Genomic DNA, 56319 nt, shown 5'->3' with positions numbered 1-56319 from the left:
GGCCTGCCCGGGATTGGCCTTGGCCCACTTCAGGTAGTCGTCCACCGTCTTCATCTCGGCGGGCAGGCCCGGGCCGGCGGTGAGAACGAAGGCGTAGTTGACCGTGGTGGTCACCGGCGCGAAATCGGCGATCGGGTCGTAGTTGAGCTTTCGGTAGGTGTTCGGGTAGAGCGTCATCGGCGAGCTCGGGATCTGCAGGATGGTCAACCCGTCCGGCGCCGCGCGCTTGACGTATTCGACCGCGATGCGGCCGCCGGCGCCGGTCTTCGCATCCACCAGCATGTTGGTGGCGTAGCGCCCGCGCAGCTTCTCGGCGAGCGGGCGCGCCACGTTGTCGCCCATGCCGCCCGCGGGAAAGCCCGAGATGATCGATGCATTGCCGTTCAGTTGCGCGAAGGCCCGGCTCATCGGCGCGAGCGCGGCCAGTGCGCCGCTGGCCTTCAGAAGATGAAGAAAGTGTCTGCGGTCCATGGTTTGTCTCCTGGGCGTGCGTGCCCTTGTTGTCTTTGCCTGCATGGTCGGGCCACTGCGCGTTGCTGCGAATGGACAAATCGCGCCACGGCAGGTAGTTTTCCGGCCTCGATTGCATTCGCCCTGCCGTGAAGCCTGCCGCTGCCCCCCTGCTCCTCGTTCCCTTCCGGGAAGTTCGACATGAACAGCCCGATGACTGCCTGCATTACGAGCCCGTCGCCGTGCGCGGCAAGGAGATGGACTGGACGATTCCGGCGCATCGCCATGAGGGCCTGCACCAGATCCAGTTTCTCGAACGAGGCCACATCAGCGGCACCGTGGACGGACGCGCGGTCGATGCGAAGGCGCCGGCGATTTTGCTGATCGCACCGGGATCGGTGCACGGCTTCAGGCACACGCGCGACACCATGGGGCACCAGGTGACCATCCCCAGCGCGACCTTGCAGCAGTTGCTTGCCGGCACGCGCCTCGCGGACACGGGCCTGGCGGGCTCCTTCGTGCTGGCCGGGCTCACCGACGAGGCGCGCGACGATTGCGCATCGCTCTTCGAAAAGCTTGCCCGCGAGTTCCGCGGCCATGGCACGGGCCGCGTGCCGGCGCTGCTGGCAATCGCGACGCTCCTTGCGGTGCTCCTGCTGCGCCTGCACGGCGAGCACGTCCAGAAGACCCAGCTGCCGGGCGCGCGCGACGCGCTCGTGCAACGCTATCTCGCCCTCGCGGAGAAGCACTTCCGTGAGCACCGCGGCCTGCCGTTCTACGCCGATGCGCTGGGCGTGACGCCCGACCACCTGAGCCGCACCTGCCGCAACGTGACCCGGCAGTCCGCCCTTCAATTGCTGCACGAGCGCCTGATGCTGGAGGCGCGAAGGCTGCTGGCCTACACGCCGATGTCGGTGCTCGAAGTCGCCGCGGCGATCGGCTATCAGGACCCGGCCTACTTCAGCAAGTTCTTCACGCGGGCGATGGGCTGTTCACCTTCGCAGTACCGCGCGCAAGCGGTACAGGGCGTCAAGGTACCCCGATAGGCGGCCCATCGCGCGGCTGCCTACCATCGCCGTCAGCGGCTTCCTACGGTGCGCACCGCTCGCAGGCCTTAGCCTGCTGGTGGAGCTCGCGACGATGAAAAACGGAATCTACGAATCCACCTTCACCACGAATGTCGGCAACCTCGGGAAGGGGACCATCCTGATCAACAGGAACCTCTTCGTGGGTGCAGATGCCCTGCACTTCTACCGGGGCGAGATCGATCGCAGCGACGGCGAATTGAATGTGCTCATGGAAGTCACGCGGCACAACTTCGCCGCCGATTCACCGCTGGGGCGCGATCCGATCTTCACCCTCAACTGGTCGGGCACGTCGCTGGGCAACGAGACCTTCAAGCTCAGTTGCGAGCCCGCCGGGTCGGGCGTGAGGATCTACGCATCCGGGACGCTCCTGAAGGCGTTCGAGTAGCCGGCGTCCTTCGTGTAGGCCGGATGCTTCAAGAAGAAGCGGCGGCGACTGGCAAGGCTGCGGTGCGCGCGGCCAGCACCCTCGCGGGGTATTCGATTCCCATGCAGGAGATGCCCATGACCCGATTGGCCAGCCGCTTGATCGCGCCCACCCTTGCCACATCGTGCCTGTTGCTCCTTTCAGCGTGCGGCGGCGGCGGAAGCGGCAGCAATGGCGCGCTGGTGACGGCCATCAACGGCGCCAATGCGGCACCGGCGCGCGGCACTGCGCTCACGCCCGTGCCGGATCGCGTCGTTCGCCTGTCCGTCGATCAGTTCAAGACGTTGCTCGAAGCCGACTCCACCGGCAAGCGCGTCGAACAGGCCGCGGGCGTGCCCAAGTGCGGCATCGATGTGCGCTACCTGCAATACCAAACCGTGGGGGCGCAAGGCGAATCGGTGCCGGCCAGCGGCGCGATCATGCTGCCCGCCGGCACGGACCCCGCCTGCAACGGGCCGCGCCCCATCGTGCTGTACGGACACGGCACCGCGACCGAGCGCAACTACGACATCTCCAACATCACCAACACCAACCAGCCGGCTGCTGCGGAAGGCGTGATCGTGGCGGCCATGTTCGCGGCGCAGGGCTACATCGTGGTCGCGCCCAACTATGCGGGCTACGACAAGTCGTCGCTGCCCTATCACCCCTTCCTGAATGCCGACCAGCAGGGCAAGGAGATGATCGATGCGCTCACGGCGGCTCGCTCGACGCTGACTTCGCTTTCAGCGCTGGACGCAGGCACGCTGCTGGTCACGGGCTATTCCGAAGGCGGCTATGCGGCGCTCGCAGCGCATCGCGCAATGCAGGCGGCGAACATGACGGTGACCGCATCGGCCCCGATGTCCGCACCGACGGCGATCAGCCTGTTGATCGACTACACCGCGAGCGGGCTGCCGGAATTCGGCAGCACCGTATTCTTCCCGCTGATCACGACCAGCTGGCAGAAGCAGTTCGGCAACATCTACGCGAACACGCGTGATATCTACGAAGACGCGTACGCCACCGGCATCGACACGCTGCTACCGAACTATCTGTCGCGGAGTGACCTGTTCGCGACGGGCAAACTGCCGCAGTACGCGTTCTTCCCGGCCAATGCCACGCCCGGGCCGTTGAACGCCAACGTGGCGATCGAGTACGGCGCGGGCAACCTGGTGCGGCAGAGCTACCTGACGACATGGTTCGGCGATGTGCAGGCCAGCCCTTGCCCCGGCAACGCGCTGCCGGCGACAGCGGCCTCGCTCTCCACGACGTCGCCGCTGGACTGCTCCCCGTTGACGGGCCTGCGCAGTGCCGCCGTGGCCAATGACCTGCGCAACTGGCTGCCGAGAAGGCCCGTGATGATGTGCGGCGGCTCCAACGATCCGACCGTCAACTTCACCAGCAGCCTCGCGACCGCCGGGTACTTCCGCGCGCGTGGGATGACCCCGACCTCGCTCTCCGTCGTCGATCTGGAAGCATCAGGCACCAGCGACGCGTATTCGGCGGCGCGCGCAGGCTTCGCGCAGGCCAAGGCGCAGAAGCGGGCGCAATCGACGGGAACCGATGCGCAGCTCGACCAGTCGGTGGCCTTCGCCTATCACGGCGAACTGGTGCCGGCGTATTGCATGCAGTCGGTGCGGGTGTTCTTCGAGGGCGTGCTCAACGCCGGCGGCTGAAGCTCAGAGCGGCATCTCCGCGCCCGCATCGCGGCGGTTGACCGCATGGAACACATCCCGCAGCCAGCGGTTCGCCGGGTCGTTCTGCATCCGGCGATGCCAGAACTGCCGCACCTGCAGTTGAGGCGGCTTGAACGGCAGCGCGATCTCGCGCAACTTGACGAGCCGGCCGACGGCTGTCGCGATGTCCTGAGGCACGGTGGCGATGAGGTCGCTGCCCGGCAGGATCGACACCAAACTCATGAAGTGCGACAGCTCCAGGCTCACCGGCCGGTGCCAGCCCTTGTCATCGAGGTAGCGGTCCAGCAGATGCTCCCGCCCATCGGGTCTCACCACGACGTGCCTTGCCGCGAGGTACTGCTTGAGTGTCATGCGATGGCCCGCCGCATCGTTGCGCGCGCACGCGACGCACGCATAGGAACTCATGAACAGCGACTGCTGGAAATAGCCCGCGCGCTGCAGGTCGGGAAAGAAGCCCACCGCGAGGTCCGCCTCTCCCTTTTCCAGTGATTCCGCAGCCGCAGTTCTCGGTCGGGAGACCGCCTGCAGCCGCACATGCGGCGCCTCCACCCGCATGCGGCGCAGCACGCCGGGCAGGAACGCCACCTCGCCGATGTCGGGCGTGAGGATCGTGAAGGTCCGATCGGAGCGAAGCGGATCGAAGCTCGGCTGCTGAAGGATCTCCGACTGGATGGCCTGAACCACCCTGTGCACGGCCGGGGCGAGTTCGAGCGCACGCGGCGTGGGCTCCATCCGCGATGCGGTTCGCACGAACAGCGCGTCGTCGAACACTTCGCGCAATCGCGACAGCGCGCCACTGGTGGCCGATTGACTCAGGCCGATCTCCTCGGCTGTCTTGTTCACGCTGCGCAGCCGGGCCATCGCATCGAACAGCACCAGGAGATTGAGGTCGACGGAACGAATATCCATGAAACCGATTTTATGTATCGGCAAAAACGTCTGTACAGGATTGGCACCCGTTCCTAGGATGGCGCCCCGGAGACAGATAGAACTCGATGAAACACACGACCGCCTGCAACTGCGGCATCGACGTGCATGCGCATGTCGTGCCCGAGCACTTCCCGCGCTACATCGGCGCCAAGGTGCCTGCCGACTGGCCGTCGATGGCCCCCGCGCACGCGTGCCACCGGCACGTGATGATTGCGGACAAGGTCTACCGCACGGTGTCCGACGCGTGCTGGAGCACCACCCGCCGCCTGGAGGATCTCCCCGGGATGGGCCTGGCGCTGCAGGTGGTTTCGCCGATGCCGGAGCTGCTGTCTTACTGGATGGCGGCCGGCGACGCGCAGCAGTTGCTTCGCTATACGAACGACTGCATTGCGGAGATGGTCCGGCAAAGCGACGGACGCATCGCCGGACTCGGAGCGGTGCCTCTTCAGGACATCGACCTCGCGATCTCCGAACTCGAATACGTCGTGAAGACGCTCGGCTTTGCCGGCGTGGAGATCGGCAGCAACATCAATGGCGTGCCGGTCGGCGCGCCGCAACTCGATCCGTTCTTCGAAGCCTGCGAAGACATGGGCGCTGCGGTGTTCGTGCATGCGTTGCGGCCCGCCGGCATGGATCGCCTCGTCGGGCCCGCGCCCTTGCAGCAGGTGCTGGCCTATCCGGGTGACGTGGGGCTGGCAGCGGCGTCCGTCATCACGAGCAACCTGCTGCTGCGACGCCCGGGATTGCGCATCGCCTTCAGTCACGGCGGCGGGACGCTCGCCTCGCTGCTGGCACGTCTGCAGCAAGGCTGGAGTGTCTTTCCAGCACTCAAGGAAAGCATCGGCGCCGCGCCTGCCGAGCAGGCCCGCCGGCTCTTCTACGACACCCTCGTCTTCGACACGCCGATGCTTCGCCATCTGGTCGATCAGTTCGGTCCGAGCCAACTGCTGGTGGGCACCGACTACCCCTTCAACTTCCACGATCGCACGCCGGTGCAACGCATCGAAGCCGGCGGCTTCGATGCCGACACCGTCGCCGCGCTCGTGCACCGCAATGCCGAGCGCTTTCTCGGCCTCACGACGAAAGAGACCACCCCATGAGTTCACCCTGGATCGAGAGCCTGCGCAGCGTGGCGCTCTTCGTTCCCGACCTGGCGAAGGCCGAGGACTTCTACACGCGCACCTGGAACCTCGAAGTCGCCCATCGCGACGACGACACGCTCTACCTGCGCGGTACCGGGAGCAACACCTATCTGCTCGCGCTGCATCGCGGCGGCGACGTTCCGCAACTTCGGCAAGTGACATTGCGCGCACGCAGCCGCGCCGCGCTGGATGCTATCCAGGAGCGGGTGACGGCGGCAGGAGGGACGATCCTCGCGGCGCCTCATGAACTGTCGCGCGACCCGGCTGGAGGCATCGGCCTCAAGTTCAAGGATCCGCATGGCCGCGTGTTCCAGGTCGTGCACGACGACGCGCGTCGTACTGAAGATGCGCCGGTCGCTGATCGGCCCATCCGGCTGACCCATGTGGTGCTCAACAGCCATGCGGTGGACGAGACGAAGGCGTTCCTCGAGCAAGCCCTCGGGTTCCGGCTCGCGGATCGCACCGGGATCATGGCCTTCATGAACTGCGACAGCGATCACCACACGATCGCCATCGGCATCTCGGACAACGACGCGCTCAACCACATCGCATTCCTGATGCCGGACTTCGAGTCGGTGATGCGCGGCGGCGGTCGCATGAAGGATGCCGGCTTCCCGATTCAATGGGGACCGGGCCGCCATGGCCCCGGCAACAACCTCTTCAATTACTTCATCGATCCCTTCGGCGTGGTCATCGAATACACGGCCGAAGTCGAACAAGTCGACGACAGCTATGAGTCCCATGGCCCCGAGCACTGGAAGTGGCCTCCTGGCCGTGTCGACCAGTGGGGCATCTCGCCGCCCCCCGGCGCCACGCTGAAGGAAGCGCAGAAGCGCATCTTCTTCGCTCCGAATTCCTGATCTCCAACCAAGCAAATCACATGAAGTTCACCACCTACCTGCGCGACGGCGCAACGCGCCTGGCCCTCGTCGACGGCAACGACCTGATCGACCTCAACGACGCCGACGCGCAAGCACCGGCCGACCTGCGCGTAGCACTGCGTGCCGGCACCGACCTGCAGGCCGCCGCGCGCCGCGCACTCGAAGCCGGCACGCGCCAGCCGCTGAAGGCCGCGAAGCTCGCTCCGCTCGTGCCGGAGCCGGGCAAGATCGTCTGCCTGGGCCTGAACTACTTCGACCATGCCAAGGAAGGTGGTCGTGAGAAGCCGGACTATCCGTGGTTCTTCTTCCGCGGCGCGAGCTCGCTGATCGCGCATGGCGATGCGGGCGTGGTGCCCACCGTGTCGTCGAAGTTCGACTACGAAGCTGAACTCGCAGTGGTCATCGGACGCAAGGTTCCTCGCCACACCAAGGAAGCCGACGCGCTGCAATACGTCTTCGGCTACAGCTGCTTCAACGACATGAGCGTGCGCGACTACCAGAAGCGCACGCCGCAATGGACCATCGGCAAGAACTTCGACGGCACCGGTGGCTTCGGCCCTGTGCTGGTGACCGCCGACGAACTCCCTGCGGGCGCCGTGGGCCTGAAGATCCAGGGCCGTCTCAACGGCGAGGTGATGCAGGACGCGAACACCACCGACATGATCTTCAACGTGGCCGAGACCATCGCGCTGCTGGCCGACGTGCTCACGCTGGAGCCCGGCGACGTGATCGTGATGGGCACGCCCGCGGGCGTCGGCCAGGCTCGCACGCCTCAGGTCTGGATGAAGGCCGGCGACACCTACGAAGTCGAGATCGAGCGCATCGGCGTGCTGTCCAACCCGATCGTGAACGAGGCGTCATGAGCGAAGCCGTGTTCGACGTCGCGATCGTCGGCTACGGCCCGGCCGGCCAGGTCGCCGCCGGGCTGCTGGGCCAGCGTGGACTGAGTGTCTACGTCTGCGAGCGCCTCGTCGATGTCTACCAGATCCCGCGCGCCATCGCGCTGGACCACGAGATCATGCGCGTGTTCCAGCAGTTGGGTGTCGCCGAAGCCGTGCAGCCCTTCTGCGAGCCCTTCACCAACTCGGAGTACTTCGGCGTCGACGGGCAGCTCATCCGGCGCATGACCATGGTCGAGCCGCCCTACCCCCAGGGGTACACGCCTTCGATGGTGTTCACGCAGCCGGCGGTCGAGCGCACCCTGCGCGAACGTGTGACGAAGATGCCGAACGTCGAAGTCGACCTCGGCGTGGAGATGCTGCGCATCGACCAGGATGCGGACGGCGTCTCCCTCGCGATCGACAGCCCCGGCAAGGGCACGAAGACCGTTCGGGCGAAGTACGCGATCGCATGTGACGGCGGATCGAGCGCGGTTCGCACGCAGCTCGACATGCCGCTCGAAGACCTCGACTTCGATGAGCCGTGGCTCGTGGTGGACGTTCTGGTCAACGAGCGCGGCCTCGCCAAGCTGCCGCCGGTCAGCGTGCAGTACTGCGAACCCGAGCGGCCCTGCACGATCGTGATCGGCCCGAAGAACCATCGGCGTTGGGAAATCTCGTTGAAGCCCGGCGAGGATCCGCGCGAGGTCGAGAAGGCCGAAGAAACCTGGAAGCTGCTGGCGCGTTGGCTGACGCCCGAGGACGGCGAGCTGTGGCGCCAGGCCAGCTATCGCTTCCACGCGCTGGTCGCTGCGGAATGGCGCCGGGGCCGGGTCTTCCTGGCGGGCGATGCGGCGCACATGCAGCCGCCGTTCCTTGGCCAAGGCATGTGCCAGGGCGTGCGCGATGTCGCCAATCTCACGTGGAAGCTCGGCGCGGTCCTCGCAGGTGACGTGCAAGGTGCGGCTGCCGATGCGCTGCTCGACAGCTACGGCGTCGAACGCAAGGCACACGTGCGTGAACTCACGAGCCGGATCAAGGGCGTCGGCGCGGTGATCTGCGAGCGCGATGTCGAGAAGGCCCGTGGCCGCGACACACGCATGCTTGCCGAATGCGGAGGACAAGTCCGCGACACGCCGCGCCAGGACATCCTGCCTCGACTCGAAGGTGGACTCCTGTCGAAGCACCCGCATGCCGCGCGCGGAACGCTTTTCCCGCAACCCTGGCTTCGCACGAGGACGGGCAAGCAGCGCATGGACTCGGCTTTCGGCAATGGCTGGCGCCTCGTGCTGGCCGATGCCGCGGCGTTCAGGGCCACCACGAGCGTGCCTCCCGGCCTTCAGGTCGTCGACCTCGCATCGACGCCGGAGGTGGAAGGCGTCGCAGCCAACTGGCTCCAGCGCAACGAATGCACCGCGGCACTGGTGCGCCCCGACAACTACGTCTTCGGCGTCGCTGCTTCAACCGATGCGATTGCCGGGCTGCTCGAGGAAGCCGCCGCAACGCTCGGACTCACGCTCGCCTGCCCCGCATAACGACACAACGAACTAGGAGACACACACAATGAATCGACGCCAATTCACCCTCTCGGTCAGCGCTGCGGCGCTTTACTCCACCACCTTCGCTGCCTCGGCGCAAAGCTGGCCCGACAAACCGGTCAAGTTCGTGCTGTCGCAACCGGCCGGCTCGGGACCCGACGCCATGGCGCGAATGATCAGCGACCAGTTGTCGAGAAAGTGGAATCAGCCGATCGTGGTGGAGAACAAGCCGGGCGGCCAGAACGCCATCGGCGCGCAGGCGGTCTCGCGGGCCGCGCCGGACGGCTACACCTTCTACTTCGCCACTGCGGCGGCGCTGGTCACCAACGTCTACCTCTTCAAGAACCTGCCCTACGACCCCAGGAAGGACTTCGTTCCGGTGGGCATGGTGGGCAAGGTGCCGTTCGCGATCTCCGTCAATGCAAACTCGAAGATCAAGTCGCTCCCGGATCTCGTCGCCTACGCCAAGGCCAACCCCGAGCGGCTGACGATGGCCAACGAAGGCCCCAAGACCTTCAGCGGAATGATGACGCGCCTCGTCGCCGCGCAGCTCGGCATCCAGGTGAATTCGGTGCCTTATGCATCGGTGTCCGCTGCCGTCACCGACACGGTCGGCGGGCAGACCGAAGTGCTCATCAGCGACGTTCCTTCGATCGCACAGATGGTCAAGTCCGGAAGACTGCGACCGATCGCAGTGACCACGGCCAAGCGCATCGCGGGCTGGGAAAACGTCCCGGCGCTTGCGGAAACCCTGCCCGGCTTCGACTACGCCGGCTGGATCGGCATCGTCGCGCCCGCACGCACCCCGGTGGCGGTCATCCAGCAGCTCAACCGCGATCTCGATGCCGTGCTGAGCGACAAGGACATGGCAGCGCGCCTGCTCGACATCGGCCCGATGACCGAAGGCGCGGGCACGGTGGACCAGATGGCGACCTACCTGGCCGCCGAGCACTCCCGCTGGGCCAAACTCACGACCGACCTGAACATCCTTCCGGAATAGGCGGCGGCGCCGGCGCCGATGCCGGCGAGGTGAGGCATGAAAGCCGCTGTGTTCGCGGCATTGGATTTCCGCTTGCGACGATAAGCTGCCCCGCATAGGTCACTTGCGACAGCCACTCGTCATGCCCACCTCCTCTTCTGCCCTCGGGCTGCCCTCCAGTTCCGGCAGCCTCGATCCCGACGACTGGCGCGCGGTGCGGGCGGAGGGTCACAGGATGCTCGACGACATCCTGAACTACCTCGAAGACATACGGGAGCGGCCCGTCTGGCAGCCAGCGCCGGACGCTGTCCGTGAACGGTTCCGCGCACCGCTGCCTGCTGAAGGCAGCGACCTTCAGGACGTCCACCAGAGCTTCATGCAGGACATCCTGCCCTACGCCGTGGGCAACGCGCATCCGGGCTTCATGGGCTGGGTCCATGGCGGCGGCAACGTCGTCGGAATGCTCGCGGAGATGCTCGCCGCAGGGCTCAACGCCAATCTCGGCGGGCGCGACCACATGCCGATCGAAGTCGAGAAGCAGGTCCTGCGCTGGGTCATCGAACTGTTCGGGTTCCCGAAAGACGCGAGCGGCCTGTTCCTGACCGGCTCGTCCATGGCCAACCTGATCGGCGTGCTGATCGCAAGGACCAGCGCCTTGGGCGACGAGGTGAGGCGACGGGGCGTCGCGCGGCTTTCGTCCGGCCTTGTCGCCTACACCTCCGCACGGGCGCACGGGTGCATCGCGCAAGGGATGGATCTCGCCGGCCTGGGACGCGACCACCTGCGCGCCATCCCCGTGGACGCCAAGGGCCGGATGAACCTGGCGAGCCTCGCCGCCGCCGTGGCCATCGACCGCGCGGCGGGCCTCACACCGTTTCTCGTCGTCGGCACCGCCGGAACCGTGGACACCGGCGCCATCGATGACCTCCACGCCATCGCACGCCTGGCGCGGCGCGAGCGGATGCACTTCCACGTCGACGGCGCGTTCGGCGCCATGGCGATGCTCAGCCCGGCGCTGGCGGGACGGCTGCGCGGCATCGAATTCGCGGACTCGATCGCGTTCGACTTTCACAAGTGGCTGCAAGTCCCGTATGACGCGGGCTTCATCGTGGTGAGGGATCGCGAACTGCATCTGCGCACCTTCGCCACGCATGAAGGCACCTATCTCAGCCGTGGCGATCGGGGCATGTCCGCCGGTTCGCCCTGGCCTTGCGACTTCGGCCCCGATCTGTCGCGCGGCTTTCGCGCACTGAAGACGTGGTTCACGATCAAGGTCCATGGCGCCCAGCGCCTGGGCGAGATGATCGCCCACACCTGCGAACTTGCGCAGCAGCTTGCACAACGCATCGGCGAATCGCCCGAGCTCGAATTGCTGGCACCGGTGTCGCTCAACATCGTCTGCTTCCGCTTCGTGGGCCGGTACGGCGCCGAGTGCAAAAGCGAGATCCTCGATCGACTCAACCGCGATCTCGTCGTCGCCCTGCAGGAGTCCGGCGTGGTGGCACCTTCGTCGACGGTGCTCGATGGACGCTTCGCGATCCGCATCGCGCTGTTCAACCACCGCACGACCATGCAGGAGATCGACGCCCTCCTCGGCGCGACCCTCGCGCTTGGCCGCTCACTGAGCGCATCTTCATCCGCTGCCGAGACAGCCGGCTCCACACCATGAACGCCATCCACGAAGCCGCGACCACCATCGCGGAATCCTCTTCACCGACCTTGATGAGCCTGCGCACGCTGATACAGGCGGCGCACTTGAACCAGGACCTGCGCCCTCTCGGCGCGGAACTGATCGCGCGCGTCCAGGCGCACCCCGATGACGCCTATGCGCTGATGGATCTGTCGCTCGTGCTGCAGATGCTCGGCGATCACGCGCTGGCCATGAACGTGCAGGCGGAGGCGCTCCAGATGCAGCGGCTCTATCACGTGGTAGCGCCCAGCCGCGGCGAGGTTCGCCTGCGCGTGCTGGCAATCATGGTGTCCGGCGACCTGATGTCGAACACGCCGCTCGAATGCCTTCTGCACGACAGCGACATCGCACTCGATGCGCTCTACGTCACGCCGGACAAACCGCTGCCCGACGCCGTGCCGGAGCATGACGTGCTGTTCATCGCGGTGGGCGAATCCGACCGCACGCAGCCGGTCCTCGAACATCTTCGCGAGCTCGCAGCGATCTGGCCGCGCCCTGTGCTGAACATGCCGGAGCGCGTGCAACGACTCTCGCGCGACGCGGCCGCTTCGGTGCTCGCCGGACTGCCGGGCGTCTGCATGCCGATCACATCGCGTGTGGACCGGCAGGCGCTCGACGATGTCGCGCATGCGCGAAAGGAACTCTCGCTGGTGTTGCCGGACGGATGCTTTCCAATCATCGTGAGGCCCCTGGGCTCACACGCCGGCAAGGGCCTTGAAAAGATCGACGACCCGGCTGCCCTCATCGACTATCTCGCGCAAAGCACCGCTTCCGCGTTCTACGTCTCGCGCTTCATCGACTACCGCAGCGCGGACGGCCAGTTCCGCAAGTACCGGATCGCCCTCATCGAAGGATGCCCCTACGTGTGCCACGTGGGCATCTCCGATCACTGGATGATTCACTACCTCAACGCCGGCATGACGGAGAGCCAGGCGAAGCGGGACGAGGAAGCGGCCATCATGCGCGACTTCGACCACGGCTTTGCGCTGCGCCACCGTAGCGCCCTGGCGTTGATCCAGGAGCGCATGGACCTCGACTACCTCGGCCTGGATTGCGCGGAGACTCCAGCAGGCGACTTGCTCGTGTTCGAGGTCGACACGGCGATGGTGGTGCACGACATCGATCCAGTCGACCTGTTCCCCTACAAGCAACCGCAGATGCGCAAGGTGTTCGACGCATTCAGGACGCTGCTGGTCCATGCCAGCGAGAGAGAGCATGCGGAGTGATGCCCCTCCGGGCGGGCTCTTGCCATCGACCCGGGAGTTGCTCGTCAGCGGTGGGGACCACCGCATCGCGCTCGACCCGGCGACGGGTCGGAACCCCTACGGATGCAGCCCTGTCGCGACATCGAATCAGGTGCCCTTCGGCTCGTCGACGTGCTCGGGCATTTCGCCGCTGGCGCTGGCCGTCGTCGATGCGCTTCGCGAGCGCCTCGCCAGTGGCCTCGCATGGAGTTCGCCTGCAGAACTCTACCGGCAGGAGATGGACCGGTTGCGCACCGAGCTGCTCCAGTTGTGCGGCATCGATGCCGCTTCCGGCACGGGACTCGTTTTCGCGGCGTCAGGCACGGACGTCCATCTTCTTGCGGCACGGGTGGCTTGCGATGGCGAGACCGACAGACCGCTCGCAGTGATCACGGCGGGGCAATCCGAAAGCGGCAGCGGCGTACGTGCGGCATTGGCCGGGCGGCATTTCAGCACCTGCAGTGCACTCGGCCGCCCTACGGTGCCCGGCGAGATGCTGGTCGATTCATGCGAATGCGACATCCTCGACGTGCCGATCCGCACGCCCGACGGCACGCCACGCGATGCGAAGCTTGTCGATGCAGAGATCGGAATGCTCGTCGAACGTGCTGTGGGCGCGGGTCGCCGCGTGCTGCTTGTGCTGATGGACGTTTCCAAGACGGGATGCATCGCACCGGGGATCGCCTCGGTCTTGGCGCTGCGTCGACGCTGGGGTTCTGCGGTGCAGGTGCTGGTGGATGCCTGCCAGTTCCGGATCGAACCGGTGACGCTGCAGGCCTATCTGCGCCACGGCTGGATGGTCGCGGTGACCGGCTCGAAGTTCCTGACCGGCCCACCGTTCTCCGGCGCGCTCATGCTGCCGCCCACGCTCGGTGCTGCGCGCCGCACGCGCCCTCTTCCACCTGCACTGCGCGCCTACTCCGCGCGCGAGGAATGGCCGCGCGACTGGCCCGGCGCCGAGGCCCTGGAGTCGCATGCCAACTTCGGCCTGCTGATGCGCTGGCAGGCAGCGATCCATGAACTGCGAGCCTTCCAGGCGGTTCCTCCACAGCTGACGCGCGACATCCTGCGGCGATTCGCGACAGCAGTGCAGATGCGGCTGTCTCGCGATCCGTGCTTCGAGGCCCTGCCCGTGCCTGCACTGGACCGCACTGCGCTTGGTGCCCTGCCGACCTGGGACGACATCCAGACCATCCATCCCTTTCTGCTGTACCGGCCGACGCCCGGGGGCGAGCGGATTCCGCTCGGCCGCGACGAAACCGCGGACATCCATCGCCGCATCGCCGCGACGTCGCCGGATTGCGGCGAATGGGCCTACCAGGTGGGTCAGCCGGTGGGTTGCGCCCTGCGCCTCTGCATGAGTGCGCGGCTGGTGGTGCAGGCCGCCCGCGATCGCGACCTGGGTGCCGGCGTCATCGCGCAGGCGATGGCATGCCTGGACAAGATCGCCGCGTTGGCTTCGGGCCCGGTGCCGCGAATTACGCGGCAGCCGCAGGCCCTCGGCACCTAGCCTCACTCTCAAACCGCCGCCTTCAGCAGGTCTCCCAAGCCCACGCGATGCAGCATCTCGGCGCGGATGCGATCGACGACCGCGAAGCTCACGTCGGCGCCGTCCTGCGTCGGGTCGTAGGTGACGCGGAACGGCCGTTGCCCTGCCGGCGCACCCACGATGTCGACGATGCGGTCCGCAACGCCCTGAACGTCGGCATCGTCCGGAACGATCTCGGCGAAAGCCTTCTGAACCTGGTCGCCGAAGCCCTTGTACGGCCCGTCGGCTTCGTATTGGGCAAGCCGTGCCGCGTCGGCCGGGTGGCCGGCATTGGCAAAGTGATTGGTGCCCTTGGTGAAGGCGCCGGGGACGACGATGCTGGTTTCGATGCCCCAGCGCGCGAGTTCGCGGGCGTACTGCACCGCCAGCGCGTCCATCGCAGCCTTGGCGGCGAAGTACGGCGCGAGATACGGCGGCGTGCCGCCGGCCACGCTCGAACTCGACACCCACACCAGCAGGCCCTGGCGCGCAGTGCGCATGTGCGGTAACGCCGCCCGGTTGACCCGCTGGGTGCCGAGCACGTTCACGTCGTATTGCTGCGCGAACTGTTCGGGCGTGAAGCTCTCGGCCGGCCCGAACATCATGTGGCCGGCGTTGTGCACCAGCACGTCGATGCGGCCGCTCTCGGCGACGATCTTCGCGACCGCAGCCTCGGCCGAACTGTCCGACTGCACGTCCAGTTCGATTGGGCGGATGTCACTGCCCGGGATGGCGGCCATGGCCGCCGCGTTCCCGGCGTTGCGCCCCGCGACATCGCGCATGGAAGCGTAGACGGTGTGGCCGGCGCGCGCGAGGGATTCGGCAGTCAGTCGGCCGAAGCCGCTCGAAGCACCGGTGATGAGGATGACCTTGCTCATGATGATGTTCTCCTGATGGGTAGGTTGCAGACTCAGACCATGCCGCCGTTCGCACGCAGCACCTGGCCGTTGATCCAGGCGCCGTCGGGGCCGGCGAGGAAGGCAACGGTGTTGGCGATGTCGGCCGGGGTGCCGAGGCGCTCCAGTGGGTTCGCCTTGGCCAGGCGGCCAATCAGTTCGTCCGACTTGCCGCTGAGGAACAGATCCGTCGCGGTCGGGCCCGGCGCCACGGCGTTGACCGTGATCGAGCGGCCACGCAGTTCCTTCGCGAGGATCGCGCTCATCGTCTCGACGGCGGCCTTGGTGGCTGCGTAGACGCCGTAGGTTTCGGGCTTCAGCCCGACCACGCTGCTCGAGAGGTTCACTATGCGGCCCCCGTCGCGCAGGCGCCGTGCGGCCTGGCGCAGCGTGTTGAAGGTGCCCTTGAGGTTGATGGCGATCTGGCTGTCGAACAGCGCGTCATCGCTGTCGGCCAGCGAGGCCAGCTTCATGATGCCGGCGTTGTTGACCAGCACGTCCACCCCGCCGAACGCGGCGTCGGCGGCGTCGAAGATCCGGGCCACGGCGGCCGGGTCGCTCACATCGGCCTGCGCGGTGATGGCGCGCCCGCCTGCAGCTTCGATCTTGCTAACGAGCTGCTCGGCTTCGGTGGCCTTGCCCGCGAAGTTGAGGACGACGGTGAAACCGTCACTGGCGAGACGTTCTGCGATGGCGGCTCCGATGCCGCGGGATGCGCCGGTCACGATGGCGACTTTTTGCTGGGTGCTCATGGCATTTGCTCCTGGAAGTTGCACCGCGTTCTTGCGGTGTGACGTAACTATCTCAATTCGCGCTCCAGAGATAATCAGTCCAAATTGCACAGGACTGTTTACCCACAACGAACAAAGCGATTGGAGAAGCCATGGACCGGTTTGACGCAATGCGCCTGTTTGCCCGCATCGTGGAGCGGCGCAGCTTCACGCTCGCCGCCAATGACATGGAGATCCCGCGCTCCACGGCGACCAAGGTGATCGCCGAGCTGGAAGCGCGTCTCGGCGTGAGGCTGCTGCAGCGGACGACACGTGTCGTGCGGCCCACGCTGGACGGCGAGGCTTTTCACCAACGCTGCCTGCGCATCCTCGACGACGTGGAAGACGCCGAAGGCGCCTTCAAGGGCGTCCAGGCCAAGGGGCAGTTGCGCATCGAGGTCCAGGGCACGCTGGCGCGCCATTTCCTGCTGCCGGGCCTGCCCGCCTTCTTCGAGCGCTACCCGGACATCCAGATCGCGATGAGCGAGAGCGACCGCTGGGTGGACCTCGTGCAGGAAGGCATCGATTGCGCCCTGCGCTGGGGGCACCTGCGGGACAGCGAGTTGGCCGCGCGCCAGGTCGCCATCCTGCATCGGCTGACCTGCGCCACGCCGGCGTACCTGGAGAAGTTCGGCACGCCGGCCACGATCGACGATCTTGGCGGGCATCGCGTCATCGGTCTTCGCTCGATCACGACGGGACAGGTGACGCCGCTCGAGTTCCACAAGGGCAAGGAGCTGCAGTCACTCTCGCTTTCCGGCGTGCTCACGGTCACAGGCACGGAGAGCTATCTGGCGGCCATCCGTCTCGGTCTGGGTCTTGCCCAGGTGCCGCGCTTTCACGTTGAGGACGATCTGAAGGCTGGCCGCCTCGTCGAGATCCTCGCGGACACGCCGCCGCCCTCGGCCCCTGTCTCGCTGCTCTATGCGCGCAGCCGTCAACTGTCGCCGCGCGTGCGCGCTTTCATCGACTGGGCCGCCGGAGAGTTCAGGCGACACGAAGCTCCGCAGCACGCCATTGTTTCCCGGCATTGAACACCGCTGTTCCAACAGCAGCGTTTTTAGACGGGTGATCAGCCTCAAACTCTCATCCCATACGGAGGCTGTAATGAATACGACGTTGAACTTCATCCTGGCTGGCGCAGTGACCCTGACCTGCGCGGTAGGCGTTATTGGCGGAGAGGCCGCAAAGGGCGAGTTGCGCCTCGTCGAGGCTGCCACGTCGATCAGCGCGGGTTCCGGAACGAGCGAATTGCTGGCGAGTACCCCGACCGCAGTCGCCACGGTCCGCTGATACACCCCAACCTTTCACGACGCCGCTGGTTCGCGCACGACCCGCTCGATATAGGCCATCGCCACACGCGCCATCGGTGATGGCGTGCGGTTCTGCAACCTGACGATGGCGAGCTTGGTGTGCAACGAAGCCGGCGTCTTCATTCGCAACGCCATCAACCTCCCGGCAGCGAGGTCATCCTGCACCAGTGATTCGGTAGCCGCCAGCACGGTGTCGCTGGAGAGCGCCACCGACCTCAGGATCGCAAAGTTGTCGCATTCGAGCGCAAGGTTGGGCAGCTGCTCACCGGGAGTTCCAAGGAGCGCAGCGAGCCGTTCCTTGAGCCCGATAGGCGCCTTTGCCGCCGCGACACCCATTTGCCAGGCCTCGGCCAGCGTGCACGATCGCGCGGCCAGCGGGTGGCGCGCCCGCACGTAGAAGCCGATCCGCTGCCTCGGCAACGCCTGCACATGCAGTGCAGGGTCTTGCGGCAAGTCGGTGGTGTCCGCCACGAAGAATTCGATGTCTTCCGTGCGCAACCGCTCCAGCAGATGCTTCCAGTTGCTTTCCTCGACACGCAGCGTGACGCGCGGATGCGACTGGCGCAGCATCGAGATCACTTGCGGCATGAGATCGACCGCGGGGATCGGCCCGCAACCGAAGGCGGCTTCCCCGATCTCGACGTCGAGATAGAGGTTGACGTCGCGTTCCAGGCTGCGCGCGTCGAGTAGCAGCGCCCGCGCCCGCGGGATGAAGAATTCGCCCGCCGGGGTCAGTCGCACCTCCGTTGCATCGCGATCGAAAAGCCTCGCGCCCACATCAGATTCCACCGACTGGATGCTGCGGCTGAACGCGGGCTGGCTCAGGTTCACCCGCTCCGCGGCGCGGCCGAAATGCAGTTCGTCGGCCAGGGTCACGACATGGGAGAGTCGGCGCAGATTCATAGACGAGGGACGTTGCAGAACTTGCATTGCACGCCGGCGAAGTATGCATTGGACGAATCGATGGGGCAACTTTAGATTCCGCCCACACAAACGGAGACATCGACATGCAAGCCGCCCAAGCCGCCATTCCATTGGCCGAACTCAAACTGGCCACCTTTTCCACTGCCGCTTCGGATTCCGAATCGTGGCCTTTCGCAGTCACGCGCTGCACGCCCACCATCGGCGCCGAGATCGAAGGCGTCGACCTCGGCCAGCCGCTGGACGACGCGACCTATCGCGCATTGCGACGGGCGCTGCTGAAGTTCAAGGTGCTTTTCTTCCGCGACCAGAAGATCACGCCGGCCCAGCACGTCGCGGCCGCGCGCCGCTTCGGCGAGCTGGAAGTGCACCCCATGTTCCCGCACCACCCGGACCATCCCGAGCTGGTGGTGTTCGGCCGCGACGGCACGCGCCGTGGCACCGAGAACATCTACCACTCGGATGTCTCGTGGCGCGAGATTCCCTCGATGGGGTCGATGCTGCGCTGCCTGACCTGCCCCGAAGTCGGCGGCGACACGATCTGGGTCAACATGGCGGCCGCCTATGCCAACCTGCCCGATGACGTGAAGGTGCGCATCGCGCGGTTGAAGGCGGTGCATGACGCCATGCCGCTCTTCGGCCAGACGCTGACGCCCGAGGCCTACACGCAAGTGCGGAAGGACTACCCGCCGATGGTCCATCCCGTGGTCCGCACCCATCCGGAGACCGGCGAAAAGATCCTCTACGTGAACGAAGCGTTCACGATGCATCTGGCCAACTACAGCGACGAGAACCCGTTCCGCATCGGCTCCGACTTCCGGTACGGCGAGATGGAACTGTTGCAGTTCCTGATGCGCCAGGCGGCCGCGCCCGAGTACCAGGTGCGCCTGCGGTGGAAGCCCGACACCATCGCGCTCTGGGACAACCGCTCCACGCAGCACTACGCGGTGCAGGACTACTTCCCCGAGCCGCGGCACATGAACCGCGCCACGATCATCGGCAACCGCCCCGTCTGAGAGGCCAAGCCATGACCTCGCGTTACCAACCTGCCAAGGCTTGGGGCATCACGGCGCTGCTCGTCGTCTTCATGGCGATCAACTTCGCCGACAAGATCGCCGTGGGCCTGCTGGCCGTTCCCATGATGAACGAGCTGCAACTCTCGCCGACCCAGTTCGGCCTCGTGGGCAGCAGCTTCTTCTGGCTCTTTGCCATCGCCGGAATCGGCGGCGGCTTTCTCGCCAACCGGGTCGCGACGACCGGCCTGCTGCTGGCGATGGGGCTTCTGTGGTCCGTGCTGCAGATCCCGATGGCACTTTCCTCCAGCCTGGCGCTGCTGGTGCTGGGCCGGGTGCTCCTGGGCATCGCCGAAGGCCCGGCCTGGCCGGTGGCGGTTCACGCCTGCTACAAGTGGTTCCCCAACGAAAGGCGCGAACTGCCGGTGGCCTTCCTGGCGCAGGGCGGCGCGATCGGGCTGCTGGGCGCGGGCATCGTGATGCCGCTCGTCACGGCGCACTGGGGCTGGCGTGCCAACTTCTATCTGCTGTCGGTGCTGGGGTTCGCCTGGGGACTGCTCTGGATCGCTTTCGGCCGCGAGGGCGATGGCGGCCAAGCCGAACTGGCATCGGCCGCAAGCTCGGCGCGCGCACCCTACCGGCGCATCCTGCTCGAACCCACCGTGCTGGCCTGCTTCGGGATGAAGTTCGTCTCCTACTGGGGGCTGGCGCTCATCCTCACGTGGCTGCCTGTCTACCTGCAGCGCGGGTTGGGCTACGACAGCATCGTGGCGGGACGCCTCTACGCCGCGGTGGTCGCCGTGGGCATGCCGATCAGCATCCTGGGCTCGGCACTGGTGCGCCGGTTGCTGGCGCGGGGCGTATCCACCCGCAATGCCCGTGGCCGAGTAGCCGCCGCCGCGGTTGCACTCGGTGGTGCCGCCTTCGCACTGCTGCTGGTCGCCGACTGTCCGCCAGCGGTGCGCGTGGGCCTGATCGGATTCACGCTCGGCATCACGCAGGTGATGTACGCCGTCGGCCCCGCCCTTCTTGCGGAAGTCACGCCGGCCTCGCAGCGCGGCGCGGTCCTCGCCATCGACAACTCGATCGCTTCAGTGGCGGGCGTCATCGCGCCTCTCGTCAGCGCCTTCCTGATCCAGGGCATGAGCGGCGCGCGTGGCTACGAAGCCGGCTTCGCGCTGTGCGGTGTGCTGATGCTGGTGGTGGCCGCCTGCGGCGCACTGGTGATCGATCCCGCAGCTGCAAGCGCCCGGATCCGCGGAGCGCAGGCGACCCCATCACACGACCCACCGACGGCCCGATCCGCTCGCGCCGCCTGATCGCAACCTTCCGACCGAATGCAAAGAATGACCTCCCCGAGTTCCATCCTCCAGGGCTGCCCGTCCACCATGGGCGACGACCATCAGCTCAACACGACCACGCTGATCCGGCATGCCGCGCGCACGCACGCGGACCAGGAAATCGTCTACCGCACGCCGACCGGCGGCTGGGCCCGCTACACGTACGGCGACTGCTATGAGCGCGTGTGCCGCTCCGCCAACGCCCTTCGCACGCTCGGTGTCGCCGCCGGCGACCGTGTGGGCATCCTCGACTGGAACAGCCGCCGCCACCTGGAGCTGTACTGGGCGATCCCCGGACTGGGTGCCGTGATGCTGCAGATGAACCTGCGCCTCGCCCCGGAGGACCTGGGCTACGTCGTCGCGCACAGCGAGGCCAGCTACGTGCTGGTCGACGAAACCCTGCTGCCTCTGGCAGAGGCCATCGCTCCGCATGCTGCAGGCGTCAAGGGCTGGATCGTCATGACCGACAAGCCCCTGTCGGAAATCAAGACCTCGCTCGCACCGCTCCACCACCATGAAGACCTGCTGGCTGCAGCGCAGCCCGTCATCGACTGGCCGCAGGTGGACGAACGCAGTGCCTACAGTGCCTGCTACACCACTGGCACCACCGGGCGGCCCAAGGGCGTGTATTACTCCCACCGCGCCATCTACCTGCATTCGATGGCGATGGCCAACAACGTGGGCATCACGCTGGACGACTGCACCATGCTCATCACGCCCATGTTCCACGGGCAGAGCTGGGGCCTGCCGCAGGCCGCCACGCTGATGGCCAACAAGATCGTGCTGCCCGGCCGCTATGCAGCCGAAGACACGGCCCCGCTGACCGACGCTCTCATCGCCGAAGGCGTGACCGTCGCCAATGGCGCTCCGGCGATCTTCCAGCCGATGCTGCAATACATCGAGACCTTGCCGCAGAAGCCCGACTTCAGCCGTCTGCGCATGCTCTCGGGGGCCACCGAACCACCGCTGTCGATGATGAAGGGGTTTCATGACCTCACGGGCGCCGAAGTCGTGCATGCCTACGGCGCGACCGAGACCACGCCGCTGGTGGCGATCAATCGCTACAAGCCTTCCGTGAGAAAGCGCCTCGCAGCCGACGAGCGCTGGGCCCTCAAGCGAAAGCAGGGTCTGCCGGTCGCTGGCGTCGACTTGAAGATCATCGGACCTGACGGCGGGGAGCTTCCGCATGACGGCCAATCGGTGGGCGAAGTGTGTGTCCGTGGCCCATGGATCACCGCGAGCTACCACGGCGTGTCCGACGTGGACGACCGCTTCATTGACGGCTGGTGGCGCTCGGGCGACGTCGGCAGCATCGACGCGGACGGCTACCTCAAGATCACCGATCGCATCAAGGACGTGATCAAGAGCGGCGGCGAATGGATCTCGTCGATCGACATGGAGAACTCGCTGATGGGTCATCCGGCCGTGCGAGATGCCGCTGTCGTGGGCATCGCGCACGCCAAGTGGCAGGAACGCCCGCTGGCCCTCGTGGTGCTCAAGCCGGGGCAGGCGGCGACGCAGGCGCAGTTGCTCGCGCACCTGTCTGCAGCCTTCTCCAAGTGGCAGCTCCCCGACCAGATCCTGTTCGTGGAATCGATCCCCAAGACCAGCGTCGGCAAGCTCGACAAGAAGCGCATCCGCGCCGAAAACGCGGACCGCTACGCCGTCGACGCTTGAGGGCCGCTACCAGTTTTCGGTGATGGTTCATTTGGTTACGAAAGGGCACACTGCGCGCGATTTGTCTCATTCATGGCATCGGACGCAATCGTGCTCACTCGACTCCCTTTCGCGCTCAGGCATCTGCCGGCGGCCTTCTTGATCTGTGCAGCCAGTGCACATGCAGCGAACTATTCAGCCGGTGATGCCGGCAACCCCGGGCCCAGCCAGCCGGGCTGGACATCCAGCGGAGGGGGCGGCGCGGCCGTGGTCTCCGGCAGCGGCGCCACCGCGATCGGTGCGGGTGGCGATGGCAACAACGGCACTGCAGGTGGCACGGGAGGAACCGGGGGAGCCGGAGCAAGTGCAACTGCAAATGGCGCGACGGCCATTGGAGGCGGAGGTACCGCCGGACAAGGCAGTGCGGGTGGCACAGGGGGAAACGGAGGCAGTGGTGCTCAGGCATCGGCCAGCGGTGCCATCGCTGTCGGGTCTGGAGGCACAGGTACCGACGGATGTTGCGGCTTCACGGGGCAAGCTGGTGGAAGCGGCGCACAGGCCTCAGGTATCTCGGCGATCGCCATCGGAAGCGCCTCGGGCGCCAGCCAGGGCGCCGTGGCATCGGGCAACGGCAGCACGGCCATCGGCGGTGCATACAACGGGTCTTCGGGAGCGAGCGCGTTGGCCACGGGCAGCGTGGCCCTCGGAACCGGCAGCCAGGTCGCAAGCGGCGCGACCAACAGCGTCGCCATCGGCACGAACTCCGTGGCCACTGCGGCCAATACGGTCTCTTTCGGATCGGCAGGCCAGACGCGCACCCTCGTCTACGTGAGCGCCGGGGCCGTGAATGCGACGAGCACCGACGCCGTCAACGGCAGCCAGCTCTACACCGTGCAGCAGACCGCCGCCAATGCACAGGCCCTGGCACAGAACTCGGCGCAGTACGGCGCGGGCGGCACCACGCTGCAGCTCAACGCCAACGGTGGCGCGGGCACCGTCATTACCAACGTGAGCGCAGGCGTGGCCAGTACCGATGCAGCCAACGTCGGCCAGGTGCAGCAGGCCCAGCAGGCGGCCGTCACGACCGCGAACAACTTCACCGTGCAGCAAGTCAATGCGCTGCAGTCGTTGATGAACCAGGCCTTGTCCAGCGGCGTGTGTGCAGTCAGCGCGAGCGGTTCCGTGGCTTGCGGACCCGGAGCCGGCGCCAGCGGCGCGGGCAGCACCTCGATGGGCACCAACGCGCAAGCCAACGGAGAGAACACCGTGGCCATCGGCACTGGCGCACAGGCCAACAACGCGGGCTCGGTCGCCATCGGCGCGGGCGCGAAGGCGCTGGCCGATCCCACCACAGCCGTGGGCAACAACGCAGTCGTCACCGGCAACAACGCCGTGGCACTGGGTGCAAACACGCTGGCCACCGGCAGCAATGCGGTAGCGCTGGGCCAGGGCTCGGTTGCGGAGCGCGACAACACCGTGTCGGTGGGCAATGCCGCGACCGGACAGTTGCGCGGCATCACGAACGTCGCGCCGGGCGTGCTGGGCACCGACGCGGTCAACGTCAATCAGCTCCAGCAGGCCATCGGCAATGTGACAGACCAGGCGAACGCGTACGCCGCGCAGGGCGTCGCCGCGGCGCTGGCTATTCCATCGATGCCAACGCTGCCGGTGGGAAAGAAATGGATGGGCGCCGCCGTGGGTAACTACGCTGGCGCATCGGCGGTCGGCTTTGCCTTCGGGTATCAGGTGAGTGAAGGCCTGAATCTGGGGGTGGGGGTCTCGACCGCTGCCAGCAGTGGCAGTGGAAACAACATCGCAACGAGGGTGCAGGCCGGCTATTCGTGGTGACCCGACCACCGAATCAGTAGGCCACGTACGGCCCCTTGCCTGCAGACGTCGAGGCACCTTCGATCGCAGTGAAGACGTTGCGCCCGAAGAGAAACGGCAGGCCCCAATCGAACCCGTCACCGCCCAAGGATGCTGCGGCGATGTCATTGAATGCGGTCGCTGCATCGTTGTTCATGAAGAGGGTGCGCGCATTCCCCACCGTGAAGGCGACGGCACCGTTCGTCCCGTTGGTCCCCTGGTTCACCGCGGTGAGGGCCTGCGACGATGCCGGGCAGTAGAAACCGGACAGGCCGGGGTCGGTGCATGAGGCCAGTGCGCTCGAATTGAAGAAGAGATAGTTCGAGCCGCTGTCGATGAAGCTGTTGGCATACGTGGTGCCGTTGAACAGGGTCGTGAAGTCCCCGGCGCCGTCGAGGCCGTAGGCCTGCGCACTACCCAACGCATTGTTGCTCCGGGTGCCGATGCCCAGTACCAGTGAGCCGGCGACGTTCACGGCGCCACCGGCGGCGATCGCGGGGAGCTGGATCAACACGCCGTTGTTGTCCGATGGGAGCATCGCCACCGGATGCGCAACTTGCTTGCCCTGCGCGAGCGCGGTGGGCGAGCACGCTTGACCACCGGGACACGCGTAATAGGTTCCGGGAATGATCGCTCCGGCACAGGGGCCTCCACAGTCCTGGAGGAACGAACCCACGCCCAGCAATCCGTTGCCGCCGAGGCTCGCGACCGTGTCGTTCGCGACACCGGTGTTCGAGCAGGTTGCGGGCACGGTGGAGAAATCGGGGTCCGCAATGATCTGCAACGGCACCGATGCGGCTGTCTCGCCGGCCAATGTGATGTCGGCCAGCTTGACCGACCCCCACAGATAGCTGCTGACAAACTGCGTGCATTCGGCGACAGGATCGTTCGAGGCATCGGTTTGGCGCTGAAGGCTCGACAGGTTGCCTACGGCCGAGGCGATCAGGCGCAGGCCGGTCGATCCGGTGTCGACGATGACGTGGTCGATGGTCTGACAGACCGCAGTGCCCGGCGCGCACACCTTGACACTGACAAATGGGGTGTTGACGGCGCCCGTGGCACCGGCAGGCCCGGTATCCAGCGTGATGGCCGCGACGTTGGATGCCGCAGCGGCGCTCGTCCCGCTGCCCGAAGTGCTGCTCCCCGACGCGGTGGCAATCGGGATGGCAACGCCGCCTCCCCCACCCCCACCGCCTCCGCATCCTGTCAGCACGAGTGCGGCAAGTCCTGCCGCGATCGCAAGGTGCATGCCGCGCATACCGATTCGTCTAGTGAATGTCTTCAAGGTTGACTCCTTCCGGCAGTTGGCCGGGCAGATAGGCCTTGCCTGCAAAGGCACGCATGTGTCCGCCGGAATGGATGACCACTTCAGGCCGGTTCACCACGGCGTTGCTGCGGCCGATGCGTTCCTTTCCGGTGGCGTCCACCAGAGTGGAAAAGTGGTCGCCCAGCAACTGCTTCAGGTCAGGCATGAAGGGCCCCTGCCATGTCACAGCGAAGACTTGCCCCGTGGCGGGAGAGACGAACTCCCGGACCATGGTGCCGCTGGGCGTGGTGATCTCGTGCACGGTGTAGACAGGGCCGGCCTTCACCTCGCGCGCGGCTTTCATCCGGGCCTGATCCGTGGCCACCGACGACGCGGGGCCGCCGAGTGCGGCGGAGGCCTCGAGCGGCGCGAGGGCCGCCAGCAGGAGGATCAATCCGATTGCAGGAAGGGTTGGCATGGCAATACTCCCAGGCGCTCTTGAATAGGCTCTTGAGCGTCACGGTTCCAAAGAAGTTCATGCATCGCGACGACGTCCCGGTTCGATGGCCATCGCAGCGAGACAACCGACCGCGGAGGCCAAGGCTGCCAGGAAGGCGCCCCAGGCCAGATCCATCAGCGTCAGCAACCAGGGCCAGCGCGTCAGCGTCATCGGATTGGTCAGGTCGTAGGCAGCATGGGCAAGCAGACCCACCAATGCCCCCTGCCACAAGGCGGATTGCCAGCGCCGGCGGGTGACGGCGGGCACCACGACAAACGCAACCATCGCTCCAAGGTAGATCGCATGGAAGACCAGTGCCGGCCCCAGCGCGAAGCGCTCCACCATGTGACGCCCGATGTGGGGGCGGTACGGAAACAGATGAGCAGCGCCAGCGAACCAGACCACGTCGAGAAGGAACATGACGCTGGCGGCAGCGCCGTACGCGACAAGGAATCGTCGAAGGGGAACGGACATGGCTAGGTCGGCGAAGCCGCGCTCACAGGGACGAACGGCGCGCTGCAGTCATGGATGGAGATGCGCACTTTCTGGCCGACGTGCAGCGGCGGATCCGACGGGCCCAGAAGTCTTCCGATGGAGCGGCTATGAACGCCGGCTCGGTGATAACGCGCGACGACGAAAGGCGCATCGGAAACGACACCGGCGCTGCAATCCAGATCTGCCTCGGCGGCGAGCGCCGCATGGCTCCCGAGACGCTCGACCACGGCATCGTGCCAACCCGGCGGCGCCCTTCCGAACACGCCTGAGCCAGCGCACCCCGCCATGGCGAGCATCACGACCGGCAAGGCCGCGCGACGCATGATGGGCCGCTTCATATCTGCCATTTCCTACGGATTCGGCGTGCGCACGTTGCCGATGGCCGCCACCACCTGGATCTCGATTCGGTATTCCGAATCGATCAGCTTCGCGCCCACCGTGGCGCGCGCCGGCGAATGGCCTTCTGGCACCCATTCGTCCCAGATCGCGTTCATCGCCGCATAGTCACCGACCGTGCGCAGGTAGATGGTGGCGCTCACGACGTGCTCGCGCGTCGCACCTTCGCGGGCCAGCAACTCATCGATGCGGCTCAGGACCTGTCGGGCCTGGCCGGTGACGTCGAGTGATGCGTTCTCGGCCACCTGCCCCGACAGGTACAGCAGGCGCGCCGTGCCGAGGTCGACCACGACCATCTCGCTGAACCGCGGACCCATCTCATGTCTGGTGATATTCATTCCGTGTGTCTCGAAGAATTGCGCGATGCATCGGGTGCGGCCATGCCGACGGCTTCGCCCTGATGACTCCACCAACCGCCCCCGAGCGCAACGAACAGGGCGGCGGTATCGGTCAGGCGCGCCGCACGCGCCTGCACCAGATTGACAGTGGCCTGCTGCCAGGCCTGTTGAGCCTGCAAGACCGACAACGCACTGGCATCGCCGAGGCGGAACTGCTCACGCGACCGCGCAAGGCTTCTCGATGCTGCATGCTCGGCGTCCAGGGCTGTCCGCAATGCACGTGTGTCGGCATCGACGGACTGCAGCGCATTGGCGACGTCCTGGAACGCGCCCAGCACCGTCGCGCGGTACTGGGCAGTGCTCTGATCGAAGGCGGCCCTGGCCGCGGCCTCGCGGTGCTTCAGCATCCCGCCATCGAGAACCGGCTGCGTCACGCTCGCGGCAAGGGTCCAGAACATGGTCGACGAACTGAAGAGCCCGGACAGCGTGGCCGCGGCGCTGCCGTAGTTGTTGACGCCCAGCACCACGCTCGGGAGCCTTGCCGCAACAGCGACGCCGACCGCGGCGCTTGCCGCATGCATCTGCGCCTCGGCAGCCCGCACGTCCGGACGGTGCTCGACCAGCGTCGAGGGCAGCGTCACGGGCAGCTCGGCGGGGAGTTCGATCGCTGCGAGGTCGAAGCGCTCGCCGGTGTCGTCGGCCGGATAGCGGCCGGCCAGTATCAGAAGCTGGTTGCGCTGGATCGCGAGCTGCTTGTCGAGGAGCGGCAGCGCCGCTTCGCTCGCCGCGAGCGCCGCCTTCTGTGCATCCACGTCTGCGAGGGACGCCTGCCCGAGTCGCTGTGCGCGATCGAACATCTGGAGCGACTGCTTCTGCGATTCGACGATGGCGATCGTCGCGTCGCGCTGGCCGCGCAACGATGCCTCGTTGATGGCGGCGACCACCACGTTCGAACTGAGTGTCAGGTTCGCCGCTTCGAGCTGGAACTGCTGCGTCTCGACCTGCGCGCGCGCAGCCTCGATGGTCCGCCGGGTGCCGCCGAAGACGTCCGGCGCATAGGTCACGGTCACCTGCGCGGTATGGAGCGTGTAGAGCAGTTCGTTGGTCGATACAGGACTGGCCACTGCCTCCGACACCTTCTGCCGGATCGGCGAGTAGTTCAGGGCCACGGCCGGCCACAACGCACCCGCTTCGGCCTGGGCGTTCTCCTGTGCGACGCGCAATGCGGCCTGCGCTGAGTCAATGTTGGGGTTGTGCGCGAGGCTGTCCCTCACCCACGCGCTCAGTGCATCGGAATGGAAGGCCTGCCACCACTGGGCCGGGATGTCGTCCGAGTCGACGAGCCGTTGCGACCCAGCCTCGGGGGATGGCGCGCCGGCCACATAGCGCGCCGGAAGCGAGAGGTCGGGACGCACGTAGTCCGGACCCACCGTGCAAGCCGCCAGCAACGCGGCCGAGGCGAGCGACGCGACGCGACGCACGCGTGTCAGCGATCGGATGGAGGTGCTTCTCATCGTCATCTCACCGATCGCGCCGGCGACGGGCGCCCCAGCCCTTGCGCTCGAATGAACGCTCCATCGAGAAATAAAGCGTGGGCAGGATGAAGAGCGTCAGCAGCGTGGAAACGGACAGGCCCCCGACCACCACGGTGGCAAGCCCGCGCTGCACGTCGGTGCCGACCCCTGTGGCGAGCGCAGCGGGCAGCATGCCGATCGATGCCACGGTGGCCGTCATGAGCACGGGCCGCAACCGCTCGGAAGCACCTTCGAGCACCGAAGCCTGCAGGTCCAGGCCTTCGCCGCGCACGCGCCTGAAGTTCGCAACCATGATGATCCCGTTCTGGATCGAGACGCCGAAGAGCGCGATGAAGCCGACCGAGGTTGCGACGTTCAGCGTCTCGCCCGCGAGGTGCACAGTGATGAGCCCGCCCAGCATCGCCATCGGCACCACGCCCAGGACCAGCGCCACCTGGCGCACCGTGCCGAACTGGAAGAACAGCAGCACCGCCATGATGGCAACCACGATCGCGAGCGAGATCGTGAGGCGGGCCTGCGCGCGCTGCTGGTTCTCGAACTGGCCAGCCCATTGAAGCCTGAATGCCTTGCGGTCGAACTTGATCTCGTCGGCGATGCGCTTCTGCGCTTCGACGAGGTAAGAGGCCAGGTCCCGGTCGCGGTTGTCGATCCGCACGGTGATCTGGCGTTCGTTCATCTCGTGCGAGATCGTCCCCTCCCCGGTCTGGAGCCGGATGCTCGCCACCTGCGACAACTGGATCTTCGTGCCGCCGCTGCCGTTCAGCAGCAGTGCACCGATGGCTTCCGCGTTGCCCTTGTACGCATTGGGAAAGCGCACGCCGACGTTGTAGGTGCGATCGCCGACGTACACGGCAATGACCGGCGCGCCACCGATGCCGGTCTGCACGAGGTTGGCGACATCGGCCGCGTTGACCCCGAAGCGCGCGGCCGCCTCGCGGTCCAGCGAGATCACGACCTGCGGGATCGGCGGCTCCTGGAACAGGGACGCCGAAGCCGTGCCGCGGATCTGTTCGAGCAGGGCGACGATGTCCGTGCCGATGCGCCGGCTCTCGCGCAGGTCCTGCCCGTAGATGCGCAGCACCAGCGGGCTGTGCGCGCCGCCCACGGCGTCGTTGACGCCGTCGATGATCGGCTGGCTGATGCCGACCGAGAAGCCGGGCATCGTCGCGAAACGCGCGTTCAGCGTGCGCACGAAGGCCGCCTTGTCGACGCCTTCGGGCCACTGGCTGTAGGGCTTCAGGCCCACCGGCACTTCGACATGCGAAGGCGTCCACGGATCGGTCCCGTCGTCGTTACGACCGAGCTGCGTCACCACGTAGGAGACCTCCGGATATTCGAGCAGCACATGCCGCAACTCGTTCGCCATCTCGCTGGCCTTGTCGAGCGACAGGCCCGAAGGCAACTGGACCTGGAGCCACAGTGCGCCTTCGTCGATGTCGGGCAGGAACTCGCGCCCCGCCGTCGCGCCGAGGATCACCACCGCCGCCAGTGCCAACGCGCTCACGCCATAGGCGATGGACGGCGCATCCAGCAGATGCTGCAGCACGCGCCGATACGCATTCGTCAGCCAGACGAGCGGCCGGTTCACGAAGGGCTTCTGCGGCTTGCGCAAGGCCACGTAGGCCAGGCTCGGGATGAGCGTCAGCGCGCAGAGCAACGCACCCAGCAGTGCGATGCCAACGGTGAACGCCATGGGCTTGAAGAGCTTTCCCTCGGCACGCTCGAAGGCGAACAGGGGGAAGTACGCGGTGATGATGATCAGCGTCGCGAAGAAGATCGGGCCCGAGACATGGCTCACGGTCTCCAGGAGGTTGCCTTCGGTCAGGACCGCTTCGGGCTCCTCTTCGCGTCGCCGGAGGGTCGCTTCCATGACGACGATCGCGCCGTCCACGATGATCCCGAAGTCGATGGCCCCCAGAGAGAACAGGTTCGCGGGCATGCGCGTGAGATGCATGACGATGAAGACCGTCACCAGCGACATCGGGATGGCCACCGCGGCGACCAGCGCGCTACGCGGACTGCCGAGGAACAGCACGAGCACCACCGTCACAAGCGCCATGCCCTCCAGGACGGTGTGGGTGACTTTCTCGACCGTGAGCTTCACCAGGTCGTCGCGGTCGATGTAGGGCACGATCCTCACGTCCATCTGGGCGAGTTCGGCCTGCAGCGCATCGACCCTGGCGTGCACGCCTTCGAGCACGCGCGAAGGGTTCTCGTACTTGAGCATCAGCACGATGCCGCTGACGGTGTCGGGGTTGGTGTCCTTGCCCAGGATGCCGCCGCGCTCCTGATGGCCGAACTGCAGCCGCCCGAGGTCGCGCACCAGCACGGGCGATCCGCCGCTCTGCGACACGACCACCGATCCGAGGTCGTCGAGCGAATGAACCAGTCCGATGCCGCGCACGATGTAGCTCTGCTCGCCGCGCGCAATGCGGCCGCCGCCACCGTTGGCGCTGCCGTTGTTGATCGCGTTCACCACGTCGCTCAGCGCAAGGCCGTGCGCCTGCAGCTTCTCCGGGTCGGCTTCGAGCTGGAACTCCTTCGTGAAGCCGCCGAAGTTGCTCACGTCCACCACGCCGGGCACCTGCCTGAGTGCCGGAATCACCTTCCAGCGCTGGATCTCCGAGAGCTCCATCAGGTTCCGGGTGTCGGATTCGAGCGTGTAGCGGAAGATCTCGCCGGCCGGCCCGGCCAACGGGCCCAGCCCCGGTTGAACGCCTGCAGGCAAGGTCACTTGCGCGATGCGCTCGCTCACGCGCTGGCGCGCGAAGTAGTCATCCGTGCCGTCCTTGAAAGTCAGGGTGATCAGCGACAGGCCAAAGGTGCTGCTCGATCGGATCGAGGCCAGCCCGGGCGTGTTGTTCAGCGCGCGCTCGAGCGGCGTGGTGATCTGCTGCTCGATCTCTTCGGCGGCCAGGCCGCCCGCCTGCGTGGTGACCTGCACGCTCACGTCGCCGAGATCCGGGTAGGCCTCCACCGTCATCTGCGTCCACGACCAGTAGCCGAAGACGACGAGCATGATCGACATGGCCCAGGCCAGATGCCTGCGGCGGAAGAACTGCGTGATGATGAGGTTAATCATTCAGCAGCACGCCTCCGCGCACGACGACGCGCTCGCCGCTCTCGAGGCCGCTGCGCACGCGCACCTGGTTGCCGTCCTCGCTCCCGAGCTCGATGTTCCGCCGCACGAAGGTCCATGGATCGACCTCGACGAAGACGCTGGTGCTGTCGTTGATCATGATCAACGCGGACGTGGGCACCTGCGGCTGCGGCCTCTGCGGCACCGCGATCCTCGCGGTCGCATACATGTTGGGCTTGAACAGGCCTTGCGGATTCGCGAAGGCGATACGGGCCTTGGCACGGCGGGTGTCTGCGTCGAGCACCGTCGCCACGAAGGCGATCTTTCCGCTGAAGACCTGCCCCGGGAAAGCGGCCAGCGCGACGGAGACGTCCTGCCCGTTCGCCACCGTGCCGACCAGGGCCTCGGGCACGTTCGCCGTGAGCCAGACGTGCTCCAGGTTGGAGATCGTCATGAGGCTCGCCGTGGCGTCGTTCACGACGGCGCCGGGCGCGGTCGACATCGCTGTCACGCTGCCGGAGATGGGCGAGATCACGCTCAACAACGCCGGTCCTGCCGCAGTCGACGCATTCCCCTCGTTGAGGCTGCGCAGACGGATCTCGCTGCGGCGAAGCTCCGCAGTCTGCTGGACCACAGCGCTCGTGGCCGCCTCCACGTCCTTGGCGGCGTTCGATCCCGCCTCGTTCACGCCACGTGCGCGCGTGAGTGCGCGCTGCGCCAGGTCGAGCGCATCGCGCGCTTTCTGCACGTCGGCGACGGCCTGCGCGAAGTCGGAAGAGCTCAGGGTCGCGAGCTCCTGCCCGCGCCGCACGGTGTCCCCCAACCGAACCTTCAGCGTCAGTACCCGCCCGGTCGCGGGCGGCAGGATGTTGACGGTGCTCGCCGGGTCTGCCTCGACCACGGCGGGCAGGGTCACGCTGTGCGCCGAAGTCGACTCGTCCACCGGCGCCACGGCAAGGCGCTTGCGTAGCGGCGAGTCCTCGGGCACGAAGAGCCGGTTGGCGCTCCGCACGAGCTCCGGGCGCGAAGCGAGCGCGGCGGCGGGCGCCTCTGCACGCAGGGCACGCCACACGCCGAAGGCGATGAGCGCGCACAGCACGACGCCGGCGACCACCCAAAGGGGGCGGGACTGGGAAGAAGGCAGTTTCACGGTACTCGGTGGCTCCATCACGGAAAGCCGCGCGAGAGTAGCCACGTGTGCCTGAAGATCGCCCCAAGAAAACCTGAATTCTTCTTCAGGAAGCCCGCCGGCTCATCGGACCCCGCTGAACTGCGAGAAACTGTGCCCCGCGCTCATGAGAATTCTGCTTGTCGACGACGACCGCAAGGCGGCCGCCCTGCTTTCCCGAGGCCTTGGTGAAGAAGGCTTCGTGATCGACCTTGCCTTCACCGCCGAGGAAGGCGACCAACTCATCGCTGCCGTCGAACACGACCTCATCGTGCTCGACTGGATGCTGCCCGACCGCGATGGCACAGCGCTGTGCCAGGCGTTGCGCACTCGCGGCGTGCAGACGCCGATCTTGATGCTCACGGCACGCGACAGCCTGTCGGATCGCGTGGTGGGGCTGAACATCGGCGCGGACGACTACCTGGTCAAACCCTTCGCGTTCGAAGAGCTGCTGGCGCGTGTGCGCGCGCTGCTGCGCCGCTCCGAGCTCACGCGGCCACCGGTGCTCACCGTCGCGGACCTTCGGCTCGACCCCATGGCCCAGCAGGTCACGCGAGACGGTGCCGGCCTCGACCTCACGCGCAAGGAATACGCGATCCTCGAGATCCTGATGCGCAACGCCGGCGAAGTGGTCGGGCGCTCGCGGCTTGCGGAACAGGTATGGAAGGCCGAGCTGATCGCGATCGACAACCTGATCGACGTGCACATCAGCAACCTGCGCCGCAAGGTCGATGCGCCGGGCCTCACCCCCCTCATCCACACCGTGCGCGGGCGCGGCTTCCGCCTGGAGGTCGACGGTGCTTAGCTTCCGCCGGCGGCTCGCGCTGGTGCATCTGGTGGTCATCGTGACGGTGCTCGGCATCGGCGCGCTGAGTGCGTACTGGGGACTGTCGCGCGCAGTGCACGGGCAGCTCGACGCCGCCCTGCTCGCACTCGCCGACACCGAAGTTGCCATGCTCGAAGAGTCCGCCTCGCAGCCGCCGCATGTGCACGAGGCGCCTCCCGGAACGGGCGCACCTTCTTTCGCGCGACTGGATCGCCTGGTGCAGATCGTCGATGTGCAGGGAGAGGCGCTGGCGCGCAGCTCCAACCTTGGCAGCGCGCGCCTGCCTACGCCCCCGGCCCTGCTGGAGCGTCTTCGGTCCGGTGAAACCGTGTTCGAGACCTTGTCGAACTTCGGCGAAGAGCCTGTGCGCATGGTGTCGGTACCCGCGATACAAGGCACCGAGGTACTGCGTGCCGTGCAGGTCGCAGGCTCGCTCGACGACGTCAACAATGTGGTCGAAGCCGCCAGCGCGCTCTTCATCGCGCTGGGCGTGGCCCTGGCCGTGACCGTGGGTTGGGCGGGCGCCCTGATGACGGGACGCGTGTTCGCGGCCATCGGCAACGTCGTGCAGCAGGCCCGACGCATCGGCGAGACGAGCCTCGACAAGCGCTTGCCCCATCCGGGAACGAACGATGAGATCGGTCGCCTGGTGGACACGCTCAACGACATGCTCGAACGGCTGCAGCACGCCTTCGACGCGCAGTACCACTTCACTGCCGATGCGTCCCACGAGTTGCGTTCTCCGCTGTCGCGGCTGCGTACCGAACTCGAACTGGCGCTGCGCAGGCCGCGCGACCCCGAGGTCTACGTCGAGACGCTGAACTCCTGCATGGAAGAAGTCGAGCGACTGACGTTGCTCGTCGAAGAACTGCTTCTCCTGGCGCGACTGGACACCGGGCAGGAACACATTCCGGCCGAGTCCGTCACGCTGAACCAACTGGCAGAGGCCGCAGTCCAGCGTCTCGAATCCAGGGCGCGCGAGCGGCAGGTTGCGCTGGTGGTCGACGCACCCGTGCCGGTCGTTGCACACATCGGCCGCGGTCCGGCAGACCTCGTGCTGGCCAACTTGCTGGACAACGCGCTCAAGTTCTCGTCGCCCGGCGGGAGAGTGACCGTGCGGATCGCGAAGGAAGGCGAGGAAGCCCTGATGAGCGTCGCCGATGCCGGCCCCGGGCTCCGCGAAGGCGAGATGTCTCGCCTCTTCGACCGGTTCTTCCGCGGGTCCGCGGCTCGCCGGGACGGAGCGCCCGGCGTCGGCCTCGGACTGGCTCTCTCCCAGGCCATGATGAACGCCCATGGCGGACAGATCGAGGCCTCCAACCTGCCGGGCGGCGGCGCCCTCTTCACGATGCGGCTACCGGCTGATGGAACCTGAAGGTAGGGCCTTTCAGTTCTCTGCAGAGTGGCCCACAGCGATGCCCCAGCGAAGCAGATACCAGCGCCACTTCGGAACCGCGTGAATCGACTTGGTCGCGCCGTCGCTGCTGATGACGGCCCGGCCCATCGACATCTGAAGCGTGATCGAGTGCGCGGCATCCGGACCCGTCTTGCAGGTCCAGTTCCGGCCGCTGGTGATCGCGCAGGGTGCCAGCTTGCCTGACGGCTCTCCGCTGCCGACGACCCAGAAGAGCACTTCGCCACGTGCCCGCAGCGCGCGGAATCGATATCGATCGCCCGCCTTGAGCCTTCCGTTGCAGCGCCTTCCCTGCCACGCCCCGCCCGCGCAATCGACCGTGTAGATCGTTCGCTCGTTCTGCATGGTGATCCAATCGCTCGCCCAGACGAGGCCGGCAGCCACCAGGAGACCCGCGATGGCAAAGAGCCACGCCCAGATCTTCGTATTCGCGGTCTGCACCTGCGGCATCGATTCGGCGCCTTTGATTTCTTCCATCAGCGCATTCTCCTTCTCATGCGGCCACTCAAATGACGGACCTCATCCAGTTCGAGAACAGTTCGATCGTCGCGGCCCGCGAACTGTGCGGTATCGAGAGTACGTAGAAGCCATAGCCGGGCAGCGCCAGCGGATGCGCCTTGACGAGGGCCCCGCTGTTCAACTCCCGGCTGACGACGATGTCGCTGCAGATCGCGACCCCCTGCCCGGCGACGACGGCATCGATCGCATGGATCTCTTCGCGAAAGCTCAGGTCCCAGGCCCTGTCGGTGTCCAGGTCGGGATCGATGGAGCGCGCCACCGTCAGCCACTGCCTCCACGTGGGGGCGTCCGGGTCGCGGCTCATCCAGTCGAAATGGATCAACGGCAGACGCAGAAGATCGGCCACGCGCTGGATGGCTCCGCCATCGTTCGCCAGCAGGCCCGGACTGCACACCGGAAAGAACGTGTCGCGACAGATCTCGTGCGCGGCAAAGTCGACTGGCGGCCTGCGCGCGTAGCGGATCGCCACGTCGGCAGCGCCGGAGCGGAGGTCGAGCACAGCGTCTGTCCCGATGATCTCCAGGGGCTGCATGGGGTTGGCTTCGCGCCACTTCGGCAGACGCGGCACCAGCCATCGACTTGCGAAGGCGCTTGGACTCGTGACTCGCAAGGGTGGGTGTGCCTCGGGTTCCGACAGCGCAGCAACTGCGCCGGCAAGGACATCGAAGCCATCGCGCAGAGCCGGAAACAGCCTTGCGCCCGCACTCGTCAGTACAAGGGGTCGCGGACGCCGCTGGAACAACGGCCGACCGCAGGTCTCTTCCAGCAGGCGGATCTGGTGGCTGATCGCGGTCGGCGTGACGCTCAGTTCCTCCGCTGCAGCCTTGAAGCTGCCATGTCGCGCAGCGGCCTCGAAGGCGTGCAGCGCGCGGAGCGGCGGGAGCTTTCTCATGCGGGCACTCTAGATGAATTCTTCTCATCCGACACCTGAGATCTTCGAGTTTGCGGCGGCGTTCCCCAGCGTGAGAGCATCCAGTCCGCCAAGAACGGAGGGCAACATCGATGGACGCGAAGCGACAAACGGACGCGCCGGCGATTGATCGGCTCCTGCAGCATCTGAGGGGCAAGCTCGTCCAGCCCTTGGACACCGGCTACGACGAGGCCCGCAAGGTCTGGAACGGAGCGGTCGACAAGCGACCTGCAGCGATCGTCTATTGCACCCATGCCGACGACGTCATCGAGACCGTGCGCTTCGCCCGCGCCACGAACCGTCAGGTTGCCGTTCGAAGCGGCGGCCACAACGTCGCAGGGCTTTCGGTCTGCGACGACGGAATCGTCATCGACCTGTCCCGCATGAAGGCAATCGAGGTGGATCCCGTGCACCGCGTCGCACGAGCCGAGGCAGGTCTCAGCCTCGGCGAATTCGATACGGCGACGCAGGCTCACGGCCTGGCAACGACGATGGGCGTCAACAGCGACACCGGCATTGCCGGGCTGACGCTCGGCGGTGGTTTCGGCAAGCTCGGCCGCAAGTACGGGCTGACCTGCGACAACCTCATCGCTGCAGACGTCGTGACCGCCGATGGTCGTCTGCTGCACACCAGCGCCTCCGAACACGCCGACCTGTTCTGGGGATTGCGAGGCGGGGGCGGCAACTTCGGCATCGTCACGGCGTTTGAATACCAACTTCATGCCGTCGGCCCCAATCTGCTGGTCGGCTCAGTCCTTCATCGCTACGACCACGCTCGCGGTGCGATCAAGTTCTTCCATGAGTTCTCCCGCAGGGCCGCCGACGAACTCAGTGTCGACGCGGGCCTCATCACTCTTCCGACGGGCGAACGAGCCTTCAACATCACGGCCTGCTACATCGGCCATCCCGAAGCCGGCCGGGATGCCCTCGAACCGCTCCTGAAGTTCGGTTCGCCCATCGAGAGCAGCCTCGAACCACGCCCCTACCTGCAGATCCAGTCTGCCGGCGACACGCTCTTTCCGCGCGGACGTCGCTACTACTGGAAGGCGCAGTTCCTTCGCGAGATCAGCGACGGCGCCATCGACGCGATTCTGGAGGTCTACCCGAAGGCGCCGTCGCCGTCCGCGCTGCTGGTCTTCCAGCAGGTTGGCGGCGCAATCGCCCGCGTCCCGTCTTCCGAGTCCCCCTATGCGAATCGCGACGCGCTGTACGACTGCTTCCCTCTCGCTGTCTGGGACAGTCCGGCTGACGACCAGGCCAACATCCAATGGGCACGCGAGCTGTGGAGCGCCGTCAGCCCGTACTCCACCGGCGGCGTCTACGCCAACAACCTTGGCGATGAGGGCGAGGATCGCGTCCGTGCGGCCTATGGCGAGAACTATGCGCGGCTCGTCGCGCTGAAGAACAAATACGACCCGACCAATTTCTTCCGCCTCAATCAGAACGTCAGGCCGACGGCCTGATTGGCGGCCGGTTGCGCCGGCACCGGCAGGCGCAAGTGCAGGCAAGTCTCGCCGGGCCGCGAGCGGATCGTGAGCGTGGCACCCAGCGCAGCAGCGCGGGTGCGCATGTTCGCCAGCCCCCTGCCGGCCGAGACGACGTTCGTATCGAAGCCGCGGCCGTTGTCGAGGAGCTCGACCTCGATGACATCGCCCGCCGCACCTCCGGCGGGCATCAATCGCGCCCTCAGGTCAGCCCTCGTTGCCCCTGAGTGAGTCATCATGTTCGAGAACGCCTCGAACAGCAGCATCTGCATCTGGTGCGACTCGCGAACACTCCAGCCTGGCATCGTCGGCAGAGGATTCACATCCCAATGCAGATCGATGCCCGCGGCCTCCAGGCGCGGCGCAAGACGGTAGCGCACGGTGCCCAGGGCGGAAGCCACATCGCCCTCGCCGTCATGCATGGCGTCCACCGTCAGCTTGAGCTGATCCACGGCATCGCGCAGATGCTGCGTGACATCCTCGCGAGCCGTTGCGGGCTGCTGGGCCATCCGCAGAAGACCGACGAGTTGCGCGCCGAGGCCATCGTGGAGGTCCCGCATCACGCGCTGACGCTCCTCCAGCGCACCGCGCGCCTTCTCGCCGTCTCGTTCCCGCGCAAATGCGGCCTCCAGGGCTGCGTTGCGTTCCACAAGCTGCGCCTCCAGCGAAGCGTTCATTCCCGCCATCGTCCGAGCGTCCTTGCGCATGCGTTCGGCGATCACCCAGCCCAACGAGATCGCGAAGCCAACCCAGGCGAAGCGGATCCACGGCACCATCTCGTAGGCCTGCGGCGACGAGTGCATCACCCAGGTGTCGCGCGCCCCGCACAGCACGACCAGCACCACCGCGACGGCGAGCACGCGATGCTCCAGCACGGCACTGCGGCGTGCCACGCGCAACACGGTGACCATCATTCCCAGCCCGACGAGGAGGTTGAGCACATGCCACAGCGGCATCACCCACAACCACGGGACCATGATGCCCAGCGCGGCCGCGATCGGTGCGCACCACGCCATCAGGCCCAGGAAGCGCGCCAGCCGGGTATCGTCCCGCCCGACCACGGCCAGCGCGAAGCGACACAGCAGCGGTATCGCAGCCTGGAAGGCCGCAAGCGGCACCACGCCCCACCAGGGCCAGGGCAGCGGCGCGTGCGTGAACAGCACGCGCACCGTCTGCACGGACCACAGGAGCTCGCCCAGCCCGTAGTAGAGGTAGATGGATTCGCGCTGGCGCAGCCACACCAGCAGCGACAGCGTGCCCAGCACGCCGCTCACTATGGCGATGAAGCGCCCGCCACTGATCTGCCAGAACTCGGCGCGCTCATACAGTGGACGAATCTCGTCCACGCTGCCCGCGACGATCGGCGACAACCCGCCCTGACGCGCTGCCTGCGCCGCGATGATCACTTCGACGCGCTGCGGTGACGCCGAGCGCGAGGGAGGCAGCTCGAAATACTGAGGCGCGAAGGCAGCATCGTCGTAGGGCCCCGGCGGGATCGCGCCGAAGCGCGCCAGTTCCTGGCCGTCGACCAGCACCCGGAAGCTGTTGCCCACACGAGGCACGAACAGCGCCACCGGCTCGCCTGGGTTCGCCACGGGAACGTCGAACGCAAATCGCGCTTCGCCATCGACCGCGCCTTGTCGCTGATCCCAGTGATAGGGCAAGGTCACGGTCTGGGGCTTCTGCGCCTCGACGGGCGCGTCGCCGTGCCGGGTCAGGGTGAGCGCTGCTTCCTCGATCACCGTCAGGGCGTGCGCGGAAGCGCCCCACCCAAGTCCGAGAACCGCCAATATCAGTGTGAACAGGCGCCACTGCAGCGCTCTTAGTTGTCGACGCATTGCGCGGGCGACTTTAGCAACAAATCCTTACGCCTGCGAACCACGGCGGCGCCGATCATTGCCCCTTGTGATGGTTATGACGCATAACCTTAATCGGACCCTCACTCAACGGAGACAAGAATGCCTTCCCCACTCGACCTGCCCTCTTCCCCCTGGAAGCCCTCGCGCCGAAACATCCTCATCATCGGCATGGCCGCGGGCGCAGGCACAGGGGCAGCACACGCGGCGGATGCTGCCCCTTCCGCCCTTCCTGCGACGGCCACCACAGCCACGATCCCGATGGTCGTGCCGAAGACGGAGTTCGTCTATGAATCGGTCGTCGACCTCGCGCCGACAGTGCAACTGGGCATGTCACCTTTCGGCGAGCGCCGCATGGTGCCGATCACGGGAGGGACCTTCGAGGGACCCGGCCTGCGTGGCATCGTGGTACCCGGCGGCGCAGACAGGCAACTGGTACGCCGCGACGGGTCGGTCGCGCTCGATGCGATCTATGAGCTGCAGACGGAAGACGGCGTGATCATCTCCGTGCGCAACCGCGTGCTTTCGCGCCGACCCAAGGATGCGCCGCCGTACGTCTACTCGAACATCGAACTGACAGCGCCCGAGGGCCGCTACGGGTGGCTCAACGACTTCGTCTACGTCGGCACGCTGAACAGCTTGCGCCCTCAGCGCGCCGCAGTGGTCATTCGGGCCTTCAAGGTTCTCTAGTACTCACGGCAACAGTTGCAGCAGCAGGCGGCGCACGTTCCCGCCCATGATGGCGACCACTTCATCGTCGGTGAAGTGCGCATCCAGCAGTGCTTGAGTGATCAGCACCAGGCCGGTGGTGTCGATGGCGGTTCGCGTCGCACCGTCAAAGTCCGAGCCCAGCGCCACGTGCTGAACACCCACCAAGTCCGCCGTGTAGCGCATGGCCTTCACGATGGCCGGGATGTCGAGTGCACAGACCGCACCGTTGAAGTAGCCGATGCCGATCAGACCCCCGGTCGCGGCGATGCCGCGGATGTGCTTGTCGCTCAGATTGCGCGGGCCGGGACAGGTGCCCTGCACACCGGTATGCGAGACGATCACCGGGCGCGTGGCCTGCGCCAGCACATCGTCGATCACGCGCGGCGAGGCATGCGCCAGGTCCACGATCATCTTCTTCTCTTCGAGGCGCTTGACCACCTGCTTGCCCAGCGGCGTCAGGCCGCCCTTGGTCAGTCCATGCGCCGAGCCGCCGATCTCGTTGTCGAAGAAGTGCGTCAGCCCCATGATCCGAAAGCCCGCGTCGTACATGCGGTCGACGTTCTCGATGCGGCCTTCCAGCGGATGCAGGCCTTCGGTCGCTAGCACCGCAGCCATGCGTCCGCCGACCGGACGCGCATCCTTCAGTACGTCGCTCAACTCGGCGCGCGTGTGCACCACCTGCATGCGCCCACCGCTGGCGGCAGCCGCGGCATGCAGCCTCTCACTCTGGTAGAGGGCACGCTCCAGCAGGCTGTTCCAGGTGCGAGGCGGCCAGCGCTGCGCAATGGCCAGTGCGGTGATGGTGTCGGTGTCGGAAGGATTGCTGTCGAAGTTCTGCCCGCGCGGTGACTTGGTGACGGTTGCGAATACCTGAAGCCCCACGCTGCCATCTTCGAGCCTAGGCAGATCGACATGGCCGTAGTCATGGCGCTCCAGCAAGTCGCGCGACCACAGGAACGCATCGTCGTGCAAGTCCGCGACGAAGAGTCGTTGGTGCAATGCGCGAGCCCGGTCGCTGGCGGTGTAGGGTGGCTTCATCGCCACACCGTTCATTCCGGCATCGATCCGCTTGGGCAGGTAGAAGAAGAACGCCGCGGCGGCGACGAGAACGAGGACCGCGAGCGCGAAGAGAAACTTGCGCATGGAAGACCGGCGCCAGCGACGACGCCGAAAGCGCGGGAGCTTAGCACTGGCGGTTCAACGCAAAGCAGCCGCCGCGGAAGCTGCTCTACTGCGCTCATTCCGACCCACCAGATGGTGTCGCCGATCCGATGAAGGTGATATGTGCCTCCATCATTTGCCTTCCACACTCCGCTGACGTTCTTCGGCGCCGCACACTGCGCCTGCACGGGCAGTGCGGTCATGCCAAGAAGGACGAATGCCGTCAGCGCGACGCTTCTGGAGAGAATGTTTTTCGTGCGAGCTCCCTTGTCGAGTCGCACAGACCATACCGCCAAGGCGCCGCGAGCGAATCCACATCGGAAGGGATCTCGCGGGTTGGGCTACGCGTCACCCAACCAGGCCAGGAGGTCGGACACCGGATCGATCAAACGTTCCATGCCGTCCTGGCGCAAGCTGGCGGCAAGGTCGAGTCCGACCGCGCCCACCACGAAGATCGGATGTTCCGATGCGAACGACAGCTCGCTGCAAAGACCGCGCACCCGTTCGAGTGCAGCGTTCGGGTTCCTTGCGACGTCCGACGGAGTCGTGTCCAGCACTTCCCAGTTCGAGACGACCGCGGCATGACCGGTTGCCTCAAATGCTTGCTCGTACAGCGCAGTCATGTCGGCGTCGAAAGTGATGACCTGCAGCTTCTGCCCGAGTCTGGCGCGCTGCGCGAGCACGCTGCGAGTAAAGCCGAATGCCGCATCTCTCAGGTGCCTTCGGGCGATGTCGTAGCCCGTGTCCACCGAAGACATCATCACCACCCGGTCGAAGCCTGCACACAGTGACTGAAGGCTTCGATCGAGGGCTTGCGCCGCTTGCTCGTTGTCCGTCGCGGAGCCGATGATCCTCGGTGCGCCTTCGACCTTTGCAACGTCCCACTGCTCGACGGGCCAGCCACAGCGGCTGATATGGCGGCGCAACGTGGCGGTGATCTGGTCGCTGGAGTTGGGGTTGAGAAACAGCGTTCTCATCATCGGCCAGCAGGAAACTTCCTGCACCAGAAGTCGGCGATGTCGCGCCGGCGGCAAAACCACACATCAGGGAACTCCGATGCTTCCATCAGGAATTCGCGCAGCGCCTCGGCGCGGCCCGGCCGGCCTGCCAGGCGCAGGTGCAGGCCGATGGACATCATGGCTGGGCGACGACCGGCCTCGCGACGCAGGCAGGCAAGCGTGCGGCGCAGGTGGTCGGTGAAATCGTCCGGCGTGTTGAAGCCAGGCGCCGACGCGAAGCGCATGTCGTTGCAGTCGAAGCTGTAAGGCACGATCAGATGCGCGCGACCGCCGACGTCCGTCCAGAAAGGCAGGTCGTCGTTGTAGGCGTCGCTGTCGTACATGAGCCCCTGCTCCGCCGCGAGCGCACGAGTGTTGGCGCTGACCCGTCCGGTGTACCAACCCACCGGACGCTGCCCGCAGAGGCGCTCCAGCACATCGAGCGACTGGACCATGTGCTCACGCTCGGTGGCTTCGGGGATGCCGTCGTAGTCGATCCAGCGCGCGCCGTGAGACACCACCTCGTGTCCGGACCGGACGATCGAACGCGCCGCCTCGGGATGCTTTTCCAGTGCGCTGGACACCGCGAAGTAAGTAGCGGGGATCTTGCACTCCTGCAGCAGGTCGAGGATGCGCCAGTGACCGACGCGGCTTCCATACTCGTAGTGCGACTCGACCACCAGATTGCGGCGTCCGGCCCGGGCGACCGCACCTGCAACGTCGCTGTTGAGCACCTCGGAGTGCGCGTCGCCATCCAACACGCAGTTCTCGCCGCCTTCCTCGTAGTTGACCACCACGCTGACGGCGACCCGCCGGCCGCCCGGCCATTCGAAGTCGGGACGATTGCGGCCGTAGCCGACGAAGTCCCTTGCAGGTGCGTTCATCGCTGCGTCCTCGCCTTCGACACGCACAGGGCGATCAGGGCCAGGCCGATCGTGCAGTAGAAGGAGATGTAGAGCGGGTTGTCGAAGCGCTCGAGCAGCCAGATGCAGATGCTCGGCGCCAGGGCGCCTCCGAAGACGCCTGCCAGCTGGAAGCCCAGCGACGCGCCAGTGCATCGCACCTTGGACTCGAACATGTCCGGGATGAAGGCGGCCAGGGGCGCCCACAAAGAGGCCTGGCAGATCATGCCGATCACGGACGCCACGATGACGAGCGACGGGATGCGGGTCTCGAGCAGCGGGAAGTAGGCGAAGGACCAGATGATCGAGGCGACCACACCTGCCAGCAGCATGAACTTGCGCCCGAAGCGATCCGACAAGGCACCAAAGAGCGGGATCGCGACCACACCGACGGCTGCGCCCCACAGCACGGCATTCAAGGCGACCTGGCGCGGCAGGCCCAGGCGGGTCGGCACGTAGATCAGCAACAGCAGCGAGAAGACGTACCAGATGATGCCTTCGCCGGCACGCACGCCGATGGCGAGCAGCACCTGGCGCCAGTGATGACGAAGCGTCTCCATCAGGGGTGCTTCGGCCTTTTGCGAGCCGTGCTCCAGGCTCTGGAAAACCGGTGATTCGGACACGGTGCGGCGAATGAAGTAACCGATGGCCACCAGGAAGATGCTGGCGAGGAAAGGCACACGCCATCCCCAGTCCATGAACTCGGCGTCGTTGGTGATGGTGTTCATGAAGCCGAACATGGCATTGGCAATCAACACGCCGATCGGACTCGCCACTTGTACGAGGCTTCCGTAGAAGCCTCGGCGGCGGCCGGTGGTATCGAACTCGTTGACCATCAGCGCCGCGCCGCCCCACTCGCCGCCGAGCGCAAGGCCTTGCGCGAAACGCAAGGTCGCGAGCATCAAGGGGGCCAGCAGTCCGACCTGCGGGTAGGTAGGAAGCAGGCCGATCAGGAAGGTGGACAGACCCATGATCAGCAGGGTCGATACCAGCACGAAGCGACGGCCGATCTTGTCTCCCAGCGAACCGAAGATCGCGGCGCCCACCGGCCGTGCCACGAAAGCAATGCCGTAGGAGAGCAGCGACAGGATGGTCGCCATGAAGGGGTCGGTCTGCGGGAAGAACAGCTTCGGAAACACCAGCGCTGCGGCGGTGCCGAAGATGAAGTGGTCGTAGAACTCCAGTGTCGTGCCGACGAGGCTCGCGGCGGCGACGCGCCGAGGGCTGGTCGAACGCGCCGGTCGCTCTACGGCATGTCCGGCTGGAGTGGCGATGGCGGAAGCTGTCATGAGGGGCTCCTGGTCGAAATGTGTCGCCATTGCAGCACCGCATCAATGCTTCGACAATCAGAATGATCAGAACGACTATTCGCCAAACATGAACATTACGTTGAGGCAGATCAAGGCGTTTCTCGCGGTGGCCGATACCGGCGCCTTCACGCGCGCTGCCGAGCGAATGCATGTCTCCAACTCAGCTTTGTCGACCCTGGTCAAGGAGCTCGAAGACCAGATCGGGCTGCGGCTCTTCTACCGCAGCACACGCGTGGTGCAGTTGACTGAGGCGGGCGCCGAGTTCCGGCCGCTGGCCCGAAAGGCGCTCGACGATCTGGAGGCTGCTGTCGCCGGCTCCCGTGCACTTGCCCAGGTCAAGCGCGGCAGGGTGACGGTGGCAGCGTCCATCGTGGTCGCGGCGACATTGCTGCCGTGGGTCATCCAGTCCTTCCGGCAACGCCACCCCGGTATCCAGTGCATCCTCAAGGATGGTTTCGAGGAGACCATCCGCGATCAGGTGCGCCGTGGGGAGGTCGACCTGGGTGTCGGGACCCTCATCGAAGGTGAACCAGGCCTCTCAGAGGTGACGCTCTATCAGGACCACCTCGTCGCGCTGATGCCCGACGGCCATCCATTGGCAAAGCGCGGTTCGGTCACGTGGCGCGAACTGGCACAGCAACCCTTGATCTGCCTGTCCGAGCAAAGTCCCTCGCGAGCGCTTGCCGATGCCGCGTTCGAATCAGCGGGCATCAAGCCAGTCCCTGCCTATGAGGCGACCTTCTCTTCCACAGTGATCAGCATGGTCGCTGCAGGCATGGGCGTCGCAGCGCTTCCAGTCAACGTCCGTCAACTCTCGCGCCGCGCCGGCGTGCAGGCACGCATGCTGGTTCGCCCGACCGTCAAACGTGAGATGGGCGTCTACTCGCGGAGCGATGCGGAGCTCACACCTGCTGCCAGTGCCTTTCTGCAGCACATGCAGGCCTTCGTGCGCTCCAACCGCGGTTTGCCCGATGAGGCGGCCGATGGGGCCAATCGCCTCAGTTCCTGAAGATCGAATTCCCCTTGACCGTCACCGGTTGGCCGACGGCGAATGAACTGCCGGACTCGACCGTGCGCAGCGACCCGTCCTGCATACGCACGTTGATGCTGTAGACAGCGTGCGTGTTGCGGTTCCTTTCGACAGCATTGCCCGCCATGGTGCCGCCAGCCGCGCCGGCGACGGTGGCGAGCGTGCGACCTCTCCCGCTTCCGACCTGATTGCCCACGACGCCGCCCACCACGCCACCGGCCACTGCGCCAACGCCCGATGTGGATCCCGTGGCTTGCACACGGTTCACGGACTCGACGGTGCCGCAGACGGAGCAGCCGCCGGCGGTACTCTGCGCGTGCGCCGCGCCCAGTGTTGTCGCGAGCAGGCATGCAGCCGCCCACCGCGCCCGGAAAGTGAAACTCGATGCCATGAAGCCTCCCTTCATCTTCGATGCTGTTGAGAAATGCGCTGGAGGCCCGCGGGCCTTCCAACTGATGCCTGAGCCGAGTTGCTCGCCGAGCATGCTGCACCAGCGTCGCAAAGCACGCAAGCGCATCGAAGTGCGGCGAAAAAAGCTCCATCGGCCATCGCTACCGGGAATTCGCGCCTGGCGCAGAATGGCGCGACCGTGCCGGATCGATGCCGTGCATGGATCCCAACTCGAATGAAGGAGACGACCATGTCCTTTGACGGTTCGGCGATCAAGGCGCTTCTGGACGGCGCTGTCTCGAAAGGCGCGCTGCACGGCGTATCGGCCCTGGTGGTGGACCGCAACGGTCCCGTGTTCCACCACGCGGCCGGCGAGGCCTCCGCGAACACGATGTTTCGAAACGCCTCGATGACCAAGGCGGTTGCCACTACGGCGGCCCTTCAGCTCGTGGAGCAGGGGCTGCTGGGCCTTGACGCCACCGTCGAGTCGATCCTTCCGGAGTTCGGTCGGCTGCAAGTGCTCGACGGTTTCGATGGCGACAAGCCGCGGCTGCGCCCTCCTGCCAGCAAGGCGACGGTGCGGCAGTTGATGACGCACACCGGTGGCTTCGGCTACTTCTTCCTCGACGAGAAACTGTTGCGCTACCACGAGGTGACGGGCGAGCCCAATGTCCTGTCGGGATTCAGGCGCAGCCTGTCCGTGCCGCTCGCCAATGACCCGGGGACAGTCTGGGCGTACGGCGTCAACACCGACTGGCTGGGGCTCGTGGTCGAGAAGCTGTCCGGCAAGACCCTGGCCGCATACCTGCAGGAGCATGTCTACGGACCGCTCGGGATGACCGACTCCACCTTCACGCCGAATTCCGAGCAGCGCGCGCGGCTGCTTCGCGTGATGCAACGGCAGGCCGATGGCAGCCTCGCGCCCTCGCCGCTCGACTTGCCGGCGACCTCCGAGTGGGATGCAGCAGGCCACGGCTCCTACGGCACGGTGCAGGACTATGGACGCTTCGTGCAAGCCTGGCTCAACGACGGCAAGGGCATCCTCAAGCCGGAGACCGTGCAGTTGGCCCTGCAGAACCATCTCGGTCAAGCCAAGCTGCCGGAGCTGCTGAAGTCCACGGTACCCGTCCTGTCGAACGACGTGCCTACACCGCCTTTCCCGCAGGGTTGGGGTCTGGGTTTCCACCTCGCGCTCGTCGACCTGCCCGGCATGCGCAGTGCGGGCACCGGTGACTGGGCCGGCGTCTTCAACACCTACTACTGGATCGACCGCTCGAAGGGCATTGGCGGCGTGCTGATGACGCAGGTGCTGCCCTTCTTCGACCTGCCGGTCGTCGAGACCCTGATCGGCTTCGAGATGGCGGTGTACCAGCAGGTCGGAGCGGCCTTGCCGGCAGCCTGAAGGCAATGCGTTGAAGCAGTGGAGGCTTAGACCGCACCTTGCTGCAGGTCGCTGACGAGTTTGGCGATGCGACGCTGGCGCGTCTCGAGAGACTTGGCATCCTCGATCGCAGCGACGTGCTTCCGCTTGAGCCCGAAAGGCAAGCCATCAAAGGCTGCTCTGGCGTGTTTGCTTTTCTTCAGGGCCTCAGCAAGGTCTGGCGGTTCCGGCACTGTCCTCGGCGCTTCGTCGAGCTCTACGAAAACTTCGACGACATCGCCCTCCGAGATACTGCTTGCTTGTCGATTGGCCGCACTGATGCCCACCAGGCACTTGCCATCCTTCACGGCGATTCTGCTTCGCCATGTGTGGCCGTTGATGGAGATGGCGACCGGTGGTCGCGCGCCTGCGCCGAACGACTCAATGCCATCCTTCGGGACCTCTACGGCCGTCGCGTTGCCCGACGGGACGACCTTTGCGTGGAATTTGAATCTCATGCGAATGGAGAACTGAGGATTGGAAATGTGGACGCAAGCCCGCATCGCGGAACGCATGCTATCGCTCCGCCACCCGGCTGCCATCGGCGAGATGCCTGAGCGCTGCAGACAGCGATGGATAGGCAAACCTGAAGCCCGCCCGCAACGCCACGATCGGCGCCACGCGCTGGCCTTGGGTCAGCAACTCCGACATCTCCCCAAGCGCGCGTTGGAACATCCAGGCCGGCATGCGCAGCCGGACCTTGCGTCCGTGGGCGGCGGCCATTCCGCGCGCGAACTGCGCCTGGGCGACGACTTCCGGTGCGACCGCATTCACCGGACCGTGCAGGTGTTCGTGCGCCAGCGCGAAGCGCATCAGTGCGACGGCATCGTCGACATGCACCCAAGGCACCGGCTGCTGTCCATCGCCGATGCGCGCGCCGAGCCCGAGACGTGCGGCAACGTCCAGCCCCGGAAACGCACCGCCACCATGGCCGAGCACGATGCCCATGCGCACGCGCACGACACGAACGCCAAGGGCCTCGGCGCGTTGGGCCTCGTGCTCGGCCGCCACGCAAAGCGCCGACTGGAATCGTTGCGGCTCCGGTGGCGCCGCTTCGTTCAACGTTGGCTGCCCTTGCGGCAGTCCGTAGTAGCCCACCGCTGATGCGCTGACCAGTGCGCGTGGCGCCTCATCGAGCCGGCGCATCAGGTCGAGCAGTCGCTCCATCGTGCGTGTGCGGCTCTCGATCAACACCCTCCTTCGCGCAGCCGTCCACGGCATTCCCAGCACCGGCGCACCAGCGAGATGAACGATGGAACGGATGCGGGTCTCCGACGGAATGTCTTCGAGCCGATCGACAGCCCATACGCGATCCTGGAACAGCCGGCGTGCCTGACGGACGTCGCGGGTCAGCACGATGACGCGCTGGCCATCGGCAAGCAGGTTTCGCACAAGCGCGGCACCGACGAACCCCGTACCGCCAGTGACGAGCACTGCGGGCGCGTTGACCGCCGACGGCGCACGCGACTCGCGCGGCAAGGCCCTGCGGCCACTCTCTTCCTTCTCCTGCGCCCGCCAGCGATTGACGGCGCGCGTGTTGCGCACGCTCCAGATCGACACTGCGATGCCGCCCACCGTGAAGCACCAGCTCCACAAGCCATGGTCGACGAACACCACGGCGCTCGCGCTGGCGGACCATCGCAGAAACACCGGTGCGAGCAGTCCGACCAGAACGCCGAAGCTCACCGTGAGCACTGTATGCAACAGGCGCTCCAACGGCGGCAGCGTCCGCGTCCGGTCTTCCTCGAGGAAGTCGGCACAGGTGATGAACAGTTCGGTCGAGAGCAGGCCTGCCGGCAACAGTGCCCACAGTCCGCGCCATTCGAACCACGCAAGGCCGATGAAGAGCAAGCCGTAGATCGCCTCGCGCGCCGCATGCAACGCGAGTTCCTTCCGCGCGGAGGCGCGTTGCGGCAGCCGCGCGCCCAGCTCGTGATGCCAGAGGTTGTCGAAAGCGCCAAGCAACGCCTGCGCCATCAGGACGGAAAAGATCGTGTTCATGCGTCGGATCCTTCTGGGTCGGTGAATTCGCCGGATTGGCGAAAGGTGGTGCCCCACCACGGATGGACCATGGAAAGGACGAAGCGGAACCGGCCATTGCCCAGGTCGTGATGCTCGACGCGGCAGGTGCCCGGCGTGAACATCCCGGGGATCGGCAGCCGCCGACCCGCGAGGGCGAAGAAGTAGCTGCGGCTCTGGAAGACCAGCGCCCCGTCGTCCTCGAAGACATCGAGCGCCATCGACAGGCCGCCGTCAGTCCGCTCGACCAGCCGGCCGTGGTCATCGGCCATCTTGGTCGAGCGCACCAGCTTGTCGCGGCCCGCGATGGCGAAGTGGCGTTCCCACACGACGCCGCCCAGGCCATTGCCATAGACGCGAACACGCGCAGGCACATCGCCGCGCTCGTCGGTCAGCGGCCCGCCGAGCCATCCGCTCGCCCACGCGAAGAGGCGGCCGATCGGCGAGCAATGCAGCGTCAGTTCACCTTCGTAGACGGCGTCGCGATGCGCCGGCCCGAAGCGGCGTCGGACCGCGGCAGGAAGACGACGCCAACCTTCGTCGCCAACCAGCGATGGCAAGTCCAACGATGGCCCGGCGCGATCGACGGTGCGGCGGTTCGGAGTGATGGAAAGGTGCTTCATGCCTTTCTCTGTCGCAGCGACCGTGCCACTCGCCAAGTGCTTGATGGCAAAGGATTTTTTCCTGCAGCTGTCTCCTCGGTTGACAGTCCCGGCAGCCCCGTTGTCAACCTCGTTTACAGTCCAGCCCCAGCAATGGCGCTGCACATCGTCCTGGCCCTGTCACTCATCGAAACGCTGGTCCTCGCCGGCGTGCTGTGGCATTGGGCCAAGGCAGTGCCGGGTGCGCGTCTGTTGACCGTCTTCCTGCTCGGCGTTGCGACATGGATCGTCAGCAATGAGCTGCCGAACTGGTTCGGCCCAGCGACCATGCCGTGGGCGCTCCGCCTGGGCGCGACCATCCCGATGACTTCGGCCGCCTTCCTGCATTTCAGCGTGCGCTTCTGCGGGCTCGAGGAACGGCTGAGGCCCGGCGTCTTCGTGGCCTATGGTGTTGCTCTCGCGACGATGCTGCTGACCTGGATCGTCCCGCCCGGGGAGTTCATCCATTTCCCGGCGTTCACCGGCGTGGAGTGGGTCCTGGTGCCTCACCTCGCAGGCTGGATCGCATCGATGGTCTGGGCGCTGCTGGCCGCAGCCGGCGTGGCGGTACTTCTGTATCGCCTGTGGCGGACCGACGATGCGCGGGAGCGCCGGCAGCTTGCCGCCGTGGCGGTGTCCTGTGGCTGGGGCCTTGTCTGCGCCTCGGGCTACGGCTTCGCCGCACTCGGCATCCCCTGGTACCCGTGGCAGGTGCTGGCGATGCCGGCCTATCCGGTCATCCTCGTCTACGGCATCCTGCGCTATCAGGTCTTCGTTGCGAACGCCTGGGCGCGCCGCGCTCTGGCGTGGACGCTGCTCGTCGGGCTCGGACTGCTCAGCGTGCCGCTGACGCTGCTGCTGCCGCTCGATTCGCGCTGGCTCAGCGGCGCCGCGGTGGCAGTGGTATGCCTCGCGCTCAACGGGCCGGTGCGGCGCATTGCGGAACGCATCGTCTATCCGGGCGGCACAGCGAGCGCGACCGACCTCCAGGCATGGCGCGATGCGCTCGCGGCAGCGCCGTCGTGGGAAGCGCTCGAATCGTCCGCTACCGAACTGCTCTCGAAGCGGGTCGGCCTGCGCGTCGACGTGCGCGTCAACCGAACGGACGACGTGACCGAGGACGGCAGCCCGATGCTGATCTGCCGCGCATCGGGCACGGGCTGGGCCACATCGCTGCGAGGCTGGGACTCCGCACCACCGGGCCCCCGACATCTGGCCGAGCTCTTCGCCGGCGTGCTGACCGAAGCGTGCGGACGGCTCCAGCAGGCCGCGTTGGCCGAGCAACGCGAGCGCGAGCGGCAGCTGCAAGCCCGCCTCGCCGAACTCGGCGCGCTTGCGGCGAGCGTGGCGCACGACCTGCGCAATCCGCTCAATATCATCGCCATGGCGGTTGCCACCACGCCGCCCGATGTGCGGCGCGAGGTGGCCGGTCAGGTCGGCCGCATCTCGCACCTCGCGGAAGACCTGCTGGACTACGCCAAGCCCTGGCAGGTGCGACCGGTCGCGGTCGATGCGGCGCTGCAGGTGCGCGAGGCGGCTCGCCACACGCCCGAGGTCGAGATCGGCCGCGGCCTCGATGAAACGCTGACGCTGCACGCCGATCCGATGCGCTTCGCGCAAGCCATCGGCAACCTGCTGTCCAACGCGCGCGCCGCGCCGGGCGTGCGGCGCGTGCTAGTCGATGCCGAGCGCGACGGCGCGCAGGTGCACCTGCATGTATGCGACGACGGCGCGGGCGTGCCGGCCGATCTGCGCGAGCGGCTGTTCGAGCCCTTCGCGTCACGCAGCCCCGCGGGCACCGGCCTCGGCTTGGCCATCGTGGCCCGCATCATGGCCGCCCATGGCGGCTCGGTGCGCCTTGCCGAGCGGCCGCCATGGAACACCTGCTTCACCCTCACCTTTCCGGCAGCTTCATGACCTTCCAAGCGACCCGCGGCCACGTGCTCCTGGTGGACGACGAACCGGCCTACCAGCGGCTGGGCAGTTCGTTCCTGACGAATCTCGGCCATCGCGTGAGCGTGGCCGGCGATGCGGACGAGGCGATCGCCGCCTTCGAAGCCGATCGGCCGCATGTGGTGCTGCTCGATCTGGCGATGCCACCCAGCATGGACCCGCAAGCCGGCCTCGCGCTGATTCCGCGCCTTGCGCCGTCGGTGGTGGTGGTGCTGTCGGGCCACGGCGATCGCGAGCTCAACCTGAAGGCGGTGGAGCTCGGCGCATGGGACTTCCTCACCAAGCCCATCGATCCCGACATGCTCGGCTTCGTGGTCGCGCGGGCGCTGCACAAGGCCCGCCTCGACGCCGAACTCAAGACCCTGCGCGCACGCGACGCCGACCAGGATCTGGGCCTGATCGGCGAATCGCCCGCGATGCAGAACTTGCGCGCGATGATCCGGCGCGTGGCACCCACGCAGGTCAGCGTGATCGTGCTGGGCCCGACCGGCACCGGCAAGGAACTCGCGGCACGCGCGATCCACCAGTGCAGCACGCGCGGTGATGGTCCCTTCGCTGCAATCAACTGCGGCGCTCTCTCGACCGAGCTGCTGGAGAGCGAGCTCTTCGGCCACTTGAAGGGCAGCTTCACAGGCGCGTACCGCGACCAGCCCGGGCTCGTCGAAACGGCGCACGGCGGCACGCTCTTTCTCGACGAGGTCGGCGAGATGCCCGCGCCGATGCAGGTCAAGCTGTTGCGCTTCCTGCAGGAAGGCAGCTTCGTGCCGGTGGGCGGGCGAACGCCGAAGCACGCGGACGTACGCGTGGTCGCGGCCACGCATCGCGACCTCGAACAGATGGTGCGCGAAGGCAGCTTTCGCGAAGACCTGTACTACCGCCTCAAGGGCGTGGTGCTTCGCACGCCTGCGTTGGCTGAGCGCATGACTGATGTGCCGCTGCTCGCGGCGCGTTTTCTGCAGCGCGTCGCGCCGAAATCCGTGATCGGCCCCGACGCGCTGGCCTGGCTGCGCACCCAGCCCTGGCCGGGCAATGTCCGCCAATTGCGGGCCGTGGTCGAGGCCGCAGGCGCGCTGAACCTGCCGGGCAGTACCCATGTCGGCGCCGACCTTCTGCGGCTCGCCGGCGGCGACACGCAAGGGCTTGAAGAATCGGCGGCGCCATCAGCGAACGGAATCGAAGGCCTGGGCTTTCTCGATGCGGCGATCGCTGAACTGGAAATCCGCCTGATCTCCGAAGCCCTGGCGGCCAGCGGCGGCAACCAGTCGGAGGCTGCGCGCCGCCTCGGCATTTCGCGAGTTGGTCTCATCAAGAAGCTGGCACGACTCGGATTGAAAGCCACTCCTGAGCATCGGTAGTCGATGGTGGCCTTTGCGCCCTTCACAAGCGACGGTGGTCGCTCTCCCCGTCGCGCTTGGGCGGCCGACTTTCTCAGCCGCAGGCTTATCGGCGACTTAAGGTGCCCAAGTCCCGACCAAGTCGCGTGCACGCTGGCTTGTGCAACCGGACGAATCCGCGGACAAGGACAGTCATATACTGCCGTTGCCATTATTGGCCGAGCGATTAATTCTTCATGAGTGAGACCACGGGCACGCCCCACCGCACCAAACGGATCAAACAAAGAAAGCCTGGCCGGCCGGAGGGAACCAGCGCTGTCCGCGAGGAAATCATGGATGCCGCCGAAGCGCAGTTCGCCGAGCTGGGCTATGCCGGCACCACGCTGCGCGAGATCGCCGCTGCCACCAACGTGACGCAGGCGTTGATCAGTTACTACTTCGGCTCGAAGTACGGCCTGTTCGAGGAGACCTTCCTGCGCCGCGGCCAGGTCATCTCCAAGCAGCGGATCGACATGCTCGAAACGCTGCTCGAAAAGGGCAAGCCCACGGCGCGCGAGATCGTGCATGCCTTCCTCTCGCCCACGCTCGCCCTGCGCTCCACGCCGCAGGGTCGCTCTTTCCTGCGTCTGCAGGCCCGGCTGCACACCGAGCCGCCTGAGATCTCGTACAAGCTGCGCACGCATGCCTACGGCTCGTCGACGCAGCGCTACGTGGAGGCGCTGCGCCTGGCCCTGCCGAAGCTGGGCGAGCTGGATGCCTACTGGCGCATGACGCTGATGGTCGGCACGTACCTCTACGCCTTCTCGGACACGCACCGCATGGAAGAGATGACACCCAAGGGCCTGTACGACCCCGAGGACACCGAAGCGCTCATCGAGCAGGTGACGCGCTTCGTTGTGGGCGGCTTCCAGGCGCCCTGAAGGCGCCTTCGCCGTCCGGTTCCGCTGCTAGGACGGCAGCTGCTCGTACAGAGCCTGCAGGCTCAGCACGTCCGCGTACTTCTGCCGCATGTCGAACAGGCTCGCTTCGTGCGGGCCGATCGCGCGGTCGCCCACGCAGTCCTCCACAACGACCGGCCTGAAGCCCCAGCACATGGCGTCGACCACGCTGGCGCGAACGCAGCCGCTGGTGACGCAGCCGGCCACCAGCAGCGTGCGCACGCCGCGCTGCGTGAGCCAGGGCGCGAGGTCGGTGCCGAAGAAGGCCGAAGGCACGTTCTTGCGCACCACCCGCTCGCCTGCTGCAGGCGCCAGCGCATCCACGATGGCGCTGGCCGGCGAATGCTCCTTCAGGCCCAGCATGCCGGGCACCTTGGTGCTGAAGATGTTGGCGTCGCTGTCGTCGTCGGCATAGACGATGCGGCTGTGCGCCACCGGCCAGCCTTGCTCGCGCGCGGTGGCCAGCAGTCCCACGGTGCGGTCGATCGCGGCCGGGATGTTGCCGCCGCCGAAGGTGCCGGGGTCGGCGAAGCCGTTCACGAAATCCACGATCAGCAGGCCGATGGGCGGTTGTACGCCCAGCCCTGCCCCAAAACCCTGGCGCTGGTAGACCTGCGACTCGTCACGCATGGGCTGGCTCCTTCGCTGCGTCGGTCCTTGCCGGCTTCATCAGCGACTCCACCACCTTGCCGTCGTTGACCACCTGCAGGCCGTCCACGAAAACATTGCAGTGACGCATCGGGATGTCGATGTGGCAGGCAGTTGTGCGGTTGCCACCGGCCTCGTTGTTGGGGCCGAGCGAGAACAGGAAGTTGCCGCTGACGGCGCGCGCATCCATGCCCAGCGTGGCCTCGCGGTCGTACAGGCCGAGCGTGGACCAGAAGGCGCGCTTCTGCAGCCCCCAGCCCACGTGCGAGATGGCATAGGCCTCGGGGTCGTCGAAGGACTCGATGTATTCGCGCAGCAACTCGGCCTCGGCATCGCCCTCGATCGCGGTGACGAAGCCCTTCTCCACCGTGAGCGTGATGGGCTCGCCGACGTAGTTCTTCATGGGCAACAGCACATCGCCCTTGGCCAGCACGATGCGGCCGTGCGCCCCGCCCTCGTTGGGCCAGGTGAAGGCGAACCCGCTGGGCCAGTGGTCCCAGCGACCGGGCTGGTCGACAAAGCCGTACTCCGCCGTGATCGGGTACTCGCCCAGCGGGAGGCGCAGGTCGGTGCCGGCCGCGGAAGTGACGTGCATCTCGCGCTTGCCCTTGAGCAGCGCGACGCCGGCCTGCACACGGTGGTAGTCCTCCATCGTGGGCACCAGGCGCGCCAGCACTTCGGGCGGCTCCACGGCCAGCAGGATCTTGGTGCCGGAGGCGAGGATCTCGTGCTGCTCGGGCGAGAACAGCAGCGTCATCAAGTCCAGCACCAGGTCACTGGCCTTGAGCGCGGCGATCGCGGCGCGATTGCCGGTGAGCGGCGTGGTGCCGAGGTAGGCGAGCGTGTCGCGGCTGAGCGCCTTCTCGCCATTGACTG

The 56319-nt window shown here is 66.4% G+C and carries 52 protein-coding genes (2 of these 52 running past the window's edge); 26 read left to right on the top strand and 26 right to left on the bottom strand.

Features of this window, described 5'->3' with window-relative positions; all coding sequences use genetic code 11:
• Positions 1-471: the 5' portion of a Bug family tripartite tricarboxylate transporter substrate binding protein gene (locus FHW64_RS12345; RefSeq protein ID WP_184526533.1), read on the bottom strand. Its footprint begins 516 nt before the window's first position; only the first 471 of its 987 coding nucleotides appear in the window; it begins with the start codon at positions 469-471; the stop codon falls past the left edge of the window.
• A gap of 128 nt (positions 472-599) precedes the next feature.
• Here FHW64_RS12345 and FHW64_RS12340 point away from each other — a divergent pair, with 128 nt between their 5' ends.
• From FHW64_RS12340 to FHW64_RS12330, 3 genes are all read left to right on the top strand, one after another.
• Positions 600-1496: a helix-turn-helix domain-containing protein gene (locus FHW64_RS12340; protein WP_184526531.1), complete on the top strand. Its 897-nt coding sequence runs from the start codon at positions 600-602 to the stop codon at positions 1494-1496.
• 94 nt (positions 1497-1590) lie between these two features.
• Positions 1591-1923 (top strand): GrlR family regulatory protein, encoded by a 333-nt coding sequence (locus FHW64_RS12335; RefSeq protein ID WP_184526529.1) that lies wholly within the window; start codon positions 1591-1593, stop codon positions 1921-1923.
• 116 nt (positions 1924-2039) lie between these two features.
• Positions 2040-3617, top strand: a complete 1578-nt coding sequence (locus FHW64_RS12330; protein ID WP_260303786.1) for a S9 family peptidase — start codon at positions 2040-2042, stop codon at positions 3615-3617.
• A gap of 3 nt (positions 3618-3620) precedes the next feature.
• On the opposite strand, the gene FHW64_RS12325 is transcribed toward FHW64_RS12330, so the two are convergent.
• A complete protein-coding gene (locus tag FHW64_RS12325) occupies positions 3621-4547 on the bottom strand; it encodes a LysR family transcriptional regulator (RefSeq protein WP_184526527.1) in 927 nt (308 codons plus the stop codon).
• Positions 4548-4633: 86 nt separating this feature from the next.
• Here FHW64_RS12325 and FHW64_RS12320 point away from each other — a divergent pair, with 86 nt between their 5' ends.
• From FHW64_RS12320 to FHW64_RS12285, 8 genes are all read left to right on the top strand, one after another.
• Positions 4634-5668, top strand: a complete 1035-nt coding sequence (locus FHW64_RS12320; RefSeq protein WP_184526525.1) for an amidohydrolase family protein — start codon at positions 4634-4636, stop codon at positions 5666-5668.
• The gene (locus FHW64_RS12315; RefSeq protein ID WP_184526523.1) at positions 5665-6570 is read left to right on the top strand and encodes a VOC family protein; all 906 of its coding nucleotides are present in this window, start codon (positions 5665-5667) and stop codon (positions 6568-6570) included. The genes FHW64_RS12320 and FHW64_RS12315 overlap by 4 nt, the downstream gene beginning before the upstream one ends.
• 20 nt (positions 6571-6590) lie before the next feature.
• The gene (locus tag FHW64_RS12310; RefSeq protein ID WP_184526521.1) at positions 6591-7454 is read left to right on the top strand and encodes a fumarylacetoacetate hydrolase family protein; all 864 of its coding nucleotides are present in this window, start codon (positions 6591-6593) and stop codon (positions 7452-7454) included.
• Positions 7451-9004, top strand: a complete 1554-nt coding sequence (locus FHW64_RS12305) for a bifunctional 3-(3-hydroxy-phenyl)propionate/3-hydroxycinnamic acid hydroxylase (RefSeq protein WP_184526519.1) — start codon at positions 7451-7453, stop codon at positions 9002-9004. The genes FHW64_RS12310 and FHW64_RS12305 overlap by 4 nt, the downstream gene beginning before the upstream one ends.
• Positions 9005-9032: 28 nt before the next feature.
• Positions 9033-10007, top strand: coding sequence for a tripartite tricarboxylate transporter substrate binding protein (locus tag FHW64_RS12300; protein WP_184526517.1), 975 nt, complete (start codon positions 9033-9035; stop codon positions 10005-10007).
• Positions 10008-10128: 121 nt separating this feature from the next.
• On the top strand, positions 10129-11655 hold the full coding sequence (locus FHW64_RS12295; RefSeq protein WP_260303785.1) for a pyridoxal-dependent decarboxylase: 1527 nt from the start codon (positions 10129-10131) through the stop codon (positions 11653-11655).
• Complete coding sequence (locus tag FHW64_RS12290) at positions 11652-12902, top strand: RimK family alpha-L-glutamate ligase (protein ID WP_184526515.1); 1251 nt, start codon at positions 11652-11654, stop codon at positions 12900-12902. The genes FHW64_RS12295 and FHW64_RS12290 overlap by 4 nt, the downstream gene beginning before the upstream one ends.
• On the top strand, positions 12892-14430 hold the full coding sequence (locus FHW64_RS12285; RefSeq protein WP_184526513.1) for a hypothetical protein: 1539 nt from the start codon (positions 12892-12894) through the stop codon (positions 14428-14430). The genes FHW64_RS12290 and FHW64_RS12285 overlap by 11 nt, the downstream gene beginning before the upstream one ends.
• 8 nt (positions 14431-14438) lie before the next feature.
• On the opposite strand, the gene FHW64_RS12280 is transcribed toward FHW64_RS12285, so the two are convergent.
• Together FHW64_RS12280 and FHW64_RS12275 are read right to left on the bottom strand one after the other, a co-directional pair.
• Positions 14439-15326: an SDR family oxidoreductase gene (locus tag FHW64_RS12280; protein ID WP_184526511.1), complete on the bottom strand. Its 888-nt coding sequence runs from the start codon at positions 15324-15326 to the stop codon at positions 14439-14441.
• Between the two features lie 32 nt (positions 15327-15358).
• Entirely contained in the window at positions 15359-16096 is a 738-nt protein-coding gene (locus FHW64_RS12275; protein ID WP_184526509.1) for an SDR family oxidoreductase, read from the bottom strand.
• A gap of 131 nt (positions 16097-16227) precedes the next feature.
• On the opposite strand from FHW64_RS12275, the gene FHW64_RS12270 reads away from it, so the two are divergent.
• Both FHW64_RS12270 and FHW64_RS12265 read left to right on the top strand, forming a co-directional pair.
• On the top strand, positions 16228-17148 hold the full coding sequence (locus FHW64_RS12270; protein WP_184526507.1) for a LysR family transcriptional regulator: 921 nt from the start codon (positions 16228-16230) through the stop codon (positions 17146-17148).
• A gap of 73 nt (positions 17149-17221) precedes the next feature.
• Entirely contained in the window at positions 17222-17407 is a 186-nt protein-coding gene (locus FHW64_RS12265) for a hypothetical protein (RefSeq protein WP_184526505.1), read from the top strand.
• A 14-nt stretch (positions 17408-17421) separates the two neighbouring features.
• Here FHW64_RS12265 and FHW64_RS12260 read toward each other — a convergent pair whose 3' ends face one another.
• A complete protein-coding gene (locus tag FHW64_RS12260; protein ID WP_184526503.1) occupies positions 17422-18330 on the bottom strand; it encodes a LysR family transcriptional regulator in 909 nt (302 codons plus the stop codon).
• Between the two features lie 104 nt (positions 18331-18434).
• On the opposite strand from FHW64_RS12260, the gene FHW64_RS12255 reads away from it, so the two are divergent.
• The 4 genes from FHW64_RS12255 to FHW64_RS12240 all read left to right on the top strand — a co-directional run bounded on the left by FHW64_RS12255 (position 18435) and on the right by FHW64_RS12240 (position 24205).
• Entirely contained in the window at positions 18435-19364 is a 930-nt protein-coding gene (locus FHW64_RS12255) for a TauD/TfdA family dioxygenase (protein ID WP_184526501.1), read from the top strand.
• 11 nt (positions 19365-19375) lie between these two features.
• Positions 19376-20680 carry an MFS transporter gene (locus FHW64_RS12250; RefSeq protein WP_184526499.1) on the top strand — a complete coding sequence of 435 codons (1305 nt, stop codon included), beginning with the start codon at positions 19376-19378 and terminating at the stop codon, positions 20678-20680.
• Between the two features lie 27 nt (positions 20681-20707).
• On the top strand, positions 20708-22378 hold the full coding sequence (locus FHW64_RS12245) for a long-chain fatty acid--CoA ligase (RefSeq protein WP_184526497.1): 1671 nt from the start codon (positions 20708-20710) through the stop codon (positions 22376-22378).
• Positions 22379-22468: 90 nt separating this feature from the next.
• A complete protein-coding gene (locus tag FHW64_RS12240) occupies positions 22469-24205 on the top strand; it encodes an adhesin (RefSeq protein WP_311733294.1) in 1737 nt (578 codons plus the stop codon).
• A 13-nt stretch (positions 24206-24218) separates the two neighbouring features.
• On the opposite strand, the gene FHW64_RS12235 is transcribed toward FHW64_RS12240, so the two are convergent.
• The 8 genes from FHW64_RS12235 to FHW64_RS12200 are packed head-to-tail and all read right to left on the bottom strand — an operon-like array spanning position 24219 to position 32961.
• Entirely contained in the window at positions 24219-25508 is a 1290-nt protein-coding gene (locus FHW64_RS12235; RefSeq protein ID WP_260303784.1) for a DUF3443 domain-containing protein, read from the bottom strand.
• The gene (locus FHW64_RS12230; RefSeq protein WP_184526493.1) at positions 25492-25947 is read right to left on the bottom strand and encodes a DUF2844 domain-containing protein; all 456 of its coding nucleotides are present in this window, start codon (positions 25945-25947) and stop codon (positions 25492-25494) included. Before FHW64_RS12230 ends, FHW64_RS12235 begins: the two co-directional genes overlap by 17 nt.
• A gap of 57 nt (positions 25948-26004) precedes the next feature.
• Positions 26005-26442: a DUF2177 family protein gene (locus FHW64_RS12225; protein WP_184526491.1), complete on the bottom strand. Its 438-nt coding sequence runs from the start codon at positions 26440-26442 to the stop codon at positions 26005-26007.
• Positions 26443-26444: 2 nt separating this feature from the next.
• Positions 26445-26801, bottom strand: coding sequence for a hypothetical protein (locus tag FHW64_RS12220; RefSeq protein WP_184526489.1), 357 nt, complete (start codon positions 26799-26801; stop codon positions 26445-26447).
• Between the two features lie 12 nt (positions 26802-26813).
• Entirely contained in the window at positions 26814-27197 is a 384-nt protein-coding gene (locus FHW64_RS12215) for a RidA family protein (protein ID WP_184526487.1), read from the bottom strand.
• Positions 27194-28711, bottom strand: coding sequence for an efflux transporter outer membrane subunit (locus FHW64_RS12210; protein WP_260303783.1), 1518 nt, complete (start codon positions 28709-28711; stop codon positions 27194-27196). Before FHW64_RS12210 ends, FHW64_RS12215 begins: the two co-directional genes overlap by 4 nt.
• A 7-nt stretch (positions 28712-28718) precedes the next feature.
• On the bottom strand, positions 28719-31814 hold the full coding sequence (locus tag FHW64_RS12205; protein ID WP_184526483.1) for an efflux RND transporter permease subunit: 3096 nt from the start codon (positions 31812-31814) through the stop codon (positions 28719-28721).
• On the bottom strand, positions 31807-32961 hold the full coding sequence (locus FHW64_RS12200; RefSeq protein WP_311733293.1) for an efflux RND transporter periplasmic adaptor subunit: 1155 nt from the start codon (positions 32959-32961) through the stop codon (positions 31807-31809). Before FHW64_RS12200 ends, FHW64_RS12205 begins: the two co-directional genes overlap by 8 nt.
• Before the next feature lie 145 nt (positions 32962-33106).
• On the opposite strand from FHW64_RS12200, the gene FHW64_RS12195 reads away from it, so the two are divergent.
• Both FHW64_RS12195 and FHW64_RS12190 read left to right on the top strand, forming a co-directional pair.
• Positions 33107-33784 (top strand): response regulator transcription factor, encoded by a 678-nt coding sequence (locus FHW64_RS12195; RefSeq protein WP_184526479.1) that lies wholly within the window; start codon positions 33107-33109, stop codon positions 33782-33784.
• Positions 33777-35180 (top strand): ATP-binding protein, encoded by a 1404-nt coding sequence (locus FHW64_RS12190; protein ID WP_184526477.1) that lies wholly within the window; start codon positions 33777-33779, stop codon positions 35178-35180. Before FHW64_RS12195 ends, FHW64_RS12190 begins: the two co-directional genes overlap by 8 nt.
• Positions 35181-35192: 12 nt before the next feature.
• On the opposite strand, the gene FHW64_RS12185 is transcribed toward FHW64_RS12190, so the two are convergent.
• Both FHW64_RS12185 and FHW64_RS12180 read right to left on the bottom strand, forming a co-directional pair.
• Positions 35193-35696 (bottom strand): hypothetical protein, encoded by a 504-nt coding sequence (locus FHW64_RS12185; protein WP_184526475.1) that lies wholly within the window; start codon positions 35694-35696, stop codon positions 35193-35195.
• Between the two features lie 28 nt (positions 35697-35724).
• Positions 35725-36630, bottom strand: coding sequence for a LysR substrate-binding domain-containing protein (locus FHW64_RS12180; protein WP_184526473.1), 906 nt, complete (start codon positions 36628-36630; stop codon positions 35725-35727).
• A gap of 110 nt (positions 36631-36740) precedes the next feature.
• Between FHW64_RS12180 and FHW64_RS12175 the strand changes: the two genes are divergently transcribed.
• Positions 36741-38111 (top strand): FAD-binding oxidoreductase, encoded by a 1371-nt coding sequence (locus tag FHW64_RS12175; RefSeq protein WP_184526471.1) that lies wholly within the window; start codon positions 36741-36743, stop codon positions 38109-38111.
• Here FHW64_RS12175 and FHW64_RS12170 read toward each other — a convergent pair.
• Positions 38087-39874, bottom strand: coding sequence for an ATP-binding protein (locus tag FHW64_RS12170; RefSeq protein ID WP_221210316.1), 1788 nt, complete (start codon positions 39872-39874; stop codon positions 38087-38089). The two genes, FHW64_RS12175 and FHW64_RS12170, sit on opposite strands and share 25 nt — an antisense overlap.
• Positions 39875-40090: 216 nt before the next feature.
• Between FHW64_RS12170 and FHW64_RS12165 the strand changes: the two genes are divergently transcribed.
• Positions 40091-40678, top strand: a complete 588-nt coding sequence (locus tag FHW64_RS12165) for a DUF3237 domain-containing protein (RefSeq protein ID WP_184526466.1) — start codon at positions 40091-40093, stop codon at positions 40676-40678.
• Positions 40679-40681: 3 nt separating this feature from the next.
• Here the strand turns inward: FHW64_RS12165 and FHW64_RS12160 are convergent, their stop codons facing one another.
• The 4 genes from FHW64_RS12160 to FHW64_RS12145 form a co-directional block, all read right to left on the bottom strand.
• Positions 40682-41842, bottom strand: a complete 1161-nt coding sequence (locus FHW64_RS12160; RefSeq protein ID WP_184526464.1) for a dipeptidase — start codon at positions 41840-41842, stop codon at positions 40682-40684.
• A 359-nt stretch (positions 41843-42201) separates the two neighbouring features.
• On the bottom strand, positions 42202-42837 hold the full coding sequence (locus tag FHW64_RS12155) for an aspartate/glutamate racemase family protein (RefSeq protein WP_221220705.1): 636 nt from the start codon (positions 42835-42837) through the stop codon (positions 42202-42204).
• A complete protein-coding gene (locus FHW64_RS12150; protein WP_184526461.1) occupies positions 42837-43742 on the bottom strand; it encodes a polysaccharide deacetylase family protein in 906 nt (301 codons plus the stop codon). Before FHW64_RS12150 ends, FHW64_RS12155 begins: the two co-directional genes overlap by 1 nt.
• On the bottom strand, positions 43739-45049 hold the full coding sequence (locus FHW64_RS12145) for an MFS transporter (RefSeq protein ID WP_184526459.1): 1311 nt from the start codon (positions 45047-45049) through the stop codon (positions 43739-43741). Before FHW64_RS12145 ends, FHW64_RS12150 begins: the two co-directional genes overlap by 4 nt.
• On the opposite strand from FHW64_RS12145, the gene FHW64_RS12140 reads away from it, so the two are divergent.
• Positions 45033-46079 carry a LysR family transcriptional regulator gene (locus FHW64_RS12140; protein ID WP_260304415.1) on the top strand — a complete coding sequence of 349 codons (1047 nt, stop codon included), beginning with the start codon at positions 45033-45035 and terminating at the stop codon, positions 46077-46079. The genes FHW64_RS12145 and FHW64_RS12140 overlap by 17 nt on opposite strands.
• Here FHW64_RS12140 and FHW64_RS12135 read toward each other — a convergent pair.
• Positions 46069-46491 carry a glycine zipper 2TM domain-containing protein gene (locus FHW64_RS12135; protein ID WP_260303782.1) on the bottom strand — a complete coding sequence of 141 codons (423 nt, stop codon included), beginning with the start codon at positions 46489-46491 and terminating at the stop codon, positions 46069-46071. The genes FHW64_RS12140 and FHW64_RS12135 overlap by 11 nt on opposite strands.
• A 249-nt stretch (positions 46492-46740) precedes the next feature.
• On the opposite strand from FHW64_RS12135, the gene FHW64_RS12130 reads away from it, so the two are divergent.
• A complete protein-coding gene (locus FHW64_RS12130) occupies positions 46741-47892 on the top strand; it encodes a serine hydrolase (protein ID WP_184526453.1) in 1152 nt (383 codons plus the stop codon).
• Positions 47893-47918: 26 nt separating this feature from the next.
• Here FHW64_RS12130 and FHW64_RS12125 read toward each other — a convergent pair whose 3' ends face one another.
• Genes FHW64_RS12125 through FHW64_RS12115 form a run of 3 tightly spaced genes read right to left on the bottom strand, consistent with a single transcriptional unit; the run spans position 47919 to position 50552 of the window.
• Complete coding sequence (locus FHW64_RS12125; RefSeq protein WP_260303781.1) at positions 47919-48425, bottom strand: YdeI/OmpD-associated family protein; 507 nt, start codon at positions 48423-48425, stop codon at positions 47919-47921.
• Between the two features lies 1 nt (position 48426).
• Positions 48427-49911, bottom strand: coding sequence for a TIGR01777 family oxidoreductase (locus FHW64_RS12120; RefSeq protein ID WP_184526451.1), 1485 nt, complete (start codon positions 49909-49911; stop codon positions 48427-48429).
• Positions 49908-50552: a DUF4166 domain-containing protein gene (locus FHW64_RS12115; RefSeq protein ID WP_184526449.1), complete on the bottom strand. Its 645-nt coding sequence runs from the start codon at positions 50550-50552 to the stop codon at positions 49908-49910. The genes FHW64_RS12120 and FHW64_RS12115 overlap by 4 nt, the downstream gene beginning before the upstream one ends.
• Before the next feature lie 132 nt (positions 50553-50684).
• Between FHW64_RS12115 and FHW64_RS12110 the strand changes: the two genes are divergently transcribed.
• The 3 genes from FHW64_RS12110 to FHW64_RS12100 all read left to right on the top strand — a co-directional run bounded on the left by FHW64_RS12110 (position 50685) and on the right by FHW64_RS12100 (position 54777).
• The gene (locus FHW64_RS12110; protein ID WP_184526447.1) at positions 50685-52487 is read left to right on the top strand and encodes a sensor histidine kinase; all 1803 of its coding nucleotides are present in this window, start codon (positions 50685-50687) and stop codon (positions 52485-52487) included.
• Entirely contained in the window at positions 52484-53878 is a 1395-nt protein-coding gene (locus FHW64_RS12105) for a sigma-54 dependent transcriptional regulator (protein ID WP_184527848.1), read from the top strand. The genes FHW64_RS12110 and FHW64_RS12105 overlap by 4 nt, the downstream gene beginning before the upstream one ends.
• 311 nt (positions 53879-54189) lie before the next feature.
• Complete coding sequence (locus FHW64_RS12100; protein ID WP_260303780.1) at positions 54190-54777, top strand: TetR/AcrR family transcriptional regulator; 588 nt, start codon at positions 54190-54192, stop codon at positions 54775-54777.
• 27 nt (positions 54778-54804) lie between these two features.
• On the opposite strand, the gene FHW64_RS12095 is transcribed toward FHW64_RS12100, so the two are convergent.
• Together FHW64_RS12095 and FHW64_RS12090 are read right to left on the bottom strand one after the other, a co-directional pair.
• Positions 54805-55425: an N-carbamoylsarcosine amidohydrolase gene (locus FHW64_RS12095; RefSeq protein WP_184526444.1), complete on the bottom strand. Its 621-nt coding sequence runs from the start codon at positions 55423-55425 to the stop codon at positions 54805-54807.
• Positions 55418-56319, bottom strand: the 3' portion of a protein-coding gene (locus tag FHW64_RS12090; RefSeq protein ID WP_184526442.1) for a 2,5-dihydroxypyridine 5,6-dioxygenase. 181 nt of this gene lie beyond the right edge of the window; only the last 902 of its 1083 coding nucleotides appear in the window; its start codon lies off the right edge, out of view — the gene reads right to left on this strand; the stop codon is at positions 55418-55420. The genes FHW64_RS12095 and FHW64_RS12090 overlap by 8 nt, the downstream gene beginning before the upstream one ends.

This window comes from Variovorax sp. Sphag1AA, from assembly GCF_014192575.1.
GTDB lineage: Bacteria > Pseudomonadota > Gammaproteobacteria > Burkholderiales > Burkholderiaceae_C > Variovorax.
The sequence above is the reverse complement of the archived record's forward strand: the minus strand, read 5'-3'. Positions and strand labels throughout refer to the sequence as shown.

Excerpts from the sequence above, each read along its gene's own strand:
- FHW64_RS12335 (WP_184526529.1), top strand. The coding sequence starts at position 1,591 with ATGAAAAACGGAATCTACGAATCCACCTTCACCACGAATGTCGGCAAC.
- FHW64_RS12330 (WP_260303786.1), top strand. The coding sequence starts at position 2,040 with ATGACCCGATTGGCCAGCCGCTTGATCGCGCCCACCCTTGCCACATCG.
- FHW64_RS12325 (WP_184526527.1), bottom strand. The coding sequence starts at position 4,547 with ATGGATATTCGTTCCGTCGACCTCAATCTCCTGGTGCTGTTCGATGCG.
- FHW64_RS12320 (WP_184526525.1), top strand. The coding sequence starts at position 4,634 with ATGAAACACACGACCGCCTGCAACTGCGGCATCGACGTGCATGCGCAT.
- FHW64_RS12315 (WP_184526523.1), top strand. The coding sequence starts at position 5,665 with ATGAGTTCACCCTGGATCGAGAGCCTGCGCAGCGTGGCGCTCTTCGTT.
- FHW64_RS12310 (WP_184526521.1), top strand. The coding sequence starts at position 6,591 with ATGAAGTTCACCACCTACCTGCGCGACGGCGCAACGCGCCTGGCCCTC.
- FHW64_RS12305 (WP_184526519.1), top strand. The coding sequence starts at position 7,451 with ATGAGCGAAGCCGTGTTCGACGTCGCGATCGTCGGCTACGGCCCGGCC.
- FHW64_RS12300 (WP_184526517.1), top strand. The coding sequence starts at position 9,033 with ATGAATCGACGCCAATTCACCCTCTCGGTCAGCGCTGCGGCGCTTTAC.
- FHW64_RS12295 (WP_260303785.1), top strand. The coding sequence starts at position 10,129 with ATGCCCACCTCCTCTTCTGCCCTCGGGCTGCCCTCCAGTTCCGGCAGC.
- FHW64_RS12290 (WP_184526515.1), top strand. The coding sequence starts at position 11,652 with ATGAACGCCATCCACGAAGCCGCGACCACCATCGCGGAATCCTCTTCA.
- FHW64_RS12285 (WP_184526513.1), top strand. The coding sequence starts at position 12,892 with ATGCGGAGTGATGCCCCTCCGGGCGGGCTCTTGCCATCGACCCGGGAG.
- FHW64_RS12280 (WP_184526511.1), bottom strand. The coding sequence starts at position 15,326 with ATGAGCAAGGTCATCCTCATCACCGGTGCTTCGAGCGGCTTCGGCCGA.
- FHW64_RS12275 (WP_184526509.1), bottom strand. The coding sequence starts at position 16,096 with ATGAGCACCCAGCAAAAAGTCGCCATCGTGACCGGCGCATCCCGCGGC.
- FHW64_RS12270 (WP_184526507.1), top strand. The coding sequence starts at position 16,228 with ATGGACCGGTTTGACGCAATGCGCCTGTTTGCCCGCATCGTGGAGCGG.
- FHW64_RS12265 (WP_184526505.1), top strand. The coding sequence starts at position 17,222 with ATGAATACGACGTTGAACTTCATCCTGGCTGGCGCAGTGACCCTGACC.
- FHW64_RS12260 (WP_184526503.1), bottom strand. The coding sequence starts at position 18,330 with ATGAATCTGCGCCGACTCTCCCATGTCGTGACCCTGGCCGACGAACTG.
- FHW64_RS12255 (WP_184526501.1), top strand. The coding sequence starts at position 18,435 with ATGCAAGCCGCCCAAGCCGCCATTCCATTGGCCGAACTCAAACTGGCC.
- FHW64_RS12250 (WP_184526499.1), top strand. The coding sequence starts at position 19,376 with ATGACCTCGCGTTACCAACCTGCCAAGGCTTGGGGCATCACGGCGCTG.
- FHW64_RS12245 (WP_184526497.1), top strand. The coding sequence starts at position 20,708 with ATGACCTCCCCGAGTTCCATCCTCCAGGGCTGCCCGTCCACCATGGGC.
- FHW64_RS12230 (WP_184526493.1), bottom strand. The coding sequence starts at position 25,947 with ATGCCAACCCTTCCTGCAATCGGATTGATCCTCCTGCTGGCGGCCCTC.
- FHW64_RS12225 (WP_184526491.1), bottom strand. The coding sequence starts at position 26,442 with ATGTCCGTTCCCCTTCGACGATTCCTTGTCGCGTACGGCGCTGCCGCC.
- FHW64_RS12220 (WP_184526489.1), bottom strand. The coding sequence starts at position 26,801 with ATGAAGCGGCCCATCATGCGTCGCGCGGCCTTGCCGGTCGTGATGCTC.
- FHW64_RS12215 (WP_184526487.1), bottom strand. The coding sequence starts at position 27,197 with ATGAATATCACCAGACATGAGATGGGTCCGCGGTTCAGCGAGATGGTC.
- FHW64_RS12210 (WP_260303783.1), bottom strand. The coding sequence starts at position 28,711 with ATGAGAAGCACCTCCATCCGATCGCTGACACGCGTGCGTCGCGTCGCG.
- FHW64_RS12205 (WP_184526483.1), bottom strand. The coding sequence starts at position 31,814 with ATGATTAACCTCATCATCACGCAGTTCTTCCGCCGCAGGCATCTGGCC.
- FHW64_RS12195 (WP_184526479.1), top strand. The coding sequence starts at position 33,107 with ATGAGAATTCTGCTTGTCGACGACGACCGCAAGGCGGCCGCCCTGCTT.
- FHW64_RS12185 (WP_184526475.1), bottom strand. The coding sequence starts at position 35,696 with ATGGAAGAAATCAAAGGCGCCGAATCGATGCCGCAGGTGCAGACCGCG.
- FHW64_RS12180 (WP_184526473.1), bottom strand. The coding sequence starts at position 36,630 with ATGAGAAAGCTCCCGCCGCTCCGCGCGCTGCACGCCTTCGAGGCCGCT.
- FHW64_RS12175 (WP_184526471.1), top strand. The coding sequence starts at position 36,741 with ATGGACGCGAAGCGACAAACGGACGCGCCGGCGATTGATCGGCTCCTG.
- FHW64_RS12165 (WP_184526466.1), top strand. The coding sequence starts at position 40,091 with ATGCCTTCCCCACTCGACCTGCCCTCTTCCCCCTGGAAGCCCTCGCGC.
- FHW64_RS12160 (WP_184526464.1), bottom strand. The coding sequence starts at position 41,842 with ATGCGCAAGTTTCTCTTCGCGCTCGCGGTCCTCGTTCTCGTCGCCGCC.
- FHW64_RS12155 (WP_221220705.1), bottom strand. The coding sequence starts at position 42,837 with ATGAGAACGCTGTTTCTCAACCCCAACTCCAGCGACCAGATCACCGCC.
- FHW64_RS12150 (WP_184526461.1), bottom strand. The coding sequence starts at position 43,742 with ATGAACGCACCTGCAAGGGACTTCGTCGGCTACGGCCGCAATCGTCCC.
- FHW64_RS12140 (WP_260304415.1), top strand. The coding sequence starts at position 45,033 with ATGGCGGAAGCTGTCATGAGGGGCTCCTGGTCGAAATGTGTCGCCATT.
- FHW64_RS12145 (WP_184526459.1), bottom strand. The coding sequence starts at position 45,049 with ATGACAGCTTCCGCCATCGCCACTCCAGCCGGACATGCCGTAGAGCGA.
- FHW64_RS12135 (WP_260303782.1), bottom strand. The coding sequence starts at position 46,491 with ATGGCATCGAGTTTCACTTTCCGGGCGCGGTGGGCGGCTGCATGCCTG.
- FHW64_RS12130 (WP_184526453.1), top strand. The coding sequence starts at position 46,741 with ATGTCCTTTGACGGTTCGGCGATCAAGGCGCTTCTGGACGGCGCTGTC.
- FHW64_RS12125 (WP_260303781.1), bottom strand. The coding sequence starts at position 48,425 with ATGCGTTCCGCGATGCGGGCTTGCGTCCACATTTCCAATCCTCAGTTC.
- FHW64_RS12120 (WP_184526451.1), bottom strand. The coding sequence starts at position 49,911 with ATGAACACGATCTTTTCCGTCCTGATGGCGCAGGCGTTGCTTGGCGCT.
- FHW64_RS12115 (WP_184526449.1), bottom strand. The coding sequence starts at position 50,552 with ATGAAGCACCTTTCCATCACTCCGAACCGCCGCACCGTCGATCGCGCC.
- FHW64_RS12110 (WP_184526447.1), top strand. The coding sequence starts at position 50,685 with ATGGCGCTGCACATCGTCCTGGCCCTGTCACTCATCGAAACGCTGGTC.
- FHW64_RS12105 (WP_184527848.1), top strand. The coding sequence starts at position 52,484 with ATGACCTTCCAAGCGACCCGCGGCCACGTGCTCCTGGTGGACGACGAA.
- FHW64_RS12100 (WP_260303780.1), top strand. The coding sequence starts at position 54,190 with ATGGATGCCGCCGAAGCGCAGTTCGCCGAGCTGGGCTATGCCGGCACC.
- FHW64_RS12095 (WP_184526444.1), bottom strand. The coding sequence starts at position 55,425 with ATGCGTGACGAGTCGCAGGTCTACCAGCGCCAGGGTTTTGGGGCAGGG.